The following is a 57,671-nucleotide window of genomic DNA, read 5'->3' as shown; positions in this document are numbered from 1 at the left end:
GTGGAAAATGAAAGGAAATGATCGTATGTACAAATACACAATTTGCTTTATTAGAAAAAGCGATAAAATACTGCTATTAAATAGAAATAAAAAGCCGAATATGGGGATGTGGAATGGTGTCGGAGGGAAAATAGAAGAGAATGAAACGCCATACGATGGAATAATTAGAGAAACGTTTGAGGAAACGGGCATAGAACTTTCAAGTGTAACGTATAAAGGGACTGTTGTTTTTAAAGGTAAAGATGAGCCCCAGGCTAGTGAAGGAATGTATGTGTTCGTTGCTGATTTGCCAGATGGAATGCAAATGAATACACCATTACGTACGGCTGGAGGATTGTTAGAATGGAAAGAAATTGATTGGATATTAGATGGTGATAATAGAGGAGTAGTTAGCAATTTACCAAAATACTTACCGATAGTATTAACAGAAGAAAATAAGTTAAAACATATATTCACTTACGATAACCGGAATATTATTAATTACACAACTGCATGTTTGACAGAAGATGATGCGAACAAACGATATGAAAAACAACTCGTTTCTCAATAGAAGAGGATAGTGAAAAATCACGTTTTTGCTTTCATTATATATGCGAGGTGATTATATGCTTCAGAAATACAATTCATTGGTCATAATTGTAATATGTATGATATAACTTTTCTTATGGTGAAAGAGTAGAGAATATACGTAAACGGAACAAAAAAGAGGTGGCTTTGCCACCTCTTTTCCGTTAGTCACGAATCGCCTTAATCATAAATCGATGTTGCTTCACATCAAAATATCCTTTTTGTAAGATGCTCTCATGTATGCGATATAAATCCTCATAATACCTTTCAACAGTAAAATTAGGGATTTGCCACGGAATTGCTTTTAAATAATAGACAATCGCACCAATGTCGTAAAAGCGTTGAAAAGGAAACTCTTCTTTTTCTTCTAAAATAGTAAATCCATTTTCCTTTAACTCACTGCATGCGGTTTCGAGAGACCAACTTGCAAATTCGCTATTTAGTGGTGAGCCAAACTGCGCATTAAGTTCCGTGCAATCAAGACCACCAACTTGTTGTGTAAGAAAAACGCCACTTGGAGAAAGGACTCTGTTTACCTCAGAAGCAGCATACGATTCATGTTGATTTATAATTAAATCAAATTGACGATTTTGAAATGGTAAAACAGTATCATCGTTCACCGCCACAACAGTAACTCCAAAAGGCTCTAACTTCTTTCGAGCAATTGGCACGTTTGGAGCGTAGCCCTCAGTAGCCAATATAGTTGACGGGAACGGTTGTAACATAGATAAAAACTCTCCGCCGCCAGTACCCATATCGAGCATTGATTCTGCACGTTGCATAAGCTGAAAAGCAGTACTGCCGTACGACCATGGTAATGGCTCGCTCTTCATTCGACCTGTTTCTGAAATGAAAGAAAAATCCCAGCCACTAAAATTTGTATTTGCGCTTTCTAATAAAGTTAAAAATAATGGATCACGTTTCATAATTTTGTCCTCCTATTTTTTAATAGATGATATGATGAGAAAAAAAAGCGGAGGACCTCTTATTAAAGAGAAACGGTTTTACGTTTCGTGTTCGAATAGATTCATATAACGTTACTCCTTGTGAGAATTGTTATTTATATATTTGGGATTTTCGAGTGGAATTCCTTTAAAATATAAAGGAAAGGTAGATGTTTAATGGAGAATTGGATTGAGTTTACAGACAAAGAGGACGAGCGAATTTTGGAAAGGGTATATAGTGAGCTTGAGTTTTCGCCAGGTGTTTCTACATTTCCATCATTTATGGTGCCAAGTCCTTTTGTTACATATGATATTTCTCATTACTTTGGAGAGTCGATAAATGATCTGGAAAGTAAAGCGTTACAAGCCTTTCAAGAAATTACAGCATCGAATGAATATATCATGGCACTAGATTGGTAACATGAGTGTTATTGGGTGAATCCCCATTTAGAGTTTGAAAGAAATGAATTTGATGAGTGGATGATACCTGTATTTCCAAATGGAGATTACTACTTCTTTATTCAAAAAGACTTTAAGTGGGGCTATTTAGGCCAGCCTTTGGAAGAGAGTATAACGATATTTGGAAAAGAACTTATAGAAAGCTTTGAACGAAATAAGCCGAAAATGTTTCAAAATATTTTAAGGCAAGGGTAATGTTTGAAAGAAAAAAAAGCCCTTCTGCTTCATTTTGAAGTAGAAGGGTTTTTTTAAAAATTACTAAAAACAAAAATCTTTTGGCAAAGTACCATTTTTAATAACTGTTCTTAACCCATGTTTTATAATCCAAGGGTTAACAGGATGCTGTTTATCACGTAATTGCTGTAACCACTGAAAAACGAGTTCTTTATCTTCTTTCGTAATATCGTTAATATGATTGGCTACAGATTTTTGAACATATTTAGAAGGGTCATTCATTAATGGTTCAAGAAGCTGTAAATTGTACTTAAAATCACCTTTTAGAGCTCCTGTTTTTTTAGCCCAAGGAAGCCTTGGTCTTGTACCTTCAGAAACTAATCTCCTAATGTGGCTGTTTTCGTCATGAATCCACTGTTGTAATATGTTTAGTGTATCTTCATGGTATGTTTCAAGAAAGGGCCGAATGGCATATTCAGCAGTATTCCTTTTCGTTATTTCATACATTGCATTGAACGAGGTTTCAAAATCGTAAAGTCCATATTTTTCAACGTATTTTGCAAGAGGCATGTACATATATCCATTTGTAAATGTGCCTACTTCTGTTGTGTTTTCTGGTCCTAATGTTTTCAGTAATATATGTATTGTGGCATTAAAATCTTTTTGTAAAGCATTGTGTAATTCATCTGCCATTACTTCAATACGTTGTTTTAACTCTAAATTTTCAACTTTACAAGCTACAGAATCTACAAAGATGCTTTTAGAGAAACAAGGATCGTGTTTACAAATAGAATCAGCTATTTTTTCTGCTAATTCTTCATTAAATAAAAATTTTAACGGAACATATTTACCCATTTTTTCACCTCGGTGGTCAAATGAAAACAATTTTTATTTTTTAATCGACAATCCATAAACCAAAGTCTCACTCGGAGTCGTAATACTAAAACCTGTCGTCTTATAATCAAGTTTCACCGTATCACCAGTGTAGTCTTTCGTGAATGAATCCATTTGTACGATAAGCTCTGCATCTTCATATACAACATCATCTGCGTTATATGTATCCCAAATTAAATCGACATCAACGAAAATACTACAAGAGTTCGTCATTGTTCCTCTAATGCGAACGATTTTTTTATCTTCAAGTTCGAATCTATGTATAGCTGCTTTTGCTTCATCAGTAATGCGGATGTTCATTGTATCCCAACCTTTATTTATATTTCCTTTATTATTGCAAAAACAGGAGCAATAGGGAAGTAAAGAGGTTTGCAACAAAAAACGAGCAAACAAATTTGTTTGCTCGTTTCACTTTATTTTAGTTCACATTTATCAAGTGGAATCACTTTTGTTTTTTTCGTAAATTTATAACCTAACCATAGTACTAAGAAGAGTGGTAAACCGATGTAAGAAACGAGTACACCGTTCCAATCAATTGCTTCACCCATAAATGCGCCGTAGTTTTGTCCTAAAATTACGATGATACAAAGTGTAAATGCGAAGATTGGACCGAATGGGAACCATTTTGCTCTATATGGTAAGTCATTTAAATCTTTTCCTTGTGCGATATATGCTTTACGGAAACGGTAATGACTAATTGCAATTCCAACCCATGCGATAAAACCAGACATTCCGGATGCGTTTAATAACCAAATGTATACAACACCATCACCGAATAAAGAAGCAATGAAAGCAATACTACCAACAATTGACGTTACGATTAACGCGTTAACAGGTACACCGCGGCTATCTAATTTACCAAGAAACTTTGGTGCTTTTCCTTGGCGTGCTAAATCCCAAAGCATACGAGTTGATGCATACATACCAGAGTTACCAGCAGATAGTACAGCAGTTAAAATAACAGCGTTCATAACAGAAGCAGCAAAGGCAACGCCCGCTTTTTCAAAAATAAGTGTAAACGGACTTACTGTAACATCACTTGCAGCAAGGCTTTCAGTTGTATAAGGAATTAATAAACCGATAACGAGAATCGCAAGGATATAGAATAAAAGAATACGCCAAAAGATTGAACGAATTGCTTTTGGGATATTACGTTCTGGATCAGACGTTTCACCAGCAGCTACTCCTAATAGTTCAGTACCTTGGAATGAGAAACCAGCTGCCATAAATACACCGATAATTGCCATGATACCGCCGTTAAATGGTGCATCTGCAACAGTGAAGTTTTTAAATCCAACCGTTTCACCGCCCATAATTCCAAAAATCATCATGAAACCAACAATTAAAAAGATAATAATCGTAACTACTTTAATAAGTGCGAACCAATATTCAGATTCACCAAACCCTTTAACAGATAAGTAGTTTAAAAGGAAAATAATAGCTAAACATAATCCGCTCCAAATAAGAGAAGGGGTATCTGGGAACCAAAATTTCATAATTAATGTTACGGCTGCAAGTTCAGCAGCAATCGTAATTGCCCAGTTATACCAATAGTTCCATCCAAGTGCAAAGCCAAGTGATGGATCAACAAATTTTGTTGCATACGTGCTAAAAGATCCAGTAACAGGCATGTAAGCTGCAAGTTCAGCTAAGCTTGTCATTAAAAAATAAACCATAATTCCAATTGCGGCGTATGCAATTAATGCGCCACCAGGTCCAGCTGTATGGATGACACCACCGCTGGCAAGAAATAGTCCGGTACCAATTGTACCACCGAGAGAAATCATCGTAAGGTGACGAGATTTTAATCCGCGTTTTAATTCACCTTGTCCTTGTGTAGTTTGCGTTTTAGAGGTAGATTGATTTGTTGCGCTATTCATGTTCAACACTCCTTTTCTTGTAGGTTAGGAAGGAGCGGGGGAGAAAAATACAAAAAACCGTCAAAGGAATTTGGCGGAACGTTTCACAAATAACCACCCCATCATACCCTTCCGTTAAGATAGCACCCCACGTTTACACGGTAATTTTGTAAACGTGACAGTTCTGTTCCTTTCGGAGACAGCCCCAGCTCATATTTCCAGAGAAGAAATATAAACTTCGGCAACTTTTCCTTTCAAACGGAGTCAGCTGACATTCTCTGTGTCTCGTCCGTTTTACTATTAAAAGTCGCAACCTCTACCTCATCGGATTGATGAGGATTTATATATTGCTAAGATTTTTAATATATGGCAATTGTAATGACTTTCTGAATATATTGCAAGATATTTTGTTAGGAAAAGTCAAAAAATATCGGTTATTGTATAGGAAACGCTTGCAAAACTCCACCCGAACCTACTATTATGTAGCAATAAGCAAAGAAAAATTGTTATACAAATGTTTCGCAAAAAATATTGAAAAACCCTCTAAATTAAAAGAAAATTCAGAAAAATATAATTCGACATTCATAATAAAGTCATATTATTTGTTATAATTAGAGTAACGTTTAAGCAAAAGGGGAAATCAAAATGAAATTAGAAACAGAAAGGCTCTATATAGTGCCGTGTACAGAAGAGAGGATTCAAATTGCTAACGAGCAAGGATATAATAGCGGTCCGCATATTGTAGGGCATGTAGAGAATGTAAAACAAGATGTGGCTTTATTACCATGGGGGGCGTGGTATGTTCTTCGGAAAGAAGATGATAGCGTTTTAGGTGATATTGGATTTAAAGGTGGACCAAACGAGAATCAAACAGTGGAAATTGGCTATGGATTTATTGAGAAATATTGGAATGTGGGCTATGCAACAGAAGCTGTAAGAGAACTAATCGATTGGGCTTTCAAAACAGGAGAGGTAGAAACAATAATTGCAGAGACACTTCTAGATAATTATAGTTCGATTCGTGTTTTAGAAAAGTTACATATGAAGAGAGTAAATGCTACAGAAACGATGATTAATTGGAAAATAGAAAAATAAAAAAATAAAAAATACCGCTCTAAATAGGGCGGTATTTTTTATAGTTATGGTAGCATTTGCTTCTGATCATTTGGATACTCAGCTGTTGATGTATTAGGACGATTGGAATGATTTCGAACAGCAATGAAAATAGAAATAATAACGACAAGACCAACTGCAACGTAAGAAAGTGAAATAATAGTTGGATCCACTTTAAATGTAGTAAGCAGTGTACGTATATTCGTAAAGATAATAAGACCGCCAACTAATACCCCAAGTAAATGTGCTGGAACGATACGAACTAACCATGCAGCAATTGGAGCTGCGACAATACCGCCAAGCATTAACGCAAATACCCAAACCCAGCTTACTTGTTCCCAGCCAAGTGAGATGAAGAAGCCAATTGTTGCAGCGAGTGAAACAGGAAATTCACTCGTATCTACAGATCCAATAACTTTTCTAGCTTCATTTCCTCTTGCTAGAAGAACGGGTGTCGTAATCGGCCCCCAACCACCGCCACCAGTTGAATCAACGAATCCAGCGAATAAACCAAGCGGCACAAGTTGTTTTGCAGACATACGCTTATTTGAAGTGACAATTTGTTTTTGAATGATGAATCGTAATAAAATGTAAACCCCTAAAGTGAATAAAAATATGGAAATGTACGGTTTGATCACATCTCCAGGCAAATTACTTAAAAAACATGCCCCAACAAATGCGCCGATTGCCCCAGGTAATGTAAGCCTGGAAACTGTATATTTATCAACGTTTCCAAATTTGATATGAGATGCGCCAGAAGCTGCAGTTGTAACGACTTCAGCTAAATGAACCGATGCGGAAGCTACAGCCGGTGCAATACCAAACATTAATAATAGTGAAGTAGACGTTACCCCATAAGCCATTCCAAGTGCTCCATCGATCAATTGAGCGAAAAATCCAATAATAGCAAAGACAATTAATTTCTGCATAAATAATCCCCCTGTAATAATAAATGAAAAAGACACTTTTCCCGTATGAGAAAAGTGCCTTTGGTTTTTCCAATCAGCAATAATTAAATTTGTTTCATTATAATACATATTAATCGTATAAATCAACTAGGTTTTAAAGTTTTTGAATTGAATGAAAGAAAAATAAAATATACAATAAAAGGATGGAGAGAAAGGGGAGAAAGACATGTTACGATTTGATCATCTCGTTCACACAGTTCATGGTACACCGGAGGAAGCGGCAAAACAAATGCAGGAACTTGGATTTCATACTGTATTAGGCGGAGAGCATACGAACTGGGGTACTTGGAATAGTTTAAGTTATTTTGACTTATCATACATAGAATTTTTAGCAGTTCAACATGAAGAAAAAGCGAAAGAAGCAGAAAATCCATTAGTACAAGAAACAGTGGTGAAACTACAAAATGGAGAAGGAATGCTACAAATCGCAATCCGAACAGATGCAATTGAGGAGCTAGTAGTTAACTTTAAGAAGCACGGCTTACATACGATAGGGCCATTTGAAGGGAAACGCATGAGAAAAGATGGCCGGCTTTTAGAATGGAAAATGTTATTTGTTAAGCAAGAAGAGAACGGACCGAAATTACCTTTCTTTATACAATGGAATGAAACGGACGAAGAAAGAAGAAACGATTTACGTAACATAGGAACAATCACTGAACATAAAAACAAAGTACAACAAATTGAAACGATCCATTATGCAGTGAAAAACGTTCGAGAAACGGTGCGGAAATGGAAAGAAGTAATGAGACTATCTACAAGCTCAGTTGTGAAAAATGAAAAATGGAATGCTGAGTGTCAAAGTGTAGTGTTTGGAAATATTCATGTGCAGTTTTGTGAACCGATTGGAGAAGGGGTTGTGAAAGAACAATTGAACAAGGAAGGTGAATATCCATTTGCAGTAGAGTTTACAGGGGAAGATAAACGAGAGCATGAAGTGCTAGGTAGTTTGTACATATATTAATAGAGGTGAACGTTGTGGAAGAAATGCTTAGAGAGATAGAGAGAAAACTAGAATGGCCTCGTATTGCAAAGTGTACAGCTATTTCAAAAGGTTTTTCACATGAAGAGAAGTATAAAATTGAATTAAAGAATCAAGAAACTTATTTTGCAAAAGTATGTGATGCTGTTCATTTTGAACGTAAACAAGAAGAATATACGTATATGAAACAATTAGAGTCATTACATATTCCAACGCCCAAGTTAATTCATTTCATAATATTTGAGAAATTAAATAAATGTGTTCAAGTATTTGAATGGACCCGAGGTATAAATGGTGAAGAAGGTTTAACGAAGCTATCGGTGGAAGAACAGTATAATGCAGGAAGAAAAGCGGGGGAAGTATTAAAGAGGATTCACTCAATTGAAAGAGAAAGTGCAAGTAATAAATGGGAAACATCTAGATGGAATAAATACGAAAGATACATAGAGGCACTAGCAGATTACGAGGTGAATTTTCTGGATTTGAAGCCAGTATTAACCTTTGTAGAGAATCATAAAGATTTATTGAAAAATCGTCCAATAAGATTTTTACATGATGACTTCCATCCAGCAAATAGTATGATTCATAATAAGGAGTTTATCGTTATTGATTTTGGTGGATATGATTTTGGCGATCCAATACACGATTTTTATAATGTAGCGATTTTTACTACAAGAATAAGTAAACCATTTGCGGTTGGACAAGTTCACGGTTATTGCGGAGGCGAACCATCGCTTCATTTTTGGAAACTGTATTCGTTATATGCAGCAATGACATTCCCAGCTGATATCGTATGGACGAACCGAAGTACGCCGCATTTAGTAGATGATATGAAGGAAAGATTAAACGGAATTTTAGAAGAGCATAATCATTTTTCATCTTATATTCCAAAATGGTGTCAATCACAACATGTAGATATAATAAATGATAAATAATGGAGGGATTCATATGGATAAAATAGCGATAATTTCAGATATACATGGTAATATTCCAGCTTTAGAATCTGTGCTACAAGACATTAAATTAAGAGGAATCGAGCGCATTATTTGTCTTGGAGATTTAGTAGGAAAAGGACCTCATTCCAGTGAAGCAATTGAAATCATTCGTAAAGAATGTGAAGTAGTCGTAATGGGAAACTGGGATGATTTTATTACAAAGCCGACTGAATTTGAAGCATTAAAATGGCATCAAAAACAATTATCAGAAGAACAAAATGACTATTTAAGAAGCTTACCATTTTCAATCGAGTTTTATATGAGTGGAAAACTCATTCGTATGTTCCACGCTTCACCGAGAAGTTTGTATGAAAGAATTCAACCACACGCTTCAAGAGAAGAGCGTATTAGTATGTTCGAAAATAGTGATTTGACTGAAAATATAGAAGGGGAAAGAAAACCAGATGTCGTTTGTTACGGTGACGTTCACCAAGCGTTCGTTCAAAATTTCAGAGGGAAAACGTTATGTAATGCCGGTAGCGTAGGAAACCCACTTGAAATAACACAAGCTTCCTATTTAATATTTGAAGGAACTTACAATGAAAAAGAAGCAGCGAGCTTTTCTATTCAACTTGTACGAGTACCGTATGATATTGAATTAGCTATCAGACTAGCAGAAGAACTCGAAATGCCAGAAATTGCAGAATACAAACAAGAGTTACGGACTGCATTGTATCGAGGATTTAAGGGGAAATAAGGAGAAATATAAATCAATATTTGTTGTTTGTAATTATGTTATGTAGACTAATTACAGGGGAGAATATCATAAGGGGAGATATTAGATGGATAAAAAAGAGAATCCGAACGATTGGCCTGTATGGGCGAATGAGTCAGTAGAGATAGTTAGTGCAAATTCTGATTGGCAAGATAAAGGCCGATGTGAAGAACAGCAACTATATGAACTGCTTGCTCCTCTCGGTATAAGCAAAGTAATACATATAGGAAGTACATCCATACCTGATTTACCTGCAAAACCTATCATTGATCTAATGGCTGAAATAGACTCATTTGAAAGAGTACTAGATATTTCAGCTACATTGGCCATATATAATTGGCATTATGTAAGCCCAGAATTAGATGAAAGACCTTGGAGAAGGTTCTTTGTGAAAGTTAAGAATAATAGGCGTGTAGCTCACCTGCATTTGATGGCTAAAGGAACTGAGAGATGGGAGCAACAACTTTTATTTCGCAACCGCTTACGAGAAAATCCACAATTAGTTTATGAGTATTCAAATCTTAAACAAGATTTAGCTAAAAAATTTAAACAAGATAGAGAAGCATACACAAAAGCTAAAACAGAATTTATTAAACAAGTTCTAAAATGATATAACCTTGGATTGTAACTACGTTTGAATACAAAAGAAAAAACAAACTTTATTTTATAACTTAAACTTACATGAAAGGCATGTAAACAAAGTGATAGACTGCGATGTTTTAATGTATTTCCTTTTATTTATTAGGATAAATTATATATAATTGAATCAAGTTCATATAAGGATAGGCAATTACAGGGGATAAGGCGAAAATATGTTAAAAAACGAAAAAAGGGGACAAGAAATATAATGAATGAAGTACTAGAACTAAAAGAAGAACTACTACAAATTAAAAATAACAATTATGCTGTACCAGAAGACGTAGATGCATATCCATATGCGCAGTGGATGTTAGATTATATCGGATCACCTGATGCTGAACTGCGTGATGATTTGATATATAGTACGCTTCACAAATGGATTACAAATGATGTATTTAGACAAAAAGAATTACGAGGATTAATGCTGCAAGCAATTAGCCCTGATTATTTATTTTATAAAATTGGTGAAAAGGGAACAGACTCTGTTTTTAAACGTGCATTCTCCGTATTAATTCCACCACTTATTTTATCTGTTCATGAAAGAGAACCACTGTTATCTGAAGAACAACTGTACAGTGTGGCAGAACAAGTGCTGGAATATGTATATTTAGAAGAAGATGTAAGAGGCTACGTAGAAGAAAAAGGCTGGGCACACTCTACTGCACATGCAGCAGATGCGCTCGATGCTTTAGCACGTACAATCCAAAATCGTGAGTTCTCATATGCAATACTAGCTGCCGTTCGTCAGAAGGTACGCTTACATGACTACGTATACATTCACTTTGAGGATGAGAGATTAGTAGCACCAATTATGTCGTTACGTAACCAAAATCTTTTAACTGAAGAAGAGTGGAGCAACTGGTTACATAGTATAGCAACTGTTGAAGACATCCGACATCCGCAGCATGCTATTTTAGTACAAAATATTAGAGCTTTCTTAAGAAGTTTATATTTTAGAGTTTTAGAGACAGAGGGTAATACAGCCTTTACAGATGATGTATTGGAGACTTTGAAAGGGTTGCGTAGGTATTAAAAATACGTTTTTCTAAGAGAAAAGTACATAAAACCACTACATCCCAACCATACTAATAAAATGTGTTGGAGGTGAGTTTTATGGATAAAAAAGACTTTGAAAAAGTTTATAATGATTACTTACATCAAGGAGATGAACGAGCTCAATTTGAAATAGGCCATGAAGTCAATTCAGGAGCAGAACAAATTGTTGCCGTTCGTAAAAATGATGAAGGTGATTTAATTGCTTTTAAAACAAGCAGCGGGAGAGAGTTAGATTATATGACTGCTCTTAATGAAGCAAAATCAGGGAAGTTAGCTCATGTGGACGTATTTCATAAGTATGGTAGAGATATTATACGTAGTGAACCGGATGGTATAAAGGAAAATAACTTAGATAATTTACCTTCATTTTAAAAGGGTAAACCTCAAGAAGAGAATGTTCATTTGGATATTCTCTTCTTTTCTTTCTCTACAAATAGAAGGTTTATTTCTGAAGTGCAATCATACTTTTAAAGAGCACTCTAAATTTCTCTTTATCTTCTGCTGTAAATGGTTTCGGTCCCTTTGTACGCTTACCGCTTTTTCGAACCATTGCACTTAAATATCTTGTTTGTAACAATTGCTCAATGTTTTCATTCGTATACTTATAGCCTTTATGATGTAGTACGATACAGCCTTTTGCTAAAGCGAGCGAAGCAAGACCGTAATCTTGCGTTACGATTAAATCTTCTTTTTTTGCTAACTGCATAATTCGGTAATCTGCAGCATCTGCTCCAGAATCAACATAAATTGTTTCTACACCTTTTGGTTGCTGAGCATTAGAATAATGAGAAAAGCTAGTAACGAGGGTTACAGGGATTTCTGCATTCGTAGCCTCTAAAATAATCACATCTTTTACAGGACAAGCATCTGCATCAACGTAGATTTTCATTTTATCACTCCTAAAACTAGGTTCGTGTTGATAATAATGGTAGATTTTTCTTTTGTCAAACGAGAAAGCTTTATGTAAAGTTATTTTCCACAAACCAAAATAGCTTCACGCAAACGAGAAATACCTTCCTCAATTTGATTAATATTCACTTTTCCATAAGATAAACGAATATAACCATCTTTCGCACCAAAAATACTACCTGGCATAAATGCGATTTCTTGTTTTAAACTTTGCATAATGAGTTGTTTTTCGTTTATAGGTTCTTTTAATTTCCCCCAAATGTATATACCGCCGGTCGGGTTTGAAAAAGAGATTTTATCGTGAAGTTGCTCGTTTAGGGCGTGGACGATAACGTCTCTTTTTTCTGCTAGTTGTTTTCGTAACGGTACGATATGCGACTGAAATGGTACAGTTTCAAAAAATTGTTGCATAAGCCACTGTGGGAAAATGCTCATACCTAATTCCATTTGGTGCCTTGCGTCGGATAACCGTTCGACTACAGACTGCGGAGCGACAAGCCAACCAACTCGTAAGCCTGGTGCAATCATTTTTGATAAGGAATGTACATAAATGACAGTTCCATTTTCATCAATTGATTTCAAAGTAGGGCAAGGTTGTTTCTTTTCTAGCGTAAGTAAACTAGAAGGATCATCTTCAACAATCGCAATTCGTAAGTCTGCGCAAAGTGATAACAGTTTTTTTCTACGGTTTGGATGAAGCATTGTTCCCGTAGGATTTTGGAAGTTTGGATTTAAAAAGATCATTTTTATACGATGCTTTCTATATAATTCTTGCACATCGTCTGGGTTAATACCGTGTTCATCGACAGGTAAAGGGAAAATACGAATACCTGCTGATTGGAATAACGGTAAGGAATAACAGTGTGAAGGACTTTCGAAAGCGACTGCATCACCGGGATTTAATAAACATTGTACGATAAGGTGAAGTGCTTGCTGTGCGCCAGATGTAATCATAATGGATTGCTCAGTCGCTTCAACTTTTAAATATTCCTTCATATATTTTACTACCGCTTGTCTTAGCGGGAGATAGCCTTGCGGATGATCATAACTTAATGAATGTGTTAACGGTTGTTCTCGTAAAATCGTTTGTAGTTGATCGTGCGGATAGAGGTTACAACCGAGCTCTCCGTTTGCGAAATCAATGATATTTTCATTTTGTTGTACTTCCGCACGAATATGGCGAAGTAACGGTAAGTTTGGTAAAAAAGTACCACCTTCTACGAAATTTCTCCAGTTCGGCGTTAATGTTGGAGAGACGCCCCACATATGTGTACTTACACGTGTCCCTTTACCAGTCGTACTTTCTACAATCCCCATAGCACGTAGTTCATTATAAGCAGTCGTTACTGTACTTCGGTTTACATTTAACTGCATAGCTAATTTCCGTTCGGAAGGGAGGAAGCTACCAGGTGGAAGTTCTCCGTATGTAATACGCTTTTCAATAAAGTCAACAACTTGCTGATAAATAGGGATTTTACTGTCGTTATCTAGCTTCCATTCCATACAAACGCCTCCGCATCTCTTATATGCATTAAGTATAACAAATTGGCTGGGTAAAAAAACAGCCAATTGGACGGTGTTATATCCAGCCAATTTTACTATGCTAAATATGGAAGGGGAGATTCGGATGAAAAGATGGCAAATGGAATGGATCCTAGTATCAGTAGCGTTAGTATGGGGAGCAAATTATACAATAGGAAAGTATGGCGTGGCATTTATGTCATCCATTCAATTTAATAGTTTACGATTTTTAGTAGCATCACCGGTATTATTACTTATTACATTTTTAATGGAACGCTCATTACGTATTGAAAGAAAAGATTGGTTACGATTACTAGCGGTCGGCATCGTTGGAACGACAATGTATCAAACGATGTTTATGTTATCTGTGAAATATACTTCAGCAACGAATGCCTCATTATTAATTGCGATGTCACCTATTTTTACAGGGATATTAGCAGTATTGCACAAACAAGAACGCTTTTCGATGAAAGTACAAATTGGTTCAATAGTAGCATTTATTGGTGCAGCATTCGTTTTATTAACAGGACATACAGGAGGAGCTACTTACGAGTATGCGTGGCTCGGAAATATAATTGGATTAGTAGCAGCAATTGCGTGGGGATGGTATCCAATTTTAGCACAACCTCTCATTACAAAATACTCCGCAATGAGAGTCACATCATGGTCTACTTTAATTGGAATTGTACCTCTCGTTATATACTGTTTATTCAACGTAAACACATTAACGTGGCCAGTAGATATGCCAAGCTGGGGTTCATTAGCATATTCAATCATCTTTGCGACCATCTTCGGACTAGCAATGTGGTATGTCGGTATTAGTAAAATCGGTTCAACGAAAGTAATGGTTTATATGTATCTCGTACCATTATTCGCAGTTATCTTTGCGGCAGTAACAATTGGAGAGCAAATTAATATGATGCAACTCGTTGGTGGACTTATTATATTTATCGGCTTATATGTTGTAAAAAAAGGCGGAATCAAAAAGCCAGCTCTCAATTTGAAAAAAGTAAGTTAGTAGTAAAAAAAGATCACTTTCATATAGAAGGAGATCTTTTTTTGTTTCGTAATAAAAGCGCTTGTTCAATGGCCCATTTTTGATGATCATGAATGAGAAGCTCTACAGCATGTAAAGGAGACATCCACTTTAAAATATGATCCTCTTCACACTTATCAGTTTGTTTCTGTACCATGTTCGCTATATAAAAGAACCCATCGTTTAAATAATATGTATCTTCCTTTTCCGCATAAAAATATCGCGCTGCATTACCGATATACTGATCAATTTCAACTGTCCATCCTAATTCCTCTAGTAGTTCACGATGTAAGCATTCATCTTTTGTTTCGGTACCTTCCATACCACCGCCGGGTAAAAAGTAGCATTTTCCTTTTTGGATAATAGCAATCTTTGAAGAAGTTGAATTAAAAATAATTGCATAACAACTAGGTCGTAATACATATTGCTCAGTAGGCTTTTTATAGCCAAAAGTAAGTTTAGATATCATAAAACACGTCACCTTTCTATAAAATACATAAAAGGAATAATAAGGTAAAAATAGAATTATATAAGTATAATCTTAATGGATTGGAGTGGTAACAACATGATAAATCGAAAATGTTCAAGGTGTAAAGAAATAACAGGTACATTGCATGGTGGTAAAAAAATTAAGGAAGAATTTTTATGTGAGGATTGTATGCAAAAAGGAATTGCGAGCGGGGAAATCGAATTATCACAAGTGGAGAAAGAACAAACTTCTTATCTTTCTATAAAAATATTAAAAATAATGAGTGTTATTTATTTAATCGTATCTATTATAACAGCTTTTTCTGCTGGATCACTTATACAAGATCCAGGGTTTGGTGGCGTATCATTTTCAATAACAGGTGCGATTGTTGTTATGATACTTGGATCGATATTCCAGTCGGTTCTTGTATTTTCTGGTATTTGGGTATTCATTCTATTAGTAGAAACCGTCATTAAAATTTATGAAAAAATGAAGTGAGTGAGAGGGAGAAACATATGCGAGTAAGAAACATCCAAGGGGAAGATTATGTAAAGATTCATTCTATTTTAAATGATTGGTGGGGCGGGAGAGACATGACTCCCATGTTGCCAAAGTTATTCTTCGTTCATTTTCAAGAAACGAGCTTTATCATTGAAGAAGAGGGAGAAACGTTAGGTTTCTTATGCGGATTCTTCTCACAAACACATAAAGAGGAAGCGTACGTTCATTTTATCGGTGTAAATCCGAAGTATAGAAGAAGAGGAATTGCATCGACATTGTATTCGTATTTCTTTGATGTCGCACGTGCAAATAACCGTAAAGTTATAAAAGCAATCACGTCACCGGTTAATAAAAAATCGATACAGTTTCATAGGGAGATTGGCTTTCAAATTGAAGCTGGTGATGATGAGATAGAAGGTGTATCGGTACATACAAATTATGATGGGAATGGCGGTAGTAGAGTTTTATTTTTGAAACATGTGTAAAAGTAGGCTAGCGTGAAGTTAGCCTTTTTGTTGTGAGGAGGTATTAGTATGGAAAATAAACAAAGTAGAAATGAGTATGTAAGACGCATACATACAGTTCAAGATTATATAGAATCCAACATAGACAGTCCACTATCCATTGAAGAGCTAGCGGATATAGCAGGATTCTCAAAGTTTCATTTTCATCGAATTTTTAAGGGAATAGTAGACGAATCATTATCTAGGTATGTAAACCGATTAAAGTTAGAAAGGGCAACAAATCTACTTACATATCGCACAGATATAACGATTACAGATATTGCGTATCACTTCGGGTTCACCGATTCGGCAGTTTTCTCCCGTACATTTAAAAATTATTACGGAGTAAGTCCGTCTCAATATCGAAATCACAATAGCAAGAATTGCAAAGACGTAAGGGGAATTTCTCAATACAATGAATGTAAGAAGGTTCGAGGAAATGTTGAAATTGTAACAGCGGACGATATAAACATCGCATACATAAGACATATCGGTACATATGAGGAGTTAACTATAGCTTTTCCAGAAATGATAGAGAAATTATTTCATTACGTAGCGGAGCAAAACTATCATGTATTTGAGGATACGAAAGTATTAACCATTTACCACGATCATCATGAGTTTACTGAGGACCATCATTTAAGAACAAGTTTATGTATAACAATTCCAGATGAATCCGCAGCAGAAAAGAACGACATAGGAATAATGGTAATAACTTCAGGCAAGTATGCAGTAGGGCATTTTGAAATATTCCAAGATGAATATAAAGGAGCATGGGACTTTATATACGGTGAGTGGCTGCCAAATAGCGGATACAAACCAAGAGATTCGTATCCTTTTGAAGTATATAAAAATGATCCCAAGCAGCATCCCAAGCATAAACATATAGTTGATATATATGTACCTATCGAACCTTTTTAATCATAGGTTAAAGGGGAAAGAATAATGAAAACTGCTGAAAAGTTAGATCAAATTATAAAAGAAGAATATAAAAATATGAATGGTATGTTAGTAGTGCAGAAAGAGAATGTTATTTTTGAAAAATATTATAACGGACACGGTCCAGATGATGCATTTCATGTAGCGTCAGTTACAAAAACGATAATCTCTGTGTTAATTGGGATATGTATAGATAAGGGCTATATAAAAAGCGTTGATCAAAAAGTAATAGAGTTTTTCCCTGAATATAAACCTAAGGCATCTGAAATAACAGTGCGACACCTCCTTACAATGACAGCACCATATCCTTTTACGGATTGGCAGGAACCGTTAGAAGAACTATGTACACAACCAGACTGGGTACAGTATACACTTAATAGAATGGGGAACGGCGGAGAAATCGGATCTTTTAAGTATTCATCTGCAGGAGTGCATGTACTATCCGCCATTATTACGAGTGTAACAGGAAAAAGTGCGCGTGAATTTGCGAATGAATACTTATTTCAGCCACTCGACATGAGAGAAATTCCAAAATACAATATGAAAGCATTTGGATTTGATGACTTATTCGGAAAAGATGTAAAGGGATGGGTCCATGATCCAAATGGTATTTCGACGGGCGGATGGGGACTAACGTTAACGGTTAGGGATATGAATAAGTTTGGGAGTTTGTATTTAAACGAAGGTGCTTATAATGGAAAACAAATACTATCAAAATCATGGATAAAAGAATCGACAGAAATGAACCAAAATCAATATGGTTACTTATGGTGGTTACGAGAAGAAGAGGATGTCTATTCATATTGTGCAATGGGTGATGGTGGGAATATGATTTGTTGTATTCCAAAAAAGGATTTGGTTGTAGTAATTGCGTCTGAAATTATACCGAATGCAGGGGATAGATGGAAGTTAATTAAAGAGTGCATACTTCCTTATTTAAAAGATTAATATGGGTATTTTTATAAAAATAAGAATGAAGGGTTTAGTTAAACTTGTTTTGTTCTCCATGATAGAAAAAAGTGTGGTGTTAACAAAGTTATGTAACTAAGATTATAAAACTTCAACACCTATACGATTATTAAATAATTGCAAGGTGTTGAAGTGCTTTTTAATCTATTAAAGCTGCTTTCAACTAAAAGAAGAAACATCTTTTTTCTTAGCTGTTTAACTATTTTTTAACTTTGTGAAGTATAAGATACATCGTGCCCAGCACAATTGCTAGTAAGGTAAATTTAATTAATTCTATTAGGCTGGCATCCCACTTGTTCTGTATTACATCTGTTAAATAAAACACATTAAACATACCATGTAAAATTGCGGGTGATATTACAGAACCGCCATATTCTCTCGTGTATGTTAAAATTATAGATAATATAAATAATAAAGAGAGATAACTTAATATTCCTACAAGCTGAAACTCATAGTTTTTATAAAAGATTGCTATTGGTAAATGCCATGAAGACCAAAGAGAAGCTATAATAATAGCTGTTTGCATGAATGAACATTTTTTTCGTAAATAGTAATGAAAATTCCCTCGCCAAATAATCTCTTCTAATAATGCAGATAAAGATCCAACTGTAAGACCAACGAGCAAGAGAAATCCTAATTCATTCCAATGATGATATAAGAACTTTATATCATAAATATAAAAATAAAAATGGAGACATAGCCCTAGAAGTAGTGAGAATAATATGGAGAAAATTAGTGTTTTTATTTTTGGACGTGAAATTCCAAGTGTATGAACTATTTTTTGTTTCTTATATAATGTTTGATATGAAATAACTGCTAAAAGTGGAACAACCATTGTAAACCCCAAATAATTACGACCATTTTCTATGTTCAGCAAGATGATATATACAAGTGATGTGAGAAAATAAATACATAATGTTGAATGATAAACTATGTGTTTATTAATATTTTTCACCTGCCTAAGTATGTATAAGTGGTTAATCGAATATCCGATATTTTAATTATATATGAAATGGAAATCGACAGAATGAATATTTCCATATTATTGTTTTTAAAATAGAAAAAGTGTCGAAATTACATATATTGAACTTGTAGAAAAAATTAAATTATCCCCCGTAACTTTTCACAACAAAAAATCGTTAAACAAAAGAAAGGATTTTCAATCACGAATGGGGGAGAGCTATGAAGATTCTAATTCTAGGTGGTACACGTTTTTTAGGAAGAGCTTTCGTAGAAGAGGCTTTAAAAAGAGGGCATGAAGTTACATTATTTAACCGCGGAACAAACAAAGAAGTTTTTCCTGAAGTGGAGCAGCTTATCGGTGACAGAAATGATGATGTATCAAGTTTAGAAAATCGAAAATGGGACGTTGTCGTGGATACGTGTGGGTTTTCTCCGCATCACATCAGAAATGTTGGAGAAGTACTGAAAGATAATATTGAACACTATATATTCATCTCAAGTCTTTCCGTATATAAAGACTGGATTTCGCATGAAATAAAAGAAGACTATATATTACAACCTGAACCAACGAATGAGCAAATAAAGGCTGTAGAGAATGGTGAAATATCGCCTTATGAGCATTATGGTGCGCTTAAAGTATTATGTGAAAAAGAGGCAGAGAAGTATTGGCCGGGGCGTGTTTTACACGTAAGAGCAGGACTTCTTTCAGGAATGTTTGATTATACAGATCGACTAACATACTGGATTCAGCGTGTAGCAAAAGGAGGTAAAGTGTTAGTTCCAGGAAGAAAAACCCGTCCAGTGCAGATAGTTGATATAAAAGATGTCGCAAACTGGGGACTAAACATGGCAGAAAACAATAAAGCAGGTACATTCAACATAACAGGTCCGAATGATGAATTGACGATGGAAGAACTATTAAATACGTGTAAAAAGGTTACGAATAGCGGTGCTGAATTCGTTTGGGTCGATGAATCATTTATGAATAAGAATAAAGTACAGCCATGGACAGAAATGCCATTATGGCTTCCAGAAACTTTGGCATTAGAAGGTGAAACGAAGCCGTGGAAAGGTGGATTTTCAATTAGTATTGCAAGTGCTGTTAAAGAAGGACTTACTTTTAGAAGTTTAGAACATACAGTTACAGATGTGTATAAGTGGATGAAGAGTGTGGAGAAATGGGAATTAAAAGCAGGGATTTCAGGGGAAAGGGAGAAGGAATTGTTAGAAAAGTGGTATCAATAAATTAGATGAGTCCTTTGAATATACTTGATTGCACATAAGGAGGAGAAAAGGTGATGTGGAAAAACATCCATTCACAGTATCTCATCAAACTTAAGCTTGAAAAATCCGGCTACGAAGGAGGAACTTACTGATATACAACAATGTTTACATTTGGAGTTACCGAATGATTTATATCAATTATTACAAGAAACAAACGGTATAGAAGGTGAGTACGGGGATTTTATATGGTCTACTTCAAAAATTAAAACTGAAAATGTGAATATGAGAAATATAGCTGATTTTAAGGATCTATATATGCCTTTTGACTGTTTATTATTTTTTGCTGATGGCGGAAATGGTGATTTGTTTGGCTATTCCATTTTGAATGGAAAAGTGCAAAGAGATAATATATATGTATGGAATCATGAAAATGATAGTAGAACGTGGGTTGCTCCTTCTTTAAAGACTTTTATGGAGTGGTGGGAGAGTGGAAAGATAACAATTTAAACATAGTATGAAGAAAAAACGCCTTGTTACTAAAGAAACTAGGTGTTTTTCGTATATAAATTTATAACTCAATTGGTTCTTCCCCGTACATTTCCCACAGCTTAGAAAACATATTTTTCAGTCCTTCTTCGTCATCCTCATCCTAGTCTAACTTGATATCAACTTCCTCAAATTTTTCTTCTATTTCAAACTCTTTCGCTTTCACACTATCAGTTGTGCCAATTTTTCTGTGAAACACAACGAAGTCTTTATCGTGTATTAGCTAGTAGCAAGACCTCCACCTCAAAATCCGGCTAATACAAGGAAGGCCCGTATAAATAAGTTGTATTAATTACATTATTAGATTGTGTTTGTAACTATATTTTGGGAATTTTCTGTTGATTTAAAATATGCGATAGTATATATTGTATATAAAGTATATATACAATATTTTTCAAAAGAGGTATTTGCATGCAAATCATTATTAACAACACTTCAAAGGAACCCATTTACGAACAAATCGGACTCCAAATAAAAAAACTTATTTTACTAGGTGATTTAAAACAAGGAGATGCCCTTCCTTCAATGCGTCAGTTAGCAAAAGATTTACGAGTAAGTATTATTACAACGAAAAGAGCATATGAAGAACTGGAAAAAGACGGTTTTATTAATTCAATTGTCGGAAGAGGGTCCTTTGTAGCAGAACAAAACATTGAAACTATGAAAGAAGAAAAATTAAAAACAGTTGAAGAAAAGTTATGTGAAGCGATTCAAAATGCTAAGCAAATGGATGTTTCTTTAAATGAACTAAAAGAAATGCTTACAATTTTATACGAGGAGGAAAACTCTTGGAAAACGTAATAGAACTTCAAAATGTCAGTAAATCTTTTAAAGGGTTTCAAATAAACAATTTTTCGATGGAAGTAAAAAAAGGATTTGTTACGGGTTTTATTGGAGGAAATGGATCAGGTAAATCTACAACGATTAAAATGATTATGAATCTAATAAACCCGGATAGTGGAAACGTCTCCTTATTTGGCATGAACTATTCGACTGATGCGAAACGAATTAAAGAAAGAATTGGTTTCGTTTATGACGATAATGTGTTTTATGATGAACTCACATTAAAGGAAATTACTAAAATTATTGCGCCTGCTTATAAAAAATGGGATTTTAACCAATTTACATATTATAAAGATCTGTTCGAATTACCATTAAATAAAAAAATGAAAACATTCTCCAAAGGAATGAAAATGAAAGCCTCTCTCGCAATTGCCCTTTCACATCATGCTGAACTAATTATTATGGATGAACCTACATCTGGACTTGATCCTGTATTCAGAAGAGAATTATTGGATGTTCTACAAAATATTATGCAGGATGGAGAGAAAACTATCTTTTTCTCATCACATATTACAACGGATTTAGACCGCATTGCCGATTATATTACATTTATTCAAAATGGGAAGCATATTTTCACAAAAGATATTTATGCCATTGCAGAGGATTATGTTTTAGTCAAAGGACCACTAGATTTGTTAAAGTTTGATATTGCGCGTGAATTTATTTCTGTACGTAAGGCAAATACAGGTTTCGAGGGATTGATTGAAAATGCACATTCTATCGAGAACTTATTTGATAAGGATGTGGTGATTGAAAAACCAAGTTTAGAGGATATTATGTATTTCATGAAAAAGGGGGATTCAAGATGCTTAATTTAATTAAAAAGGATTTGATTTTACAAAAAACTTTCTTGCCTGCTTATCTCTTATTTCTAGTTACCTATTTGTGGGCCGGCATGGATGTAGCATATGTCATAATCATTTGTAGTGCCGTTTTTGTAATTAACACATATCAATCTGATGATAAAGATAATGCTAATATTTTAGTAAACTCATTACCGTATACTAGGAAGGAAATTATAAGTTCAAAATACGTTGGAACCTTACTTTTTACAATAGTAATCATCCCATTTTGTTTAGTTGGAAAATATTTTATTTTAGACAGCATGGAATTTCAACTTTCCTTAGAAAGTTACATACTAGGTTTCTTGGCAGTCATGCTGATAACAGCATTTTACATCCCATTTTTTGTTGCATTTAAAGTGAAAACACTTGTACCAGTTTTTATATTTTTATCTATTGGAGTTATATATTTAATGCGAAATACTCCGTATTTATTAAATAAATATGCTAATGGCGTACTGACCTTTTTAAAAGAGATTTCAGATTTGAAATTATTTCTTTTATTTGCTGTCATAGCAGTGGGGTGCTATGGGGTTTCATGGATATTATCTATTCGTATCTATCAGAACAAGGCTCTTTAATAGCAAATTCTAAAAGGAGGATGGTTTAAATGACATCAAAAAAAGAGCGCCCTAGTCGAATACGAAATTGGCTGAAAACTATTGGAGCATTTTTCGTTATGCAACTAATTTTTATCATCCTTGATATGAATTCGTGGATACCGAACTTCAAGGAAGGAGGAGTTGGGGATCGTCTCGTTAATTCAGAGTTCTTTACGGAATGGTTCGCTCCTTATAAAACAAAGCAATTTAATGTACTAACGGCAGTTATGGCTATTTTATTATTCCTAAATGTAGTAACAAGTGCAATAAAAGACGCTTTTTCTACAAAAAGAATTAATTAGCACATAAGTTGACCTTGCGTCTTTTTAATAATGTCTTAACTATATTTAAAAACAACAGGAAAAAGATAAAAACTCCACTTATCACTTATTGATGTTTCACTTTATCTTTACAATGATTCCTTGGGAATTATTTGATTTTTCAGTTTTGTGTATTGATAGAGATGCATTCGTCCCCCATACTGCTTCCGAAGTGTGCGCAGTAATTGTGACATATGTATTTATACTTGTGATGACAAATGATATGTATTGTTTTTGGAAAGTTCGAAAATTATTGAACGAACTAGAGAAATTTAGTAATCTTATTTGTACAGCACATACATATTAGTTTTGTAATGTTCGATATTTAAAAAATATGTAAGGGGGAATGGGTGTGGATCTTACGTTTAAAGTTGAGGAAACATGTTTTAATTACCGAGTCGGAGCAATTTGTAAACAAGGTAATAAACTCCTTATATTGCAAGGTAACGGTGAAGATTTTTGGTATGTACCAGGTGGACGAGTGAAAATGCTAGAAAATAGTGAAGATGCGTTAAAACGAGAGCTTGCAGAAGAAATAGGTGTTCCTATTAAAGGGAAGAGATTAATATGGTCAGTAGAAAATTTCTTTACACTTTTTGAGCGAAAGTTTCATGAAATTAGTTTTTATTATGAAGTAGTGCTACATGAGTTACCTGCAAGTGGAGCGAATCAATATATTTTGGAAGAAGAGGGTAGGTAGAACGTATTTGTTTAAGTGGGTGCCAGTAGAAGAGTTAGAGGCATATAATTTACAGCCCGCGTTTATAAAAGAAAAAGTAAAGGATATAGCAGTTCATACAGAGCATATTGTATTACAAGATTAAATGTATTCGGAGGGGAAAACGATGAAGGGGACTAAAAAAGAAATACATATAAATGACAAAGTAATTCATTACACACATATCGAAAAAGGTTCCAGTACGGTTTGCTTTATGTTCTCAGGTTCAGGCTACAATTATGATAAACCATTATTTTATTATGCAACGATGTTAATGCTTGAACATAAAATTGATGTTGTACATATCCATTATTCTTATGATGGACAATTAATGAATCAACCAATGGAAGAAGTAACGAAAATAATGATGGATGATATTAATCCCGTAATAAATGAAGTGTTTAAAAATGAACAATACAGCAAATCGATGTTTTTAGGGAAATCACTCGGAACAATTCCAATTGCGAATGATTTAATGAAGAGAGTAGAGTTTTTACAGTCGAAAATGATATTAATGACGCCGTTACTGACGTTTGATACGATTTTTGGTTCTATCTTACATAGTAATCATGAAGGGCTTTTAGTAATTGGAGAGAAAGATCACCAATATAATGCAGGTCAAATGGATCAGTTACATAAAACGAATTTACAGATAGAAGTTGTCAAAAATGCAAATCATTCTGTAAATGTTGGGGAATTTGAAACAGAGAATTCAATTGAAGCGATAGCGAAAATAATAGAGAAACTTAAAGAAGTTGTTAGGGAAAACTAACTTATCAATACATGCAAAAAGAGGTGCGAATTGCACCTCTTTTACTTTAATAAGCCTTCAACACATGAAGCAAATAATCCTTCCGATTCAGTGGATTATAATCAACACGTTTTCGAGTAGGGAAGGGAGGTTTCAGCTTTGTGAAACCAGATGGCTTCGTTGTAAATATACCTTCTCCTTCTGTAAAGGAATGAAGCATTCTTTTAAAATTCTCTGTTTTTGCAACAGGTAACGCTCCTGTTAATTGGTAAGAATCATTATATAATATAGGCTCTGCAAAAGTTGCTGGAATAGCAGCAAGCTTATACATTGCGGTACTAATTGCCTGCTCCGGTACAGTTAATTCAAACTCATTAACTGGTTCATATACATATGTTTCAGCTTGTTTTAAAGCATCCATTAAAACGAGCGGTGTTAAGTTTCTAAAGTCACTCGCTGTTGTAACAGGACTAGCATAACCGGTATGTGTAAGTGTGACGGAAATGTCCGTAACTTCCCATCCGTATAAACCTTGTTTTAACGTTTGAAATACTGTATCTTCAATTGCTTTATGAAATGCTAAAGGTAGTGATCCAAGCTCAACACCTAAGTTATACGTTATGCCAGAGTTAAGTTCACCACGTTCAATTTTAAAACCAATAGTTGCGTAAAATGGATTCTCTTTTTCACCCATTACTTCAACGTTATTACCTACGCCAATTGGTTTCTCAATACATACAACTCGCGTATTTGAAAAAGTAACCTGCAAATTATATTTCTCAAAAAGAGTCGTTTCAATTACTTCTTTTTGTACTTCACCGAAAAGGCGAATATATAGTTCATTATGCACATCATCTTTCCACACTTGAATGAGTGGATCTTCTTCGCATAGTTCCATAAGAGCAGCGTACAAATCATGAATTCGTTCCATAGGTACCGCATCAATAGCAGCTTCCATTTGTGGTTCGGCAAAGTGAATATCTTTTATATAATCCGTCCGTTCACCAAGAATATCACCAATTTTAATATCACTCAGTCCCCACACTTTACAAAAATCACCGCTTGGAACGGTAGAAGTTTGAACGGCATCTCCATTATGAAATAGGCACATTTTTTTAATCTTTTCCTTATGCGGTAGAGACTCTCCACGCTGTATATCCACATATTTTCTGACGTGTAAACTACCTGAAAAAAGTCTTACATAAGCAATCTTTTCTCCGGAAGATTCACGTTCAATTTTAAAAACAACACCGGATAATATTTCATTTTCTGCCGATTTATTAGCTGGAAATAAGGCTGAAATATTTTTGAGCAATTCAGTTACTCCTATACCTGTCATTGCTGAACCGAAAAAGATAGGATACACATTTGCTTGCTGTATTTGTTTTTCTAGTTCTTTTCTTAATAGTGCGTCCGTTACGATTTCGTTATTTACATATGACTCAAGTAATGATTCATTATAAGGTGCTAATCGTTCAATACAATCGTCATATGATTTATATTCAATAATACGAGCTTCCTTTGTTCCTTCGTTTTGGGCAGAGTAAAAGGGGAATGCTTCATTTGAAAGAATCGTTTTTATTTGCTTTATGACCTTTTCACTATTTGCGCCACTACGATCAATTTTATTAACAAATAAAATAGTCGGTATGTTTAGTTTCTGTAATGTTCGCATTAAAATTTTTGTTTGTGCTTGCACACCTTCAACGGCAGAAATCACTAAGATTGCGCCGTCTAAAACGCTGAATGATCGCTCCACTTCAGCGATAAAATCAGCGTGTCCAGGTGTATCAATGACATTTACTTTTACATCATCAATAAGGAAAGAAACGACAGATGCTTTAATCGTAATTCCGCGCTGTCTTTCTAATTCCATTGAGTCAGTTTGCGTGCTTCCACTATCAACTCGGCCAACTTCTTTAATCACATTCGTTTCATAAAGAATACGCTCAGTCAAACTCGTCTTGCCAGCGTCTACGTGCGCGACAATCCCTATATTTATTGTTGTCATATATAAATATCCTCATTTCATTTTCCATTTTCATTTCCTCATTTCTATTTGTGTATTGCCGCATTACAATCACTCTCCAGTCATTTAAATTATTACTATTATAATGCAATTTACATTTTTTGTAACGCGACAAAGCGCCTTAATTTGGAAAAATATAAATGAAAACAAAATGCTTGCATTCTAAATCGATATAGATTATATTAATTGACATATCAACTATTGATACATCAAATGTTTTCATTTGGATTGTAAAGGAGGGTTAATTTGACAAGTTCATGCTCAAAAGAAGCGATTATTTTATATAAATTACACTTTCTAAATAAAGAAGTAAGTTCGAAGTTTGAAGGGTGTACGGGTATGAGCCAGTCTCGATTAGAGCTTATACTTCAGTTATATGAAGTAGGTGAAATTAGTCAAAAAGCACTTCAACAAGAAGTGAATATTGATAATGCTGCGATTACAAGGCATTTAAAGCAACTGGAAGCAAACGGAATGATTACAAGACGTAAAAATCCAGACGATAACAGAATTACGTTAGTTTCTCTTACTGAAGAGGGACGAAATAAAATTCAGGCGTTTCAAGAGGAGAAAGAACGTTTTGCAGCATCTGCATTTAAAGGATTAAGTGAGGAAGAACGCGACAATCTTTTAAATATGTTAAATCACATTCAAGAAAATATAAAAGAACTTTAAAAAAGGGAGAATACAACTATGACTAACTCAGTAAAAACAAATGATTTTAACGAAATTTTAACAGGACGCCGTTCAATTCGTAAGTACGATCCTGCAGTGAAAATTAGCAAAGAAGAAATGACAGAAATTCTTACAGAAGCAACACTTGCACCATCTTCAGTAAACATGCAACCATGGAGATTCTTAGTAATTGAAAGTGACGAAGCAAAAGCAACACTTGCGCCACTTGCGAAATTCAATCAATCTCAAGTAGAAACATCTTCAGCAATGATTGCTGTATTTGGTGACTTAAACAACTTTGATAACGCAGAAGAAATTTACGGTACAGCAGTAGAGCGCGGTTTAATGCCAGCAGAAGTAAAAGAAGATCAAATGAAAAAACTTTCAGGTTACTTTTCAATGGTTACACCAGAAGTAATGAAAGATACTGTATTAATTGACGGTGGTCTTGTAGCTATGCAATTTATGCTAGCAGCTCGTGCTCACGGCTATGACACTTGCCCAATTGGAGGATTTGAAAAAGACCAAATCGCAGAAGCATTCGGATTAGATAAAGAGCGTCACGTACCAGTAATGTTAATTTCAATCGGAAAAGCTGCTGACAGTGGTTACCAATCAGTACGTCTTCCAGTTGAAAAAGTTGCTGAGTGGAAGTAATTTTAAAAGAAATAAGTGGAATATGAGAGGGGAAACACCATGATTATTATTCACGCAATATTTCAAGTAGATCCAGCGAAACAACAATCATTTTTAGAAGAAATTCAGCCACTACTTCATGGTTCAAGAGAAGAAAGTGGAAATATTTCTTATGATCTTTATAAAGATACAGAAAAAGATAGTGTATATACGATGGTAGAAGTATGGAAAGATGAAGCAGCAGTTGCGAGTCATAATACGAGTGAACACTTCACATCTTTCGTTAGCAAAGCACCACAATTTTTAACTGCTCCGCTTAATATAAAAGTTTATAATGGAGAGTTAGTAAAATAATAAGGTAGAAAAAGATGACTTTAGCATATGGCTGAGGTCATCTTTTTTTTATTCGTAGAATCTATTTTCGATACAGTTATGTTGAAATAGAAGATTTGCTCGTATCTTCAGTAACAGTGGTGAATTGCGTGTTAAATTCGAACATGCGGTTCCTTTAATTATTGGTACTTCACCAAAGAAATACAGTAGAACGAATAAATGGATTGTAATGAAAGAATAAGAAGGGGCTTATGTCATGGTGAATAAAAAGCGACATATGAAAGTGAAGTTATGGAGTGTGAGAACTTTAATCATACTTTTCTTTGCGATTAGTGCGATAACGTTATCACAAGGTATTGTGTATGTACAAGACATAGTAAAAGAGCGTTTTTTCAGTAAGACTAAGACAATATCGGAAAGAAATTATGACTTTACTAGTATAGGTGAAAATTTTGATGATTCCAAAATAGATGAAGATGAATATGAAGAAGTAAAAGATACGGGTATAAGAACGAAAACGGGTAAAAAATTTCAACCTTTCGAAAGAGAAAGTCTATGGAGTGACGTGCTTTCTGTTCTTTCAAATGTATGGATTACTATAGTTTTTTATGTGATAATCGCAATATTAATTATATATGCCATCTACAAGTATATTAGGAACAAATTGACGAGAACAGAAATAGTACAGGAGAAAGAATCGATCACAAAGCAAACTGCGGTAAGAAGCATAAAGAATGAAAAAGTCATTCATCAGTTAGAACGGCCGTTACCGACAGATAAGATAAGAAAAACGTTAGTTGAATGGGAAAGAACATTACCATTTCATGAACAGAGAAGGTCCTATGAAACGATACAACAATGGTTAAAAAGAATTTGTAGAACAAGGGATATTATCTCGTTATATGAGTCTGTTCGTTATGGTGAAAAGACGTATACGGATTTAGATGTGGAAGAAATAATGAAGTGGGTAGAGGGAGATGGGAAGGTGGATACATAAATATCCACCTTTTCTATTTTTATACGGAAATTTGATTAACATGAATTATTTTCTTATATGAAACCGCCTTCAAATAGGTAAACAAAATTAACTTTATTTACTTATACTTCATTACATGTTAACCTATACTTAATTTTTATAAATTATAATTAATTTTTTTTTTTAAGGGTGTAAAAATGTAATGAAATCGGTATTAAAAAGCATACTTATTTCCTTTGTTTTTTCAGCAGTAGGTATGTGTTGGTTGCTGTTCTTATTATTTCAAGGGGACGGTGATTGGTTATTATCTTGGATAGGCGTATTAATGGCATATTTATCTTTGTATACTTTAATAGATTTATATTGTAAAAATACATACGATAAAAAAATAAGTATATGGCTTATAAAAATAGCAGTTACTAGCTTTAGTTTTGCGGTATTAGGAATCTCATTTTGTATCATACATGAGCTATTAACACCATGGAGTCTTAGCTTAATGGTGTGGTATTGGTTGTTAATGTTAGTATTATTTTTAACGACTATAATATCATTAATCAGTTTAGTAGTTGTTAATCGTAAGAATCACAATTTCACCGGTGGATATAGAATGCTCATACTTCTAAATGTATTTCTTACATTGGGACCAGTATTATGGCCGCTATTACTCTCTATTATTGGAAATGGTATGAATGCTAGTGCGGGCTGGTAAAAGGAATTTAGATTAGTTGTTTAAAGAATAGGATGAAAAATTAATATAGAATTTTAAACGTTTATGAGAACATGTTTACATCAAAAATGAAAATATGTTCTCTTTTTATTTGCATGCATAACTTTTGCTCAATTTACCCTATTTAAATTTAAACGTAAGTATTTCGTAAGGAATGGATAAGAAAAAAGAGAGGTTTATCATATAGGATGAAAGTATAGCTTGAATCAATACGATATTAATAGAGGAGAGAAATCCTTATGAAAACACGTAATCAAATTAAGTTGGCAAGTTTAGCAGTTTTATTAGCGGGTACTACTCTATTCACGCCAGGTTTTACTGTGACTGCAGAGTCAAATCAAAATATTTCTAGTTCGTCACAAGTACATGATCAAAAGAATCGTAATGGCTGGAAACAAGTAATGCAGGAAACAGTACAGCTTGGTGCTGTAGGAATATTAGCTAAGGCGTCTAATAACGGAAAAACTAGTAGTTTTACTGCTGGCGTGGCGGACTTAAGTACAAAGAAACCGGTAAAATCGGATTATCGCTTTCGGATTGGTAGTGTGACGAAGACTTTTACTGCCACGACTGTTCTTCAATTAGTAGGAGAAAATCGCTTACAACTTGACGATCCAATTGAAAAGTGGCTACCAGGTCTCGTCCAAGGAAATGGGTATGATGGCAATCAAATTACGATACGACAACTTTTGAATCATACGAGTGGTATCGCTGAATACTTAAAGTCAAAAGATGCGGGCATAATGAATTCGAAAAAAACGTATTCCGCAGAAGAAATAGTGAAAATAGGCCTTTCTCTGCCTCCAGATTTCTCGCCGGGTAAAGACTGGTTGTATTCAAACACAGGATACGTAATACTAGGAATGCTTATTGAAAAAATAACTGGAAATAGTTATGCGGAAGAAATCGAAAAGCGAATTATTGAACCTTTGGACCTATCCAATACGTTTTTACCAGGAAATTCACCTGTCATCCCAGGAAAGAACCATGCTCGTGGATATGTGAAAATGGAAGGAACAGGCGAGTTGAAAGATATTACGTATTATAATCCGAGTTTAGCTAATGCAGCTGGAGATATGATTTCTAATGCGGATGATTTAAATAAGTTCTTTTCATCTTTACTCGGTGGTAAGTTACTGAAGGAACGCGAGCTAAAAGAAATGCTTACTACAGTTCCTGTAGAAGGAAAAGGGGTTAGTGACGCATACGGTCTTGGAATCTATGAGACTAAACTTCCAAACGGTGTTTCAGTTTGGGGGCATGGAGGAGGAATTCCTGGATTTACAACTTTTGCTGGGGGAGTAATTGGAGGCAAACATACATTGGCTATTAGTCTTAACTCTATAGGTGGGATCGATATTGTTCCGCAGTTTAATAAAATGATGCAAATTGAATTTAATAAATAGATGAAAAGAAAGTAAATGGGATTCCACTATAGTTGTATATAAAAGAAGTGCTCTTGAAATTTTACAAAGGTGGACAGTGTTAGCATTTATGATATGACATGAAGTATATGTGGAATATAAATACGATACAACTGTACTTTAAAGTGAAAATCAATTATTGTTTAGCATAAAAATAAAAGGATGTCAGTTGCATGGCATTCTTTTTATTTTGGAGAAAAGAAATGTATTTATTTCTGAAAATTGTTATTTTTATAATCTTTTCATATAATGAAAGTAATAGGGGTTATAAAGGGGAGTTATGAATAGATAATACTTTAGTTAATTAATTATTTCTAATCTTAACTAATATAACAGTGGAGTTGAATACAATGGGGAAAAATCATTTTAAATGGAGTAATAAGCAATTACGAGAACATGTTGAAGTACTAGATGGTAAGAGAAGTCCACACATATTATTAAAGAATGCAACATATTTAAATTCCTATATGCGCGAGTGGATGACAGCAAACATTTGGATATATAATGATCGGATTGTATACGTAGGGGAGCAGCTGCCAGAGCAATTAACGGATTGTGAAGTTGTTGATTGCGAAGGAAAGTATGTCGTACCCGGTTACATAGAACCCCATGCACATCCATATCAGTTGTATAACCCAGAGACGCTAGCAAATCATGCGATGCAATTTGGGACAACGACTTTTATTAATGATAATTTAACTCTATTTTTCACATTAAAACGTGAAGAATCATTTCGTTTATTAGATGAATTCAATAAGATTCCAGCAAGTATGTATTGGTGGTGCCGTTTTGATGGACAGACTGAATTGCAAAACGGGGAATCTTTATTTAATAGTGAAGAAATAATAGAGTGGCTGCAGCATGAAGCGGTTCTTCAAGGCGGAGAGTTAACAGCGTGGCCAAAACTATTACATGGTGATGATGAAATGTTAACTTGGGTGCAGGAAACGAAGCGATTACAGAAAAAAGTAGAAGGACATTTCCCAGGTGCATCTGAAGCAACGTTAGCAAAGTTAAAGTTGTTAGGTACAGATTGTGATCATGAAGCGATGACAGGGCAGGAAGCTTTTACTCGTCTTATGCAAGGCTACACCGTTTCACTTAGAAATTCTTCCATTAGACCGGATTTAGAAGTTTTATTAAAAGAATTGTTGGAATTAGGCGTGAAGCAGTTTGATAGATTCTTTTTTACAACAGACGGTTCGCATCCGTCATTTTATGAAAACGGCATGACGAATCGCTTGATAGAAATAGCGATAGAGCAAGGGGTACCGGTAATAGATGCGTACCAAATGGCTAGTTATAATATTGCCCGTTATTATAATATGGAGCATGTGCATGGTTCAATTGCGACAGGTAGAGTGGCCAATATGAATATTTTAGAAAGTAAAGAAAACCCAGTACCAATCAGTGTCATTACAAAGGGACAATGGGTAAAGCGTGCCGGAATAAACAAAAATGAATCGTTACTTATAGAATGGAGTAACTTCAAAGTAACTCCACTAACATTAGACTGGTCCATAGAGAAAGGGGATATGATTTTCCCTAATAAAACGGGTATGCATTTATTAAATAACGTTATAACAAAACCATATGTAAGTGAAATTGACTTGAACCACGATGAACTTTCTATTGATCATGATGAATGCTTCCTCATGATGATTGCTCGTGATGGTACTTGGCGAGTAAATACAGTTGTAAAAGGTTTTGCGAAAGAATTAGGTGGTCTTGCTAGTTCTTATTCCGGCACAGGTGATATGATTCTCATTGGAAAAAGTAAAGAAGATATGCTTACAGCTTTTCATAGAGTAAAAGAGCTCGGCGGAGGAATGGTGATAGCTGAAAATAATGAAGTGTTACATGAAATTGCATTACCGCTACTTGGGATTATGTCAGATGAAAAGATGAGTAATGTAATACAGAAAGAGAAAAAGATGGTGAACCTACTGCAAGAAAGAGGATATGCTTATGACGATCCAGCATTTACAATTTTATTCTTTTCTGCGACGCACTTGCCTTTTATAAGAGTAACGCCTATAGGCTTATATGATGTGAAGAGTAGTAAGGTACTGGCTTCGCCGGTGAATTTGATAAAGCAATATTAATATGAAAGGCCCTATAATAGTCTGAATTATAGGGCCTTTTACATTATTAGCATAAGAATATTGTAAGCCTCAAATAATATAGTATCTAAATCATTTGAGGTGATATGTAATTATGAAAAAAATATTGTACATCTTAAGCGTATTTATTTTGTGTGTATCGATACAACACGTTGTACATTCTCAAACAGATGCACCAGAGTTAACTTCAGATTGTCTCGAAGAAAGTAAAATTCGGGATGAAAAGTATGTGGAAAATATTATGAAGGACATTAAATCCGTATTTCATTTGAATTTTGATGAAGGTGGCTTTTTGGAAGTTAATAAAAGAGATTTAGAAGCTGCACATTTAATGTATGGTGGTCGGATTGATGATACGTATTATAATTCGTTAACTAAAGCTTTTGAAAGTGGTGGATATAGAGGAGAGCCAAGATTGTTTGTAAAGCCGCTTGAAGCATTTTTACTCTATAAAGAAATAGACGATACAAATGTGATAAAACATCTTGAACTTGAAAAAGGGGAATGGGTTGTTACTGAAACGAAAAAGAAGCAAGGGAAAATAGTGGAATACAAACCGTTGCAATGTGAAAAAGATTATTTGAAAAAGAGAAATGAGTATCATAATCCAAAATGAAATAACGGAAATTTTGAAGGAGAAAAATTTCGTTAATACTTGTAAATGAGGCGATAGAAATTCCTAGTAATTTCACCATAAAAAAACGTCATTTTAAAGATTAAAAATGACGTTTTTTTATATTCTCAAAGCTTTTGTATTGCACTCTCAATTTTATTCACCAAATCAGCTGAAACTTTATGAAAATACCCCAAAACTACCTTTCGAATATCATCGGATATAACTTTCAAATCACTAGCTAAGTTCTCAGCGAGATGTTCTTTTTCTATTGGTTTTAACTTCGTATAAAATTCCCCAGCCTGCGTAAAGTCATTCTGTTTTGTTATAGAAGTTCTTTCAAGTTTACCTTCAACGTACCTTCCGTCACCGCTTGTAATTTGATTAGCGGGTGTCCAATCTTGTTGTTGGTTAATCGTTAATTTGCGAAATTCGGGACCAATTCTTCTTCTTTGTGAATCACTGTAAATGTTAGCGCGCCCTTGAAGCATTTTATCATCTGATAGTTCTGCGCCATCCAGTAAATTAGAAGGGGAGAATGCGACTTTTTCTACTTGTTCCATAAAATTTTCAGGGTTTTTATTTAATACCATTTTCCCGACTGGTATGAGAGGATACGTCTGTTCATCCCATACTTTTGTGTCATCTAAAGGATCATAAGAAAGGTGCGCTTCATTTTTCGGATCCATGAGCTGGACGTATAAACCATACTCCACTGGTTTACCATTTTCAATTGCATCATATAAATCTTTCCCGCTATAATCAGGATTTTCGGCAGCTAGTTTAATTGCTTCTTTACTAGTAATGTACTGTACACCTTCAAATGGGTACCAATGATACTTTACATACTTTCGATTACCTTCCGCATTTCTCCAAACGTATGTATTTACACTATGTCCTGGTATGTGGCGAAGACTTTTGGCTGTACCATTATTAGAGTATAAATGGACAACAAAATGAATAGATTCAGGTGCTTTAGCGACAAAACTCCAAAATCTATCAGGGTCTATTAAGTTATTTTTAGGTGAAGGCAATAATGCTTGAATCGTTTCAGGGAAACGCATTGGGTCACGAACAGAAAAAACAGGAATGTGATTACATAAAAGGTCAAAAATGCCTTCTTTTGTATAAAATTTTGTGGAAAAACCGCGTACATTTCTTGCAGTATCCGGTGTTCCTTTCGTACTAACAGCTAACGAAAATCGCACCATAACAGGAACTTTCTCATTAGAATTTTGTAAAAAACTTAATTTAGTATGTTCAGACATCGAATATATCGTTTGAAAATAACCGAACGCACCAAATCCTTTTACATGAACGGGTCTTTCTAAAATTTTTTCATGAATAAATTGTTGTAATGACTCATGCAGTACACTATCTTGCTCTAGTACGGGTCCACGTGAACCAACTGTTTGAGAGTGAAGTTTAGCTTGTTCATTACGTTCGTCATTTTCATTAAAGTCTTTCCCTAGTATAGGTTGCCCTTGTTTATCATAGTTTTCATCCATCGATATAGCCTCCAAATCTTTTTTGTCCATTGTTACTAAATATGATTCTATAGCCCTAATTATGTACGACATGCAAAGTTCAAAGCAGTAACATACCGCTAGATGAAAAAAACACATATGTAGTGGACCTGTTGAAATAGAAGAAATTATGGAAAAATGAATATCGGGAAGAGAAAGCACACGTTTTACTAAAAAAGTGGAAAAAAACAACTATTAAAATTTCAATCTTAAAACTTAATTTATAAACGATTATATAGAGAATGAACGTTAAAAAAGGGAAAATAACTAGGAGGAATTTAACATGTCGGATTGGTTTCAATTAGATAAAGAATATATGATGTCTACATATTGTCGTACAGAGGTTGCAATGGAAAGAGGAGAAGGGTGTAAACTGTATGATGTAGATGGTAAAGAGTATTTAGATTTATTTTCTGGCGTAGGAGTAAATGTATTAGGATACAATCATCCTAAAATTGTCCAAACGACAATGGAGCAAGTTGCGAAATCGTTACATTTACCGTTTCATTTCTTAAACCCAGTTGCAATTGAATATGCAAAGAAATTAGTTGATTGCTCTTTAAAAAACGGAAAAGTCTTTTTTACAAACTCTGGTACGGAAGCGACAGAAACAACGTTGAAATTAATTGATAAATATAGAGCTAATAAGGGTGAAGAACGTGAAGGAATTGTAGTACTGAAGAATAGTTTCCACGGGCGTACGTTAGGAGCACTTCATTTTACGAGACAGGAAAGTGTATATCAAAATTTCCCTAAAACATCGATTCCAGTATATGAAGTAGAGCGCGAGAATATAGAGCAATTAGAAGAAACAATTGTTAGAGAAAATCCAATTGCGATTATGCTAGAGCCTGTATTAGGAAGCGGGGGGATATACCCTTTATCAAGTGAATATTTACATGGTGTTCAAAACTTATGTGAGAAATATAATGTACTACTGATCGTCGATGAAGTACAAAGTGGTATGGGGAGAACTGGCAAACTATTTGCTTATCAAAATTTCAATATTACACCGGATATTATTCAAATTGGTAAAGGTGCAGGAGGCGGGATACCGCTTGGCGGAATTATTGTAGGTGAAAAGTTATGTGATGTATTCGCACCAGGAGATCACGGCACAACATTTGCTCATTCATCAATGGGAACGGCTTTAGGGTTAACGGTATTAAACGCATTGATTGACGATGGTTTAATGCAAGAAGCGTATGAAACGTCACTTTATTTGAATGATAAATTGCAAGAAATTCAGAAAGAAAATTCTTATTATATTGGGGAAGTACGTCATGCTGGCATGATGTTTGGAATTAGTTTGAATGATGCGAATGAAAATGTGAAGAAATTACAGGTAGAGCTAATGGAGAAGGGGATATTAGTTGATGTTACACAAGGGAACATCATTCGTTTACTTCCTCCATATATAATTACAAAAGAAGAAATTGATGCATTTGTTAAGGAGTTTATCTCTTGTATGTATAGTTTAGCAGCTACAAGTGTTTAAAAACTTTAATGAAAAAGTACCTTGATTTCTATTCAAATAGGAAGAAAATAAGGGTGAAAAAAATAAATTTACAAATTAAATTAAAAAGCTGAAAAAGGTACTCATATAGCGCCTTCTTCAGCTTTTTAATTTTAATAAATTACTTAACCTATGGAGCATCTCATTGGACAAATATTTAATTATGTGAAACAATAATAACAGATAAGGAGACGTTAATTTTCCTTAAGTGCTTCGAATTAATTTTATTCAATAAGAGAAGGTGTGCTTAAAGAAGTTAAATTAAAAAGGAGCTGTTTTATTATATGCAACAAAATAATGATTTAAATTTTGAACCTCAAGACGTTAATATTGTCAATCCTAAACAAGCCAGGAAAGCAGTAATTGCTACTGGTATAGGGAACGCAATGGAGTGGTTTGACTTCGGATTATACGCGTATTTAGCGGTTATCTTAAGTCAATTATTCTTCTCAGGTGTTGATAATAGTGGATTGCAACTTGTACTTACATTCGGTACATTTGCAGCAGCCTTTCTAGTTCGACCAATCGGAGGTGTATTCTTTGGTAGAATAGGAGATAAGTACGGCCGAAAAATCGTGTTAAGTACTACTATTATTTTAATGGCACTTTCTACATTATTCATCGCATTACTACCAACCTATGAACAAATTGGTGTATGGGCACCAATACTACTTTTAGTTGCCCGAATGATTCAAGGCTTCTCTACAGGCGGCGAATATTCAGGAGCAATGGTTTATATCGCAGAATCTTCTCCAGATAAAAAGCGTGGTATACTCGGTAGTGGTCTTGAAATTGGAACACTCTCAGGTTACATTGCTGCATCGGTAATTGTTACCATTTTGACGTTATTGTTAACAGATGAGCAAATGCTCAGCTGGGGATGGCGTATTCCGTTCTTAGTAGCTGCACCAATTGGTTTGGTCGGTTTATACTTACGCCGTCATCTAGATGAATCTCCAATCTTTGAAGAGATGGAAAAAGCACAAGAGGAATCTGAAGACAATGAACAATTTTCATTTATGGATATTATTAAATATCACAAAAAAGACTTCTTATTAAGCACAGTAATTGTCGCCTTCTTTAATATTACGAATTATATGATTCTTTCGTATATTCCTTCTTATCTAACTCAAGTACTTAAAGTCAAAGAAACAACGGGCTTATTAATTATTTCTATTACGATGGCACTTATGATTCCACTAGCACTATATTTCGGTAAATTAAGTGATAAAATTGGTAATAAACGCGTCGTGCAAATTGGTTTACTTGGTTTAACTGTATTTGCAATTCCAGCATTTTTACTAATAGGTAACGGACATATTGCAGCTATATTTGCAGGTATTTTCGTACTAGGTTTCTTCTTAAGTGTATATGAAGGAACATTACCTTCATTATTACCATCACTCTTTTTCACTGATGTACGTTATCGAGCACTTTCGATTTCATTTAATATTTCTGTATCGATATTCGGTGGAACAACACCGCTCGTATGTTCATACTTAGTTCATGCAACTGGTAACCCGCTTGCGCCAGCATTTTATTTGACGGGTGTAAGTATTATTGGATTAGTTGTATTTAGTGTATTATTTGTTACGACTTCAGGGCGTGCGCTAAAAGGTTCATATCCTACAGTAGAAACGAAAAAAGAAGCACACCTAATCGCTAAAGAAGACCCTGAAGAAACACTTTGGTGGCATGAAGAGTCATTAGAAATTGAAGCAGGGAAGAATGCTTCCATTTAAAAAGCAACGTAGAAGTATAAAAAGACTCCTATTAAAATAGGAGTCTTTTTGTTATTTTTTTCTTTTCTTCAAACTCTTCTGATACACATATAGCTTATGAACTTCTTCCTTAAATTCCTGAAGTAGCATCATATCCTCACCATTTGAATAACGCACTGTATTATAAGTATCTATAATAATATGACTCTCGATATTTACATCTTCTTCACGATTTATTCTATGTAACCATGCTTCAATAGTTTCTCCTCGATTTCTATTTAAAGGGGGAGTTAACTTACTTTCAAGCTTAAAAATCTCTTTTCGAATTTCGTTATGTGGCGGTTTGTTTCGTTTCAAACGTTTTTGGCTCATTCCTTCTTTATCAGTGATAATAGTAGATTCGAAGGCAGGAATATTTGGTAAACTTAAATATTTACGTCTTTTTATTATTTTCCAAACGACGTAAATAGCAATGACTGTACAAACTACTATAGTAATGCTATTTATGAGAGTTGGATCAAAATCACGCTGTCCAAATTCATCTTTAATTTGAGGGTCCTTTAAATTCCCTTTATTCGCCCAAAAATCGTCTGTTTCTTTTGATTCAGCTGCCGAAAATAACGGATTAATGGCGTATCCAAATCCTAAAGCAACTACTTGTACGACATAAGAAAAAAGAAGCCGGATGTATGGGAAAATAGGAATAAGAAAAGCACTAATTATTCCAATCGTAATAAGAGAAGCGAAACGTAATAACTGTTGATTACGATTAGCCCCAGTTAACCAAAATGCAATCATAATGTGTAAGACTAATAGTAACAGTTTCCATAATGGTGGAAAAGGTGCATAAAATATAGCTGAAAAGACGAACCATACAATACCACCTAATGACTTTTGAGCTGGATATCCTAGTCCGACTACATGTACGATAAAGAAGAAAAGCGGTAACATAATTGTGCCAAATAGAGAGAAAGGGAGAAAGAGTGAACAACCGATTATTTGAGTAATTAACAGTATGACAAAACCGGTTCTTTTTTTCTTCATTAGTTTATGGATAAGAAGTACTCCTACATATCCTGTTGCTAAAAATATAGCAATAGCAACAAGTTCATCCCTTTCTGTTAATAACGAAAGGAGGAGGAGCAGAATAAAGTCATGAACGTGATAGAGCCAAGTTTTCAAGCTTTTCCACCATCCCTTCGTTATTAATGAGAAACGTAGGCTGAGAGAGCAGAGGGAGTTCATTTCTCTGTAAACCAATGTATATCATTGTAGACGATCGTTCTCTTTTTCTCGTTACATAATGAAGAAATCCTTGTTTCGGAAGTAACGTACTATCATCTGAAATACGCGCTAATTCCTCTAAAGCCACTCCATAATGTGTTTGTCCTTCGTTTAATGGTAAGTGCAGAGGACCACCTTCAGCTAATACACTAATAAATAGTTCAAACGGTATTTGATGCTTCGTTGCGTATTGACAAATGTATGTTGCAAATGAAATAAGGTCTTCTATATTATCCTTCCAACCAAATCCGCGATCAGCAGCTAAAGAAAGACAAATCGTCCAACTATAATTTTTTACAGGCTCATATTGCTTCGCCTGTAATGATTGCATTTTAGCAGATGCTTTCCAATGAATAGAACGGAAAGACTCACGTTCATATCGTTTAACACCAATAATAGATGTTTCATCATTGTAAAAAGAAAAATTCGTTCGATAAGATCCGTTTAAAAGTTGCTGAAGTTCTTGCAAACCTGCTACTTCTTTAGGAGAAGGATACACAATAATTTCAGTTCGTAATTTATCAAAAATGGGCAAATGTACAGTTAAAAGATGAAAAGGATCTTTTAAGACACATTCGAACTGTTCAATTTGAAACACACCACGCTTCGTTGCGGTTAATGTTAAATCCCATTTTTGCGCCGAATGTGCGGGTTGTGAAAATGGAAAAGAGAATAGTGTTTTTGATATTTGTTCAATTCCTTGATCCTTTTGTGGTATAAGGGAAGAATTTAAATGAAAATAACAAACACCGTTAACGAGTGGTATATTCGCTCCATTTTTTAAATGAATAAAAAATTGCCCAGATTCATTAGGAAAAAGCCGAGTAGTTTGTTTCTCGTTTACCACTTCAAATTTTTTCTCTATGTAAGCGACATATTTATAAATGAAAAACGCAAATAAATAATAGAAGAAAAAGAGAAACATAATGATTCGTTGTGGCATAAAAAATGTGAATAGTATAGCGCCTGGTACAGTTAGTTGAATAATATGGAGTTGGAAAAATAAAGGTACAGTTACAACGCGCTGTCCATTCATGCTTGCTCAATCTCCACTGGTACGTCAACTTCTTTTAAAATCCTTTGTATAATTTCATTTTTTGTCGTACGTAATGCACCTTCCATTGATAAGACGATACGGTGATTCCAAATAGAAGGAACTAACAATTGTATATCTTCAGGCGTACAATATTCTCTTCCTCGTAAAAAGGCTAACGCCTGTACGGCGCGCACTAAAGCAAGTGTGGCACGTGGACTTACACCGTTAGCGATGTAATCATGATTTCTTGTGGCATGAGCAAGTTTAATAATGTAATGTTCTAACGGTCCTGATACGAAAATTTCTTTTACTCGTTTCTGTGCTTCTAAAATATCTTCTAAAGAAATAACAGGTTTGACGCTTTCAGGTGGTACATCGCTACGAAAACGTCGCATCATTTGTAGTTCATCCTCTGGAGATGGATAACCAATTGAAATGGTCATTAAAAAGCGATCAAGCTGTGCATCTGGTAGAGGAAAAGTTCCTTGTGATTCAATTGGATTTTGCGTTGCAATAACAAAGAACGGTTTCGGAAGAGGAGTAGATTGCTTTTCAAGCGTTACTTGTCGTTCTTCCATCGATTCTAATAAACTAGACTGTGTTCTCGGCATAGCGCGGTTAATTTCATCAGCAAGCAAAATATTGGTCATGACTGGTCCAAGTCTTAATTCGAATTCACTCGTTTTCGGATTGAAATATTCAATACCTGTCACATCACTTGGAAGTACATCAGGGGTAAACTGAACGCGAGAAAAATTACCACCAATACTTTTAGAAAGTGTTTTCGCAAGGAGTGTTTTCCCAGTACCAGGCACATCTTCGAGTAGTACATGCCCATCAGCAAGCAATGAAACGAGTAATAGATCAATAACATTTTCTTTACCGACAAAAACAGATCCTATGTTTTCTTTCAATTTATTTATCATATGTATCATTCCTTTCAAAATATAAACGGATATTTCTATATTTTAACAAATTATTCAGAAAATTAATATGAATTTTTAATTCGAAGAAATAAATATCCGATTATTAAATTATACTTGCATATTTTGGAATGTAGTTATAAAATATCGATATACGATGTATCGTAGGTCGATATATCAGAAAGCGATGTATCGGAGGTGGTTATAATGAATACGAAAGCGAAAAAATATATTCCGTTAACAGAGGCGACATATTACATATTGTTATCACTAGTGAAACCAATGCACGGATACGGAATTATGCAAATGGTAGAAGAAATGACAAATGGGGAAGTAAAGCTCGGTCCAGGTACTTTATACGGGAATACGACAAAGTTACTAAAAGAGAAGTTAATAGTTGAAGTGGCTTCTACAGATAGAAAGAAGTGCTATGAATTAACTCCGTTTGGGAGAGAAGTGTTGGAGCTAGAGTACAACAGATTACAGCGTTCAGTTAAAAATGGGAATAGTATATTAGGGGAGTGAATGGAAGATGGAAACAAAAAGGGTATTCAAATTTTTTACGGCATGGAATTTAGAAAAAGAAGAAGCTTTTTTACGAAAGATGCATCAACAAGGTTGGGCATTACAAAAATACAATTTAATGTATACCTTTAAGAAAACTGAGCCAAAAGATGTAATATATAAAGCTGATTTTAGATTGGTTTATAGAGATTCGAAAGAACAACAACAAGAGTACTTCGAAATATACGAAATGTCAGGTTGGGAACGCGTAACAAGTTTCACAAGATGGAATTATTTTTGCAAGGAAGTAGAGGAGGTAAATGAATTACCTGATATATACTCAGAAAAGGAGACGAGGGTACAAAAACTAAATGAGTTATTGCTATTCCTTGTTATTATATCAGCAAGTATATTACCATCAACGTATAACCTATTTTTAAGCCCAATGGAATCAAGAGTGCCAATTTGGGCGAAAGTTATGACAGGTCTTACAGGTTGTATGTGGATATACTTCTTTATAAGGCTCTCTTGGAAAATTAAGAAATTAAAAAGTGAAATATTATAATAAAAAGTAGAGTTAAAAAGAAGTTGATGTTTTAGGGGGGAATACCGGAATCAACTTCTTTTGTTTCTATATAATTGTATTTTTGTTCACTTTTTTTTATATAATAAAAATCTATATAAAGGCACAAAATTAACAGTTACGAAGACCACACACACATAACCCCGAAATGATAAATGAAGAAAAAATGATTCATATCGAAGATCAAAAAAATAAAAGATGACTAAAGAGGTGTGGGGTGTAACTTATAATAAGGAAGAAAAACATTTTTGATTAACATATTAAATCGAAAAACCCCCTACAAAAAATCGGTGGGGGGTAATAAAAATGTTTAAGAAAAAGACTGATTTTGTGCAGGTTTAATAAATTGTTCTGGGTTTTCAACGAGTCCGCATACAGCGCATTGGACGCGGTAAGTAGGTCCTTGATAGGCCATATGAAAAGCATTCATCGTTTCATTTGTGTATTCCTCTTCTACTTGACCAGTTTGTGGGTTTAATTTGACTGGTTTTACTTGTTGCTCAAGAATATTAAAGCGAGTACGGTTCGTTTTACAGCTTGGACATAGCATTGGTTCCATATGTATACACCTCCATTTGTAGCATTTCTTAAACTCATTAATTTTATGCAAGCAAAAAAACTTTCTCAATATAAATGGGTATTTAAAGTATTCAAAATTCAGAAAAAATAAAATATAATAAAAGTACGAACTGGTTATGTCCAAACCAAATCTCCTGTTTTATGCCAATAAGCTGGGGGGCCGAGAAATCGGCCTCATTTTTTTGTGCTCGTTACTATAGGGAACAAGGTTTTTATGAGACTTTTGTCGAAATTTTAGGGATGGATATAAAGGGGGATGTAAAATGAATTTAAAAATGAAGTACATTATTTTATATGTAGAAAAATTTGAAGAATGTTTAACGTTTTATAAAGATATTTTACAGTTACCTATAAAAGCAGAGCATGGTACATATATTGAATTTAATACTGGTTCTACAATTTTAGCGATGAACACGAGGCAAGATGTGAAAGAATTAACAGGACTACCACTTACAGAAGGTGAGTTACAATCTTCTCATTTTGAATTGGGATTCGTTGTTGATCATGTACAAGAATCGATTGAGAAATTTAGAGAGCAGGGAATTAAGGTTTTAGTCGAACCAATTGTGAAACCATGGGGACAAACAATTGCATACATTGCCGATCCAGATGGAAATTATATTGAAATTTGCAGTTCATTAGAATAGAAGGAGAAAAAGAGATGGGGTTTCCGAAACTAGAAACAGAACGTTTACAATTAAGAGAACTAACACTGTTAGATGCAGAAACGATGTTCCGTTATTTTTCAAAAGAATCTGTTATACGTTATTTCGGGATGGATTCTTTCGAAAATATTGAGCAAGCGAAAACAACTATTCAAACGTTTAAAAATCGTTATGAGGAGGGAAGTGTATTTCGCTGGGGAATAGAGAAAAAAGGGACGGGCCAATTAATCGGAACGTGCGGATTTCATTTAATAAACAATCATCATAAGCGAGCTGAAATTGGTTATGAATTAGACGATACATATTGGGGACAAGGGTATGCAACGGAAGCGTTACAGGCGATTTTAACTTACGGGTTTGAAACGTTGCAACTGATAAGAATTGCAGCTGTTGTATATGTAGAAAATAAAGCTTCTCAAAAATTATTAAGTAAAGCAGGGTTTCAAGAAGAAGGATTACTTCGAAAACATATGATTCAAAATGAAGTTGCTCATGATACGATTTTATACTCTTTATTAAAAGAAGAGTGGAAGAAGTAATGCGTACAAATGAGCTTATAAATATAATGAAGAAACATAAAGAAAATAGGTTCATTCTAGGTATAGATGGTTTAAGTCGATCAGGAAAAACAACATTTGTAACAAACTTAAAGGAAAATATGAAACAAGAAAGCATTCCGTTTCATATTTTCCATATCGATGACCATATAGTAGAGCGTAATAAACGATATCATACTGGATATGAAGAGTGGTATGAGTATTATTATTTACAATGGGATATTGAGTCGCTTCGGCAGAAGTTTTTTCAAAAATTACAAACTGAAACAAAACTGAATTTACCGTTCTATAATAATGTGATAGATTCATGCGAAATGAAAAAAGTACAGATTCCCATAGTAGGCGTAATTGTAATTGAAGGTGTTTTTCTACAGCGAAAAGAATGGAGAGATTTCTTTCATTATATGGTGTACTTGGATTGTCCAAGAGAGACAAGATTTCTACGTGAGAGTGAAGAAACGCAGAAAAACCTTTCAAAGTTTGAGAATAGGTATTGGAAAGCCGAGGATTACTATTTAGAAAGTGAAACACCACAGAAAAGAGCGAACTTACTTATACAATGATTAGAAAATAGAAAGGTGAATACAATGAATATTTTATGGGATTTTGATGGGACGTTATTTGATACGTATCCTGCATATACAATGATGCTATCTGAAGTATTAGGTGATACAGTAGATAAACAAGAAATATACAAAAACTTGAAAATATCATACTCACATGCAATTCAGTATTATAATATTTCATGCGAACAGGAAGAAAAGATTAAAATTTTGAAGGGGAAATTCACTCCAAAAGATATGAAACCTTTTGCAGGTGTCGAAGAGGTTTTGAAATTTGCAGATAAAAATGTGATTATGACCCATAAACATAGGGCAGGGGTTATGGAAATTTTAAAATATTACGGCTGGGACAAATACTTCGTAGACATGGTTACAATTGACGATGGTTTCCCACGAAAACCGAACGCTTTATCTTATAATCATCTGCATAAAAAGTACAATATTGATCTAGCTATTGGAGACAGGGAGTTAGATTTAATACCTGCAAAAGAATTAGGTATTTCAACATGTATGTTTCAAGGAAATTGTGATGTAGCGGATTATTCTTTAGCGCATTACTCGGAATTTTTTAAGGTAGTGAATGATAGGAAATTCCTTTATAAATAGTTTGAAGAAAACCTCAACTTTTTGCTTGAATAGTTGAGGTTTCTCTATGTGATAGCAAATTAATTATTTCAATTCTTGAGAAGGAGATTAGTATAACAATTTGAATTACATAGTTATAGATAAATCTATAAATAAAAAGATTTCAATAAAGCGAGTGATAACATGAGTATTTTCATTTTAGAAGATGATGTCATACAAGCGCAGCAAATGAAGCAACTAGTTGAGGAGATTTGTGAGGAGTATATGTTGCCTTTTGATTTTATAGAGGTGACTAGTAAAAGTGAAACCATCATTAATAACATTCCTAAGGCGAAGTATATCCCAATCTATTTTTTAGATATAGAGATAAAAAGAGAAGAGCGTAAAGGTTTACAAGTGGCGCAAGAAATACGAAAGTATGATACGCAAGGGATTATTGTGTTTGTAACGACACATTCTGAATTTGCACCTATTTCATATCAATATATGGTATCAGCTTTAACCTTTATTGATAAAGGGTTACCATACGAAGAGCGATATATGTTTTTGGAACAATGTTTACTTCAATATGAAGCACGTAATAAGCAGTTCATTCCATCCGATGATTTTATCGTTGAAAATAGTAATGCGACTGTGCGAGTTCCATTTCAAGAAGTTGAATATGTTATGACCGATGAACCGCATCGTCTAGCATTAGTGACGTTAGATCGAATCGTTTATTTTTACGGGACTTTAAAGGAAATTGAATTAATAGATGAACGTTTATTTCGTTGTCATCAATCATATATCGTGAATACGAAGCAAATGTCTTCTTACGATGTGAAGCAAAAAATGATAGTTTTAAAAAGCGGGAAGCGTATTCCAGTATCACGTCGTTTAGTGAGTAAAGTACGTAATATGTTAAAGGGTGAGATGTAATGTATATTTATGATTTATTTGCAATATTGCTTACTAGTATGAGCCATACATTTTTATACATTCAATTAATCCGGTACAACAGATTGTCAGTTAGAATGTTAATAGCTTTAAGTACGGTATTCATTATTCTACTTGCTATTGTCGTAACAGTAACAAGATACCCAGAGTTGAATAGTACCATTGTGTTATTTCTAATAAGTTTAGGGTTAATGCAAAATGAATTGAAATTTAAGCATAATTTATATTCTGCACTAGTTAGTATGGTGATAATAACGTTAGTGAAAATGTTGCTTTTCGATTTAGGAATGAAAATCTTTATGTTAACGCCATTCAATTTATATTTATGGACAGGTAGCATGATTCATCTTATTGTATCAATCCTTACTTTTATCGGTATTTTAGTAGCTCGTAAAAGAATACGAAAAATTGCTCAATATATAGTAGGTAGTCCGCTATACTATGTAACTTATATATTATTAATTATCGGATTCGTTATTGAACTAATTTTAACTAGGCCATCTACTGAGTTTTTAGCGCAATTAAATCAACAATACAGTGAAGTAAGTTATATTTCAGCGATTATTGTATTTTTATTATTAATAATCATTGTACTAATAAGCTCACACCTATCGAAAGAAAAATTACGAGAAGAGCATGAAAAACGTTTAGATAAGGAGTTATTAGATTATGTGGAGAAATTAGAGGATATGCATGATGAGCTTGCTAGTTTCCGTCATGATTATATGAATGTATTACTATCGTTAGAAGAGGGAATACGTACAAAAAATGTGAAGGAAATTGAGCAAGTGTATTATGATGTTATAGCTCCTACATTAAAAACAATAAATGATCATGAACTTGATATTGCAAAATTATCTCGCATACATATTCCTGAAGTGAGAAGTGTATTAAGAGCGAAAGTTGGCACTGCCCAGCAACAAAACCTAAAAGTAATGCTTGATATACCGGAGAAAATTGAAAGTATTTCGATGACGATCATTTCATTTATTCGCATCATCTCGGTTTTAATAGACAATGCAATTGAAGAAGCAGTACATAGCGAGGAAAAGATATTGCAAATCGCATTCTTTGAAATGGATTCAGGGCAGTATTTTATTGTACGTAATAGTTCAAAGAGTGAAGTGATTAATTTGCAAAAAATTTATGAGAAAAACCATTCCAGTAAAGAAGGGGCGAGAGGATACGGGTTATTCTCGTTAAAAAGAATCATGAACAAAACAAATAACGCGACATTAGAAACAACTTATGTAAGTCCTTATTTCACGCAAACATTCATATTAAAAGAGATAAAATGACCATCTATGATGAAAATGAAACCGAATAAGAAATAACTACATACTTCCTTCACTTATTTTTATACACTTCAAGTAAGAGGTGAAGCGAGATGAATGGTCTTATTTTTACAACAATGATTAGCTTTGGTTTACCGCTTGTAGCACTTTTATATGCTTTTTGGAAGAAACGCTATTTTCCATATATGTTAGGTGTATTGGCTTTTGTTGTATCACAAATATTAATTCGCATACCAATACTGAATTATTTAAATGGAACTAGCACAGATTTTCAAATGTTTTCTGTTACGCAGCCTGTACTATTTGTACTTTTGCTTAGTTTATCAGCAGGTATTTTTGAAGAGAAAGCTCGTTTTATCGCAATGCGCTATTTTATGAAACAACGAGATTGGCAATCTGGTTTTTTATTTGGAGCAGGGCATGGTGGTATTGAGGCAGTATTGATAGTTGGTATCCCGGTAATATCCTTATTATTGTCACAAACAGTCATCCAAAATGGTGATAGTTATTATTTCGGCGGTATTGAGCGTATCTTTGCGATGGTATTGCATATTGGGCTTTCTTTCATTGTATTGCAAGCTGTAGTCCAAAAGAAATTTCGTTATGTTGTTTTCGCTATACTCATTCATGGAGCTGTAAATACATTAGCAGGTATTATACCACTATATGTACCAGGAACAAATGGGATCATTGCTGTAGAAGTTTCAATCGCAATTTCTGCTGTACTTGTTTTTAGCCATAGTTTCATATTAAAAAGAAGGGGTGTATTAAAATGAGAAGAATGTTACTTATTATTATAAGTGCTATCGCGGCGTTCGCGCTCGCAGCTTGTACCGGTAATAAAGTAGATGAAAGTACGTCAAAAAAATTTATTCCGAAGGCGGAAGAAATTGTATCATTATTAAATGAGGCAAAGTATAAAGAAGTGCATGAAAAATTTGATAGTAAAATGAAAGCTGAATTACCAGAAGAAAAAATGAAAGATCTTACACCTGTAATTGAGAAAGCTGGTACGTTCGAAAAAATTGAAAAACAATCGATTGAAGAAAAAAATGGTTTATATACAGTTATTCTTGTAGCGAAATATAGTAAAGAACAACGGACATTTATTATAACTTATAATGAAAAAGAAGAAATAGCAGGGTTATTTATTAAATAAAAAAACAGATACAGTGGAAGTTTCCACTGTATCTGTTTTTTTATTGTAACCAAATTATGGTTATTTGTGCTACTATGAATTCATAGCTATTTAGAAGGGGTAGGATTAGTATGAAAACAGAAATAGTTCCTAAAAAGAAGTACAGTATAATAAGCTATATATCTTTACTCATCGGTATTTTGTGTTTTCTATTCGTTTTTATAACGCCAACAAGGATAGCGAATGCAGGTAATATAGTTGGAGATTATATTACAATTGCCCTGACAGGTGTAGGTATCATGCTTTCAATAATCACAATGACGAAAAAACAGAAAAGAAGGGGGTTGCTATTCTTTCATTAATACTGTCCTCATCATTTTTTATATTTTGGATTATAGCAATTATCCTATTGTTTACTGGTCAAATTAGTTTTGCACCGTAATGTGAAATAAAAAGAGTCCTTTTCGTATGATAACGGGTTCAGTTACCGGAGAGAAAATATAAAATAACACACAAATTAGGGATGTAAATCACATATGATTTAGCAACCCTTTTTTTATTGTTAGTACAGTGTTTAAGCAATTTTATATAGTTAAATAGTGTTCTAAATAACAAGATAAATGGAAAATTTATGTTAAAATAATTATAGAGATTGTGAAAAAATGTTCTTAAACTAGCGGTCAGATTACTTTAAGAAGGTTTTTTCAAAGGAAATGGTAAATATCATATTTTGAAGGGGTGATTGTAGTGGAGTAAGTGATTTTTTTAATCTTGGTTAAATACTTTGAAGATAGGGGTTTATAACTATGAATACAAAACTAATAATAGTAGAAGGGTTACCTGGATTTGGAAAATCAACCACTGCAAAGCTAATAAATGAAATTCTAAGCCAAAATAAAATTGAAGTTGAACTATTTTTAGAGGGAAATTTGAACCACCCAGCCGACTATGATGGTGTATCTTGTTTTAATAAATTTGAGTTCGATAGATTATTATCTAACAGTGGAGGTTTTAAAGAAGTGCTCCTTAAGAAAGTTCTAAAAAAAGGAAGCAATTATTTATTACCATACAGAAAGATAAAAAATGAGTTTGGTGACCAGTTTTCGGACGAATTATTTAACATTATTTTAAAAAATGATATATATGAATTACCATTCGATAAAAATGTTGAATTAATTGCTGATAAATGGAATGACTTTACTGAAATTGCTCTAGAAGACAATAAGGTTTATATTTTTGAATGTTGTTTCATACAAAATCCATTAACTATTGGGATGATTAAATATGGTGAACAAAAAGAAAAAATGATAAATTATGTAATGAAAGTTGCAAAAATCATAGAGAATTTAAATCCAATGTTATTGTATGTAGAACAAGATAATCTTGAATTTTCATTTAGGAAGGCGTTAAAAGAAAGAACTCCAGAATGGTCCACAGGAATTATCGACTATTACACTAACCAAGGCTATGGAAAAGAACATAACCATTCAGGTGTAGAAGGAGCGATAAAAGTTCTTGAAGCTAGAAGGAATTTAGAATTAGAAATATTCGATATGTTAAAAATGAAAAAAGAAAAAATCAATAATACAAAATATGAAATTGACTCATATAGGTCAATGTTAAAAGATAAGTTAGCCATACAAATGGTGAAATAGCTTTTTACACTAACTGGTGCTTTAGTTGAAGAGGGAAATAAAAAACGCTCAGAATATTTTCTGAGCGTTTTAGTTTGTTATTTCTAATGTTTATTAGCATTTTTCTCTTCCTAAACTGAACCCATTACTCATATGAAGGACTCTTTTTATTCGGTATCTTCAGGGTGATATTCTAAAATATCCCCCGGTTGGCATTCTAATGCCTTGCAAATGGCTTCTAAAGTTGAAAAACGGACTGCTTTTGCTTTTCCATTTTTCAAGATAGAAAGGTTAGCCATTGTAATTCCAACCTTCTCCGAAAGTTCTGTTACACTCATTTTTCTTTTTGCTAACATTACATCAATATTAATAATAATTGCCATATTATTCACCTCAGACCGTTAAATCATTTTCTGATTTTATATCTATAGCATCTTTTAATAGTCTTTGGAGAACGGCAGCAAAGACCGCGATTACCATTGAAGCAAAAATCATAATCATTCCGATAATAATAATGCCAGGGGCGTCATCTCTCTCTGCCACGAGATAGAAAAGTGGCATACCTAATACATATAATACACTAATTGCCAATGCGCTGTACTTAATATTTTTTAAAGCTTTTACAGATAACTCTGAGAATGCGTTGTTTTTATCAATATAGTTTAAAAGCTTAAATGTTTGGTACAGTGCGAAGTAATAAGGTATTGCTGTTGCGTATAAATTGATAAATACAAGATATTTAATATATGCAATATCCGGATATAATTCTGCGGCGAAATTTCCTATTTTAGGGACTAAAAAAATGCACATAGCAAGAACAGGGATACCGATCAGAATCACAACGGTCTTTAAAAAGAGTGTTGATCCTTGTTTCATAAAAAGCACCTCATTTATTTATTATCTTATTAATTTAACATGAAATTTATTGTTTAACAATAAATTTTTATTCCTTTTAATCGAGGATTTATTGTTAAACAAGTAATTAATGAAAAGGATGCTAAATCTTTTTTATAAGATAGATGACACATACCGGTATTTAATTAAGGAAAGAAAGAGAAAGTAACTATTGTTAGCTTTATGAGAATTGGGAACTAATAAAACATATGTAGGTTGTGGAATGAAAAAGGAAATAAGGTGTATTTAAATGAATGCAAAGTTTATGGAGGAACAATCATGGTGAATTATGGTGTGAAGATGAAAAAATTACTATTAGTGGGAGCTATAATAGTAAGCGTATTAAGTACGGAAAGTATGATGAATTATCATGCGGCCAAAGCTAAGGTGAAAAAAGTAGAACACCAGCCTAAAAATATAATTATGATGGTTATGGACGGAACGAGTTCAACGGCGACAACATTGGCTCGCTGGTATAAAGGGGCACCGCTTACGTTAGATCAAATTGTAACAGGAGGTGTTCGTACGTTTTCGGCGGAATCAGCTATTACAGACTCAGCGCCAGCAGCAACAGCATTAGCAACTGGAAATAAATCGAATTCAGGATATGTAGGCGTACTACCTTCTATTGTAAATTCACCTAACTTAAAGCCAATAAAAGAAGAGGACAAGTTACGGCCGGTCGCAAACGTATTGGAAGGTGCAAAACGTACTGGTCGTGCAACTGGAATTGTTGCTACATCTGAAATTCAGCATGCTACTCCGGCGGGATTCTCGGCTCACCATGTCAATCGCAAGCAATTTGACGTAATTGCGAAGCAGCAAGTATATCAAAATATAGATGTCGTATTAGGCGGGGGAAAAGCGGCGCTGCTACCTATGAAAAGTAATGGAATCCGAAAAGATGGTGAAAATTTAGTAAAGGTGATTCAAGACAAAGGATACGATTTTGTTGAAACGAAAGATGCGTTATTGAACTCCAAATCTAATAAAATTTGGGGCTCTTTCTCAAATCATGCTCTTGCGTTTGATATAGATCGTATAGCAACAAATCCAGAACAACCAACACTTTCTCAAATGACAGAAAAAGCAATTCAAACATTATCAAAAGACAAAGATGGTTTCTTTTTATTTGTAGAAGGTAGTAAGCCTGATTGGGCAGCCCATGCTAATGATCCAATTGGGATGATTAGTGATGTATTGGCATTTGATGAAGCGGTAGCAAAGGCGTTACAATTTGCGAAGAAAGATGGGGATACGATGCTTATAGCTTTAACTGATCATGGTAACAGTGGTATCTCTATAGGGAATAGGAATACGACAAAAGGATACAATACTACACCAGTTTCTGCATACATCGATCCATTGAAAAAGGCGGAAATGACACTTGAAGGAACTATAAATAAACTGAAATCTGATTTATCAAATGTAGAAGATGTAGCTAAACTATACGGTTTGGACAATTTAACTCATGATGAAAAAGAAAAATTAAAAGCGGCAAAAAAGAAAATGGATGTAGGACGAATCCTTACTATATTATTGGCTAATCGTGCAAATATCGGCTTTACGACAGGAGGACATACAGGTGAGGATGTATTCTTACATTCTTATGGACCTCAAAAACCAGAAGGCTTAATCCAAAATACAGACATTGCGAAGACGATGGCGAAAGCGATGGGCTTTAACTTAGAAGAAGTAACGAATAAAATATTTTTAGAGAGTGAACAAGCCTTTAAGAAAATCGGTGCAACTGTAACAGCCGACAAAAACGAAGGAGCAAACCCGTTACTCGTGGTAAAACATAATAAAGTAGAAGCACAACTATTTGGTAACAAAAATATAATTCGTATCAATGGTAAAGGGTATGAATTAGGAAGTATTATTGTAGAGAGTAATGGAAAGTGCTATGTACCAGAAGAAGCAATTCAACTATTTGTAAAGCATTCTCGTTAAAAAATTGCCAACCAGTTAAGCTAACTGGTGGCAATTTTTTGCGTTTATTCTAAATATAAGGGTTCGGATTGTTTTGGGAATTTTTCCAGATGAGACTTGTATAAACGTTAAAGGGGAATTATATTTTTTTCTTACATTAAAAAATTTCGTTTTGTAGAATAGAGAATTTATACATATAGTAAAGTCTAATGTATTATCAAATTAATATTTACGAAAAATATATTAATACTTTAGAATTTCTTTAATTTTCATTATTTTTTATTTAATATTATTCGTTATATTTATAATGTGTTTATTTCAATTTATCGTATTGCAGCGCAGTTTCATATAATTATAAAGCAATCCTCAAAATAAAATCTCCACTAGAGTAAATTTATTATTTTTTTGCGTCTTTTTTATCCCGCTATTTGCCGGGCAGTAAGACCCCCACCTCAAAAATCAGCGAAAGCAAAGAAGTTAGGTGGTGGGCGGGCTGCCTGTAAAAGCCCGATTGGTGAGGGCTGATTAAAGTTTCACTTTATTTACGAAAATTATTATGCAGCTAAGAAAACTGTAGTTCATTGAATTAGAGGTATATAAGAATTTAGTTGAAGAAAGAGAGAGGGAATAAAATGAATATAGTGCACTTACGTCCTAAACAGCGGTCTAAGTATCGCATTATGCTAGGGACGTGGTATTACTCTACAAAGAGATACATTCAGTGGTTAGTAGACGGAAAAACATATGCAAAAAGGCTCCAACAAGAAAAACTACCTTGTACAGCAATTCAGCACCGAACGATATTACTTCGTAAGCTCAAAGATGTAGATATGTGGTATCAACAGAATAAGGTTGTTAATTTGAAAATTGCTGTTAAAAAACTAAATGGTATCGTCATTAGACCAGGAGAAACATTTTCTTACTGGCGTTTAATAGGTAAGCCTACGAGGAAAAAAGGGTATGTAGAAGGTATGGTATTACACTACGGATCTTTTCAAACAGGTATTGGAGGAGGTCTTTGTCAGCTTTCGAATTTAATATATTGGATGACTTTACATACACCACTGACAGTAACAGAACGATATCGTCATAGCTTTGATGTCTTTCCTGATTCTAGGCGAACTCAACCGTTTGGGAGTGGAGCGACTTGTTCCTATAACTATTTGGATTTACAAATTAAAAATGAAACGGACCAACCGTATCAACTTCACCTTTATATGACAGATGAATATTTAGTTGGTGAATGGAGAACAGTCTATCCGCAACTTTATCAATATGAAGTGTATGAGAAAGAACACTCAATTCAACCTGCATACTGGGGCGGTTATATACGACATAATGTGATTCAACGTAAAGTATATAATCAACAGAAACAGTTAATAGAAGATCAATATGTAACGGAGAATCACGCTATAATGATGTATGAACCACTATTAGCTTGTAATAATGAGAATAGTGAGTAATATGGTAATCCATAGATTAAATAGTATAGAAAATATTTAATTCTTATTTTTATTAAAAAAATATAAATCTCAGATTTACTGGATTTTAATTGTAACTAAGAACATATAAAAGTTCACTGTTATTTATAGGAGAGCCTGTTTGTTTTTCTATCTTTTGTATTTCTCTCTGCATAAAAAATATTTCTCAACATTTTATTTGTTGAAAAAGATTGAATATTCGTATTATAACGAATATTATGTTGTTATCGGCAAAAAACGATAATTTGCAGACACTGGGGAGGAAATGCATTGAAAAAGAAAAAGAAATTAAAACCATTAGCCGTATTAACAACAGCAGCAGTACTAAGTAGTACGTTTGCTTTTGGAGGTCACGCAGCGTATGCTGAGACACCAACATCATCTCTACCAATAGATGAGCACTTAATACCGGAGGAGCGTTTGGCAGAAGCACTAAAACAACGGGGGGTAATTGATCAATCTGCATCAAAAGCTGAGACGTCAAAGGCTGTCGAAAAATATGTTGAGAAAAAGAAAGGGGAAAACCCTGGGAAAGAAATCTTAACAGGAGATAGTCTTACACAAGAAGCTTCTGATTTTATGAAAAAAGTAAAAGATGCAAAAATGAAGGAAAATGAGCAGGCACAGCAGCCTGAAGTAGGCCCAGTAGCTGGACAAGGTGCAGCATTAAATCCAGGGAAATTAAATGGAAAAGTACCTACTACATCAGCGAAGCAAGAAGAATACAATGGAGCTGTTCGAAAAGATAAAGTACTTGTTTTACTTGTAGAATTTAGCGATTTTAAGCATAACAATATTGATCAAGAGCCAGGATACATGTATTCTACGGACTTTAATCGTGAACATTATCAAAAAATGTTATTTGGTGATGAACCATTCACTTTATTTGATGGATCGAAGATAAACACATTTAAGCAATATTATGAAGAGCAATCTGGTGGTAGCTATACAGTTGATGGGACTGTAACAGAATGGCTTACTGTTCCAGGAAAAGCATCAGATTATGGTGCTGATGCGGGTACTGGGCATGATAACAAGGGGCCTTTAGGACCAAAAGATTTTGTGAAAGAAGCATTAAAAGCAGCGGTAGCAAAAGGAATCAATTTAGCAGACTATGACCAATTTGATCAATATGATCAAGATGGTGATGGAAATAAAAATGAGCCAGATGGCATTATTGATCATTTAATGGTTGTACATGCTGGCGTTGGTCAAGAAGCTGGCGGCGGTAAATTGAAAGATGATGCGATTTGGTCACATCGTTCAAAACTAGGTTCAAAACCATATGCAATTGATGGCACGAAATCTTCTGTTTCGAACTGGGGTGGAAAGATGGCTGCATATGATTATACAATCGAGCCTGAAGACGGAGCAGTTGGTGTGTTTGCGCATGAGTATGGTCATGATTTAGGTTTACCAGATGAATATGATACAAAGTACTCAGGACAAGGTGAACCTGTTGAGTCATGGTCTATTATGAGTGGTGGTAGCTGGGCTGGAAAAATTGCAGGAACAGAGCCAACGAGTTTCTCACCACAAAATAAAGAGTTTTTCCAAAAGAATATGAAGGGGAACTGGGCGAATATCCTTGAAGTAGATTATGACAAACTTAGCAAAGGCATCGGTGTTGCAACATATGTAGATCAAAGTACTACAAAATCTAAACGACCTGGAATCGTTCGTGTTAACTTGCCGGACAAAGATATAAAAAATATCGAATCGGCGTTTGGTAAGAAGTTCTATTATAGTACAAAAGGAAATG

The 57,671-nt window shown here is 34.2% G+C and carries 61 protein-coding genes, 4 pseudogenes and 1 riboswitch; of the genes and pseudogenes, 47 read left to right on the top strand and 18 right to left on the bottom strand.

The annotated features are described in order from the left end of the window. Positions 1 to 25: 25 nt before the first annotated feature. Entirely contained in the window at positions 26 to 550 is a 525-nt protein-coding gene (locus tag MR170_RS09235) for an NUDIX hydrolase (RefSeq protein WP_242308036.1), read from the top strand. A 181-nt stretch (positions 551 to 731) separates the two neighbouring features. Here MR170_RS09235 and MR170_RS09230 read toward each other — a convergent pair whose 3' ends face one another. Then, positions 732 to 1,493, bottom strand: a complete 762-nt coding sequence (locus MR170_RS09230) for a class I SAM-dependent methyltransferase (RefSeq protein ID WP_242308034.1) — start codon at positions 1,491 to 1,493, stop codon at positions 732 to 734. Positions 1,494 to 1,688: 195 nt separating this feature from the next. Between MR170_RS09230 and MR170_RS09225 the strand changes: the two are divergent. Then, positions 1,689 to 2,165 (top strand): annotated as a pseudogene (locus MR170_RS09225) (DUF2716 domain-containing protein). A gap of 63 nt (positions 2,166 to 2,228) precedes the next feature. Here MR170_RS09225 and MR170_RS09220 read toward each other — a convergent pair. The 3 genes from MR170_RS09220 to MR170_RS09210 form a co-directional block, all read right to left on the bottom strand. Continuing rightward, positions 2,229 to 2,999: a DNA alkylation repair protein gene (locus tag MR170_RS09220; protein WP_242308033.1), complete on the bottom strand. Its 771-nt coding sequence runs from the start codon at positions 2,997 to 2,999 to the stop codon at positions 2,229 to 2,231. A gap of 33 nt (positions 3,000 to 3,032) precedes the next feature. Further along, positions 3,033 to 3,338, bottom strand: coding sequence for an iron-sulfur cluster biosynthesis family protein (locus MR170_RS09215; RefSeq protein WP_242308032.1), 306 nt, complete (start codon positions 3,336 to 3,338; stop codon positions 3,033 to 3,035). A gap of 113 nt (positions 3,339 to 3,451) precedes the next feature. Further along, entirely contained in the window at positions 3,452 to 4,918 is a 1,467-nt protein-coding gene (locus MR170_RS09210) for an amino acid permease (RefSeq protein ID WP_001083396.1), read from the bottom strand. Between the two features lie 112 nt (positions 4,919 to 5,030). Continuing rightward, positions 5,031 to 5,224, bottom strand: a riboswitch (Lysine riboswitch). A 318-nt stretch (positions 5,225 to 5,542) separates the two neighbouring features. Here MR170_RS09210 and MR170_RS09205 point away from each other — a divergent pair. After that, positions 5,543 to 5,992, top strand: a complete 450-nt coding sequence (locus tag MR170_RS09205) for a GNAT family N-acetyltransferase (RefSeq protein ID WP_242308026.1) — start codon at positions 5,543 to 5,545, stop codon at positions 5,990 to 5,992. Between the two features lie 44 nt (positions 5,993 to 6,036). Here MR170_RS09205 and MR170_RS09200 read toward each other — a convergent pair whose 3' ends face one another. Next, entirely contained in the window at positions 6,037 to 6,939 is a 903-nt protein-coding gene (locus MR170_RS09200; protein WP_098640458.1) for a sulfite exporter TauE/SafE family protein, read from the bottom strand. A 205-nt stretch (positions 6,940 to 7,144) separates the two neighbouring features. On the opposite strand from MR170_RS09200, the gene MR170_RS09195 reads away from it, so the two are divergent. The 6 genes from MR170_RS09195 (at position 7,145) to MR170_RS09170 (ending at position 11,737) form a co-directional block, all read left to right on the top strand. Next, positions 7,145 to 7,942, top strand: a complete 798-nt coding sequence (locus MR170_RS09195; RefSeq protein ID WP_242308024.1) for a VOC family protein — start codon at positions 7,145 to 7,147, stop codon at positions 7,940 to 7,942. A gap of 14 nt (positions 7,943 to 7,956) precedes the next feature. Next, positions 7,957 to 8,895, top strand: coding sequence for an aminoglycoside phosphotransferase family protein (locus MR170_RS09190; RefSeq protein ID WP_242308022.1), 939 nt, complete (start codon positions 7,957 to 7,959; stop codon positions 8,893 to 8,895). Positions 8,896 to 8,908: 13 nt separating this feature from the next. Continuing rightward, positions 8,909 to 9,652, top strand: a complete 744-nt coding sequence (locus MR170_RS09185; RefSeq protein WP_050844133.1) for a metallophosphoesterase family protein — start codon at positions 8,909 to 8,911, stop codon at positions 9,650 to 9,652. A gap of 85 nt (positions 9,653 to 9,737) precedes the next feature. Continuing rightward, on the top strand, positions 9,738 to 10,280 hold the full coding sequence (locus MR170_RS09180) for a GrpB family protein (protein WP_242308020.1): 543 nt from the start codon (positions 9,738 to 9,740) through the stop codon (positions 10,278 to 10,280). Between the two features lie 237 nt (positions 10,281 to 10,517). Further along, positions 10,518 to 11,342 (top strand): DUF2785 domain-containing protein, encoded by an 825-nt coding sequence (locus MR170_RS09175; protein WP_029442692.1) that lies wholly within the window; start codon positions 10,518 to 10,520, stop codon positions 11,340 to 11,342. A gap of 80 nt (positions 11,343 to 11,422) precedes the next feature. Further along, positions 11,423 to 11,737, top strand: a complete 315-nt coding sequence (locus MR170_RS09170) for a DUF3892 domain-containing protein (protein WP_016081097.1) — start codon at positions 11,423 to 11,425, stop codon at positions 11,735 to 11,737. Positions 11,738 to 11,807: 70 nt separating this feature from the next. Here MR170_RS09170 and MR170_RS09165 read toward each other — a convergent pair whose 3' ends face one another. Continuing rightward, on the bottom strand, positions 11,808 to 12,254 hold the full coding sequence (locus tag MR170_RS09165) for a YaiI/YqxD family protein (RefSeq protein WP_043937000.1): 447 nt from the start codon (positions 12,252 to 12,254) through the stop codon (positions 11,808 to 11,810). Positions 12,255 to 12,334: 80 nt separating this feature from the next. Continuing rightward, positions 12,335 to 13,777 (bottom strand): MocR-like pyridoxine biosynthesis transcription factor PdxR, encoded by a 1,443-nt coding sequence (gene pdxR / locus MR170_RS09160; RefSeq protein WP_242308018.1) that lies wholly within the window; start codon positions 13,775 to 13,777, stop codon positions 12,335 to 12,337. A 124-nt stretch (positions 13,778 to 13,901) separates the two neighbouring features. On the opposite strand from pdxR, the gene MR170_RS09155 reads away from it, so the two are divergent. Continuing rightward, positions 13,902 to 14,813: a DMT family transporter gene (locus MR170_RS09155; protein ID WP_242308016.1), complete on the top strand. Its 912-nt coding sequence runs from the start codon at positions 13,902 to 13,904 to the stop codon at positions 14,811 to 14,813. A 19-nt stretch (positions 14,814 to 14,832) separates the two neighbouring features. Here MR170_RS09155 and MR170_RS09150 read toward each other — a convergent pair whose 3' ends face one another. Then, positions 14,833 to 15,300, bottom strand: coding sequence for an NUDIX hydrolase (locus tag MR170_RS09150; protein ID WP_242308014.1), 468 nt, complete (start codon positions 15,298 to 15,300; stop codon positions 14,833 to 14,835). Positions 15,301 to 15,396: 96 nt separating this feature from the next. Here MR170_RS09150 and MR170_RS09145 point away from each other — a divergent pair, with 96 nt between their 5' ends. From MR170_RS09145 to MR170_RS09130, 4 genes are read left to right on the top strand one after another with little or no spacing between them, the layout of a single operon-like run. Next, on the top strand, positions 15,397 to 15,798 hold the full coding sequence (locus MR170_RS09145; RefSeq protein ID WP_242308012.1) for a DUF3980 domain-containing protein: 402 nt from the start codon (positions 15,397 to 15,399) through the stop codon (positions 15,796 to 15,798). Between the two features lie 17 nt (positions 15,799 to 15,815). Continuing rightward, positions 15,816 to 16,286 (top strand): GNAT family N-acetyltransferase, encoded by a 471-nt coding sequence (locus MR170_RS09140; RefSeq protein ID WP_242308009.1) that lies wholly within the window; start codon positions 15,816 to 15,818, stop codon positions 16,284 to 16,286. Positions 16,287 to 16,334: 48 nt separating this feature from the next. After that, on the top strand, positions 16,335 to 17,225 hold the full coding sequence (locus tag MR170_RS09135; RefSeq protein WP_242308006.1) for an AraC family transcriptional regulator: 891 nt from the start codon (positions 16,335 to 16,337) through the stop codon (positions 17,223 to 17,225). 24 nt (positions 17,226 to 17,249) lie between these two features. Further along, positions 17,250 to 18,191 (top strand): serine hydrolase domain-containing protein, encoded by a 942-nt coding sequence (locus MR170_RS09130; protein ID WP_242308004.1) that lies wholly within the window; start codon positions 17,250 to 17,252, stop codon positions 18,189 to 18,191. Positions 18,192 to 18,411: 220 nt separating this feature from the next. Here the strand turns inward: MR170_RS09130 and MR170_RS09125 are convergent, their stop codons facing one another. Beyond that, complete coding sequence (locus tag MR170_RS09125; protein ID WP_242308002.1) at positions 18,412 to 19,167, bottom strand: CPBP family intramembrane glutamic endopeptidase; 756 nt, start codon at positions 19,165 to 19,167, stop codon at positions 18,412 to 18,414. A gap of 227 nt (positions 19,168 to 19,394) precedes the next feature. Between MR170_RS09125 and MR170_RS09120 the strand changes: the two genes are divergently transcribed. Both MR170_RS09120 and MR170_RS09115 read left to right on the top strand, forming a co-directional pair. Beyond that, the gene (locus MR170_RS09120) at positions 19,395 to 20,420 is read left to right on the top strand and encodes an SDR family oxidoreductase (RefSeq protein WP_242308000.1); all 1,026 of its coding nucleotides are present in this window, start codon (positions 19,395 to 19,397) and stop codon (positions 20,418 to 20,420) included. A 96-nt stretch (positions 20,421 to 20,516) separates the two neighbouring features. After that, positions 20,517 to 20,906 (top strand): SMI1/KNR4 family protein, encoded by a 390-nt coding sequence (locus tag MR170_RS09115; RefSeq protein WP_242307998.1) that lies wholly within the window; start codon positions 20,517 to 20,519, stop codon positions 20,904 to 20,906. A gap of 61 nt (positions 20,907 to 20,967) precedes the next feature. On the opposite strand, the pseudogene MR170_RS32680 reads toward MR170_RS09115, so the two are convergent. After that, positions 20,968 to 21,054: pseudogene (locus tag MR170_RS32680) on the bottom strand (DUF4240 domain-containing protein); the annotation flags it as partial. Positions 21,055 to 21,356: 302 nt separating this feature from the next. On the opposite strand from MR170_RS32680, the gene MR170_RS09110 reads away from it, so the two are divergent. The 6 genes and pseudogenes from MR170_RS09110 (at position 21,357) to MR170_RS09085 (ending at position 25,042) form a co-directional block, all read left to right on the top strand. Continuing rightward, the gene (locus MR170_RS09110; protein ID WP_099683616.1) at positions 21,357 to 21,746 is read left to right on the top strand and encodes a GntR family transcriptional regulator; all 390 of its coding nucleotides are present in this window, start codon (positions 21,357 to 21,359) and stop codon (positions 21,744 to 21,746) included. After that, positions 21,734 to 22,606, top strand: a complete 873-nt coding sequence (locus MR170_RS09105) for an ABC transporter ATP-binding protein (RefSeq protein WP_242307996.1) — start codon at positions 21,734 to 21,736, stop codon at positions 22,604 to 22,606. The genes MR170_RS09110 and MR170_RS09105 overlap by 13 nt, the downstream gene beginning before the upstream one ends. Further along, positions 22,594 to 23,211 carry an ABC-2 transporter permease gene (locus MR170_RS09100; protein WP_006927587.1) on the top strand — a complete coding sequence of 206 codons (618 nt, stop codon included), beginning with the start codon at positions 22,594 to 22,596 and terminating at the stop codon, positions 23,209 to 23,211. Before MR170_RS09105 ends, MR170_RS09100 begins: the two co-directional genes overlap by 13 nt. Positions 23,212 to 23,240: 29 nt before the next feature. Further along, positions 23,241 to 23,534 carry a YfzA family protein gene (locus MR170_RS09095; protein WP_098650528.1) on the top strand — a complete coding sequence of 98 codons (294 nt, stop codon included), beginning with the start codon at positions 23,241 to 23,243 and terminating at the stop codon, positions 23,532 to 23,534. 370 nt (positions 23,535 to 23,904) lie between these two features. Further along, positions 23,905 to 24,376: pseudogene (locus MR170_RS09090) on the top strand (NUDIX hydrolase). Continuing rightward, complete coding sequence (locus tag MR170_RS09085) at positions 24,377 to 25,042, top strand: alpha/beta hydrolase (RefSeq protein ID WP_242307995.1); 666 nt, start codon at positions 24,377 to 24,379, stop codon at positions 25,040 to 25,042. Positions 25,043 to 25,088: 46 nt separating this feature from the next. Here the strand turns inward: MR170_RS09085 and MR170_RS09080 are convergent, their stop codons facing one another. Then, complete coding sequence (locus tag MR170_RS09080) at positions 25,089 to 27,032, bottom strand: GTP-binding protein (RefSeq protein ID WP_242307994.1); 1,944 nt, start codon at positions 27,030 to 27,032, stop codon at positions 25,089 to 25,091. Between the two features lie 264 nt (positions 27,033 to 27,296). On the opposite strand from MR170_RS09080, the gene MR170_RS09075 reads away from it, so the two are divergent. From MR170_RS09075 to MR170_RS09040, 8 genes are all read left to right on the top strand, one after another. Beyond that, entirely contained in the window at positions 27,297 to 27,725 is a 429-nt protein-coding gene (locus MR170_RS09075; RefSeq protein ID WP_050844104.1) for a MarR family winged helix-turn-helix transcriptional regulator, read from the top strand. A gap of 18 nt (positions 27,726 to 27,743) precedes the next feature. Then, entirely contained in the window at positions 27,744 to 28,382 is a 639-nt protein-coding gene (locus tag MR170_RS09070; RefSeq protein WP_242307993.1) for a nitroreductase family protein, read from the top strand. A 39-nt stretch (positions 28,383 to 28,421) separates the two neighbouring features. Further along, positions 28,422 to 28,715 (top strand): putative quinol monooxygenase, encoded by a 294-nt coding sequence (locus tag MR170_RS09065; protein ID WP_098640453.1) that lies wholly within the window; start codon positions 28,422 to 28,424, stop codon positions 28,713 to 28,715. A gap of 235 nt (positions 28,716 to 28,950) precedes the next feature. Beyond that, positions 28,951 to 29,691: a signal peptidase II gene (locus MR170_RS09060; RefSeq protein WP_242307992.1), complete on the top strand. Its 741-nt coding sequence runs from the start codon at positions 28,951 to 28,953 to the stop codon at positions 29,689 to 29,691. Between the two features lie 181 nt (positions 29,692 to 29,872). Beyond that, positions 29,873 to 30,379 carry a DUF3902 family protein gene (locus MR170_RS09055; RefSeq protein ID WP_043315284.1) on the top strand — a complete coding sequence of 169 codons (507 nt, stop codon included), beginning with the start codon at positions 29,873 to 29,875 and terminating at the stop codon, positions 30,377 to 30,379. A gap of 257 nt (positions 30,380 to 30,636) precedes the next feature. Continuing rightward, complete coding sequence (locus tag MR170_RS09050; protein WP_242307990.1) at positions 30,637 to 31,803, top strand: serine hydrolase domain-containing protein; 1,167 nt, start codon at positions 30,637 to 30,639, stop codon at positions 31,801 to 31,803. A 368-nt stretch (positions 31,804 to 32,171) separates the two neighbouring features. Further along, entirely contained in the window at positions 32,172 to 33,926 is a 1,755-nt protein-coding gene (locus MR170_RS09045; RefSeq protein WP_242307989.1) for an adenine deaminase, read from the top strand. 112 nt (positions 33,927 to 34,038) lie between these two features. Further along, positions 34,039 to 34,560, top strand: coding sequence for a hypothetical protein (locus tag MR170_RS09040; protein WP_016081125.1), 522 nt, complete (start codon positions 34,039 to 34,041; stop codon positions 34,558 to 34,560). 125 nt (positions 34,561 to 34,685) lie between these two features. On the opposite strand, the gene MR170_RS09035 is transcribed toward MR170_RS09040, so the two are convergent. Then, positions 34,686 to 36,065, bottom strand: a complete 1,380-nt coding sequence (locus tag MR170_RS09035) for a catalase (protein ID WP_242307988.1) — start codon at positions 36,063 to 36,065, stop codon at positions 34,686 to 34,688. A gap of 301 nt (positions 36,066 to 36,366) precedes the next feature. Here MR170_RS09035 and MR170_RS09030 point away from each other — a divergent pair, with 301 nt between their 5' ends. Further along, complete coding sequence (locus tag MR170_RS09030) at positions 36,367 to 37,581, top strand: aspartate aminotransferase family protein (protein WP_242307986.1); 1,215 nt, start codon at positions 36,367 to 36,369, stop codon at positions 37,579 to 37,581. Positions 37,582 to 37,883: 302 nt separating this feature from the next. Then, entirely contained in the window at positions 37,884 to 39,341 is a 1,458-nt protein-coding gene (locus MR170_RS09025; protein WP_001186932.1) for an MFS transporter, read from the top strand. Positions 39,342 to 39,392: 51 nt separating this feature from the next. Here MR170_RS09025 and MR170_RS09020 read toward each other — a convergent pair whose 3' ends face one another. Genes MR170_RS09020 through MR170_RS09010 form a run of 3 tightly spaced genes read right to left on the bottom strand, consistent with a single transcriptional unit; the run spans position 39,393 to position 42,566 of the window. Beyond that, positions 39,393 to 40,502: a DUF4018 domain-containing protein gene (locus MR170_RS09020; RefSeq protein ID WP_242307984.1), complete on the bottom strand. Its 1,110-nt coding sequence runs from the start codon at positions 40,500 to 40,502 to the stop codon at positions 39,393 to 39,395. Further along, the gene (locus MR170_RS09015; protein WP_242307983.1) at positions 40,474 to 41,640 is read right to left on the bottom strand and encodes a DUF58 domain-containing protein; all 1,167 of its coding nucleotides are present in this window, start codon (positions 41,638 to 41,640) and stop codon (positions 40,474 to 40,476) included. Before MR170_RS09015 ends, MR170_RS09020 begins: the two co-directional genes overlap by 29 nt. Then, positions 41,637 to 42,566, bottom strand: coding sequence for an AAA family ATPase (locus tag MR170_RS09010; protein ID WP_242307980.1), 930 nt, complete (start codon positions 42,564 to 42,566; stop codon positions 41,637 to 41,639). Before MR170_RS09010 ends, MR170_RS09015 begins: the two co-directional genes overlap by 4 nt. 204 nt (positions 42,567 to 42,770) lie before the next feature. On the opposite strand from MR170_RS09010, the gene MR170_RS09005 reads away from it, so the two are divergent. Both MR170_RS09005 and MR170_RS09000 read left to right on the top strand, forming a co-directional pair. Next, positions 42,771 to 43,088: a PadR family transcriptional regulator gene (locus MR170_RS09005; RefSeq protein WP_048565484.1), complete on the top strand. Its 318-nt coding sequence runs from the start codon at positions 42,771 to 42,773 to the stop codon at positions 43,086 to 43,088. Between the two features lie 7 nt (positions 43,089 to 43,095). Continuing rightward, entirely contained in the window at positions 43,096 to 43,632 is a 537-nt protein-coding gene (locus MR170_RS09000; RefSeq protein ID WP_029442660.1) for a DUF2812 domain-containing protein, read from the top strand. Positions 43,633 to 43,960: 328 nt separating this feature from the next. Here MR170_RS09000 and MR170_RS08995 read toward each other — a convergent pair whose 3' ends face one another. After that, complete coding sequence (locus MR170_RS08995; protein ID WP_000433610.1) at positions 43,961 to 44,209, bottom strand: hypothetical protein; 249 nt, start codon at positions 44,207 to 44,209, stop codon at positions 43,961 to 43,963. 283 nt (positions 44,210 to 44,492) lie between these two features. Here MR170_RS08995 and MR170_RS08990 point away from each other — a divergent pair, with 283 nt between their 5' ends. The 10 genes and pseudogenes from MR170_RS08990 (at position 44,493) to MR170_RS08945 (ending at position 51,623) form a co-directional block, all read left to right on the top strand. Next, positions 44,493 to 44,876 carry a VOC family protein gene (locus MR170_RS08990; protein WP_048565485.1) on the top strand — a complete coding sequence of 128 codons (384 nt, stop codon included), beginning with the start codon at positions 44,493 to 44,495 and terminating at the stop codon, positions 44,874 to 44,876. A gap of 14 nt (positions 44,877 to 44,890) precedes the next feature. Then, positions 44,891 to 45,433 (top strand): GNAT family N-acetyltransferase, encoded by a 543-nt coding sequence (locus MR170_RS08985; RefSeq protein WP_029442658.1) that lies wholly within the window; start codon positions 44,891 to 44,893, stop codon positions 45,431 to 45,433. Continuing rightward, a complete protein-coding gene (locus tag MR170_RS08980) occupies positions 45,433 to 46,014 on the top strand; it encodes a kinase (protein ID WP_029442657.1) in 582 nt (193 codons plus the stop codon). The genes MR170_RS08985 and MR170_RS08980 overlap by 1 nt, the downstream gene beginning before the upstream one ends. A gap of 24 nt (positions 46,015 to 46,038) precedes the next feature. Then, positions 46,039 to 46,620: an HAD-IA family hydrolase gene (locus tag MR170_RS08975; protein ID WP_048565486.1), complete on the top strand. Its 582-nt coding sequence runs from the start codon at positions 46,039 to 46,041 to the stop codon at positions 46,618 to 46,620. Positions 46,621 to 46,782: 162 nt separating this feature from the next. Further along, complete coding sequence (locus MR170_RS08970; RefSeq protein ID WP_242307978.1) at positions 46,783 to 47,517, top strand: LytR/AlgR family response regulator transcription factor; 735 nt, start codon at positions 46,783 to 46,785, stop codon at positions 47,515 to 47,517. Continuing rightward, entirely contained in the window at positions 47,517 to 48,833 is a 1,317-nt protein-coding gene (locus MR170_RS08965; protein ID WP_242307976.1) for a GHKL domain-containing protein, read from the top strand. Before MR170_RS08970 ends, MR170_RS08965 begins: the two co-directional genes overlap by 1 nt. 89 nt (positions 48,834 to 48,922) lie before the next feature. Next, the gene (locus tag MR170_RS08960; RefSeq protein ID WP_242307973.1) at positions 48,923 to 49,606 is read left to right on the top strand and encodes a YhfC family glutamic-type intramembrane protease; all 684 of its coding nucleotides are present in this window, start codon (positions 48,923 to 48,925) and stop codon (positions 49,604 to 49,606) included. After that, positions 49,603 to 49,989 carry a DUF3887 domain-containing protein gene (locus tag MR170_RS08955; RefSeq protein WP_029442652.1) on the top strand — a complete coding sequence of 129 codons (387 nt, stop codon included), beginning with the start codon at positions 49,603 to 49,605 and terminating at the stop codon, positions 49,987 to 49,989. The genes MR170_RS08960 and MR170_RS08955 overlap by 4 nt, the downstream gene beginning before the upstream one ends. Before the next feature lie 110 nt (positions 49,990 to 50,099). Further along, positions 50,100 to 50,410: pseudogene (locus MR170_RS08950) on the top strand (hypothetical protein). Positions 50,411 to 50,774: 364 nt separating this feature from the next. Further along, a complete protein-coding gene (locus MR170_RS08945; protein WP_242307971.1) occupies positions 50,775 to 51,623 on the top strand; it encodes a P-loop NTPase family protein in 849 nt (282 codons plus the stop codon). A 146-nt stretch (positions 51,624 to 51,769) separates the two neighbouring features. Here the strand turns inward: MR170_RS08945 and MR170_RS08940 are convergent, their stop codons facing one another. Then, complete coding sequence (locus MR170_RS08940; protein ID WP_242307969.1) at positions 51,770 to 51,985, bottom strand: helix-turn-helix domain-containing protein; 216 nt, start codon at positions 51,983 to 51,985, stop codon at positions 51,770 to 51,772. Between the two features lie 10 nt (positions 51,986 to 51,995). Next, complete coding sequence (locus MR170_RS08935) at positions 51,996 to 52,478, bottom strand: DUF2975 domain-containing protein (protein ID WP_001977318.1); 483 nt, start codon at positions 52,476 to 52,478, stop codon at positions 51,996 to 51,998. Between the two features lie 297 nt (positions 52,479 to 52,775). Here MR170_RS08935 and MR170_RS08930 point away from each other — a divergent pair, with 297 nt between their 5' ends. The 3 genes from MR170_RS08930 to MR170_RS08920 all read left to right on the top strand — a co-directional run. Then, positions 52,776 to 54,449, top strand: coding sequence for an alkaline phosphatase (locus MR170_RS08930; protein ID WP_242307966.1), 1,674 nt, complete (start codon positions 52,776 to 52,778; stop codon positions 54,447 to 54,449). Between the two features lie 611 nt (positions 54,450 to 55,060). Further along, a complete protein-coding gene (locus tag MR170_RS08925) occupies positions 55,061 to 55,891 on the top strand; it encodes a VanW family protein (protein ID WP_016081140.1) in 831 nt (276 codons plus the stop codon). A gap of 288 nt (positions 55,892 to 56,179) precedes the next feature. Next, positions 56,180 to 57,671: immune inhibitor A domain-containing protein (locus MR170_RS08920; protein ID WP_242307963.1), on the top strand; the 1,492-nt coding region annotated here is incomplete at its 3' end.

The sequence above is a fragment of the Bacillus cereus group sp. BfR-BA-01524 genome (assembly GCF_022662595.1).
GTDB classification, from domain to species: Bacteria; Bacillota; Bacilli; order Bacillales; family Bacillaceae_G; genus Bacillus_A; species Bacillus_A thuringiensis_S.
The sequence above is the reverse complement of the archived record's forward strand: the minus strand, read 5'-3'. Positions and strand labels throughout refer to the sequence as shown.

Coding starts and splice junctions, on each gene's coding strand:
- MR170_RS09235 (WP_242308036.1), top strand. CDS start 26: ATGTACAAATACACAATTTGCTTTATTAGAAAAAGCGATAAAATACTG.
- MR170_RS09230 (WP_242308034.1), bottom strand. CDS start 1,493: ATGAAACGTGATCCATTATTTTTAACTTTATTAGAAAGCGCAAATACA.
- MR170_RS09220 (WP_242308033.1), bottom strand. CDS start 2,999: ATGGGTAAATATGTTCCGTTAAAATTTTTATTTAATGAAGAATTAGCA.
- MR170_RS09215 (WP_242308032.1), bottom strand. CDS start 3,338: ATGAACATCCGCATTACTGATGAAGCAAAAGCAGCTATACATAGATTC.
- MR170_RS09210 (WP_001083396.1), bottom strand. CDS start 4,918: ATGAATAGCGCAACAAATCAATCTACCTCTAAAACGCAAACTACACAA.
- MR170_RS09205 (WP_242308026.1), top strand. CDS start 5,543: ATGAAATTAGAAACAGAAAGGCTCTATATAGTGCCGTGTACAGAAGAG.
- MR170_RS09200 (WP_098640458.1), bottom strand. CDS start 6,939: ATGCAGAAATTAATTGTCTTTGCTATTATTGGATTTTTCGCTCAATTG.
- MR170_RS09195 (WP_242308024.1), top strand. CDS start 7,145: ATGTTACGATTTGATCATCTCGTTCACACAGTTCATGGTACACCGGAG.
- MR170_RS09185 (WP_050844133.1), top strand. CDS start 8,909: ATGGATAAAATAGCGATAATTTCAGATATACATGGTAATATTCCAGCT.
- MR170_RS09180 (WP_242308020.1), top strand. CDS start 9,738: ATGGATAAAAAAGAGAATCCGAACGATTGGCCTGTATGGGCGAATGAG.
- MR170_RS09175 (WP_029442692.1), top strand. CDS start 10,518: ATGAATGAAGTACTAGAACTAAAAGAAGAACTACTACAAATTAAAAAT.
- MR170_RS09170 (WP_016081097.1), top strand. CDS start 11,423: ATGGATAAAAAAGACTTTGAAAAAGTTTATAATGATTACTTACATCAA.
- MR170_RS09165 (WP_043937000.1), bottom strand. CDS start 12,254: ATGAAAATCTACGTTGATGCAGATGCTTGTCCTGTAAAAGATGTGATT.
- pdxR (WP_242308018.1), bottom strand. CDS start 13,777: ATGGAATGGAAGCTAGATAACGACAGTAAAATCCCTATTTATCAGCAA.
- MR170_RS09155 (WP_242308016.1), top strand. CDS start 13,902: ATGAAAAGATGGCAAATGGAATGGATCCTAGTATCAGTAGCGTTAGTA.
- MR170_RS09150 (WP_242308014.1), bottom strand. CDS start 15,300: ATGATATCTAAACTTACTTTTGGCTATAAAAAGCCTACTGAGCAATAT.
- MR170_RS09145 (WP_242308012.1), top strand. CDS start 15,397: ATGATAAATCGAAAATGTTCAAGGTGTAAAGAAATAACAGGTACATTG.
- MR170_RS09140 (WP_242308009.1), top strand. CDS start 15,816: ATGCGAGTAAGAAACATCCAAGGGGAAGATTATGTAAAGATTCATTCT.
- MR170_RS09135 (WP_242308006.1), top strand. CDS start 16,335: ATGGAAAATAAACAAAGTAGAAATGAGTATGTAAGACGCATACATACA.
- MR170_RS09130 (WP_242308004.1), top strand. CDS start 17,250: ATGAAAACTGCTGAAAAGTTAGATCAAATTATAAAAGAAGAATATAAA.
- MR170_RS09120 (WP_242308000.1), top strand. CDS start 19,395: ATGAAGATTCTAATTCTAGGTGGTACACGTTTTTTAGGAAGAGCTTTC.
- MR170_RS09110 (WP_099683616.1), top strand. CDS start 21,357: ATGCAAATCATTATTAACAACACTTCAAAGGAACCCATTTACGAACAA.
- MR170_RS09100 (WP_006927587.1), top strand. CDS start 22,594: ATGCTTAATTTAATTAAAAAGGATTTGATTTTACAAAAAACTTTCTTG.
- MR170_RS09095 (WP_098650528.1), top strand. CDS start 23,241: ATGACATCAAAAAAAGAGCGCCCTAGTCGAATACGAAATTGGCTGAAA.
- MR170_RS09085 (WP_242307995.1), top strand. CDS start 24,377: ATGTATTCGGAGGGGAAAACGATGAAGGGGACTAAAAAAGAAATACAT.
- MR170_RS09080 (WP_242307994.1), bottom strand. CDS start 27,032: ATGACAACAATAAATATAGGGATTGTCGCGCACGTAGACGCTGGCAAG.
- MR170_RS09070 (WP_242307993.1), top strand. CDS start 27,744: ATGACTAACTCAGTAAAAACAAATGATTTTAACGAAATTTTAACAGGA.
- MR170_RS09065 (WP_098640453.1), top strand. CDS start 28,422: ATGATTATTATTCACGCAATATTTCAAGTAGATCCAGCGAAACAACAA.
- MR170_RS09060 (WP_242307992.1), top strand. CDS start 28,951: ATGGTGAATAAAAAGCGACATATGAAAGTGAAGTTATGGAGTGTGAGA.
- MR170_RS09055 (WP_043315284.1), top strand. CDS start 29,873: ATGAAATCGGTATTAAAAAGCATACTTATTTCCTTTGTTTTTTCAGCA.
- MR170_RS09050 (WP_242307990.1), top strand. CDS start 30,637: ATGAAAACACGTAATCAAATTAAGTTGGCAAGTTTAGCAGTTTTATTA.
- MR170_RS09045 (WP_242307989.1), top strand. CDS start 32,172: ATGGGGAAAAATCATTTTAAATGGAGTAATAAGCAATTACGAGAACAT.
- MR170_RS09040 (WP_016081125.1), top strand. CDS start 34,039: ATGAAAAAAATATTGTACATCTTAAGCGTATTTATTTTGTGTGTATCG.
- MR170_RS09035 (WP_242307988.1), bottom strand. CDS start 36,065: ATGGATGAAAACTATGATAAACAAGGGCAACCTATACTAGGGAAAGAC.
- MR170_RS09030 (WP_242307986.1), top strand. CDS start 36,367: ATGTCGGATTGGTTTCAATTAGATAAAGAATATATGATGTCTACATAT.
- MR170_RS09025 (WP_001186932.1), top strand. CDS start 37,884: ATGCAACAAAATAATGATTTAAATTTTGAACCTCAAGACGTTAATATT.
- MR170_RS09015 (WP_242307983.1), bottom strand. CDS start 41,640: ATGAATGGACAGCGCGTTGTAACTGTACCTTTATTTTTCCAACTCCAT.
- MR170_RS09010 (WP_242307980.1), bottom strand. CDS start 42,566: ATGATAAATAAATTGAAAGAAAACATAGGATCTGTTTTTGTCGGTAAA.
- MR170_RS09005 (WP_048565484.1), top strand. CDS start 42,771: ATGAATACGAAAGCGAAAAAATATATTCCGTTAACAGAGGCGACATAT.
- MR170_RS09000 (WP_029442660.1), top strand. CDS start 43,096: ATGGAAACAAAAAGGGTATTCAAATTTTTTACGGCATGGAATTTAGAA.
- MR170_RS08995 (WP_000433610.1), bottom strand. CDS start 44,209: ATGGAACCAATGCTATGTCCAAGCTGTAAAACGAACCGTACTCGCTTT.
- MR170_RS08990 (WP_048565485.1), top strand. CDS start 44,493: ATGAATTTAAAAATGAAGTACATTATTTTATATGTAGAAAAATTTGAA.
- MR170_RS08985 (WP_029442658.1), top strand. CDS start 44,891: ATGGGGTTTCCGAAACTAGAAACAGAACGTTTACAATTAAGAGAACTA.
- MR170_RS08980 (WP_029442657.1), top strand. CDS start 45,433: ATGCGTACAAATGAGCTTATAAATATAATGAAGAAACATAAAGAAAAT.
- MR170_RS08975 (WP_048565486.1), top strand. CDS start 46,039: ATGAATATTTTATGGGATTTTGATGGGACGTTATTTGATACGTATCCT.
- MR170_RS08970 (WP_242307978.1), top strand. CDS start 46,783: ATGAGTATTTTCATTTTAGAAGATGATGTCATACAAGCGCAGCAAATG.
- MR170_RS08965 (WP_242307976.1), top strand. CDS start 47,517: ATGTATATTTATGATTTATTTGCAATATTGCTTACTAGTATGAGCCAT.
- MR170_RS08960 (WP_242307973.1), top strand. CDS start 48,923: ATGAATGGTCTTATTTTTACAACAATGATTAGCTTTGGTTTACCGCTT.
- MR170_RS08955 (WP_029442652.1), top strand. CDS start 49,603: ATGAGAAGAATGTTACTTATTATTATAAGTGCTATCGCGGCGTTCGCG.
- MR170_RS08945 (WP_242307971.1), top strand. CDS start 50,775: ATGAATACAAAACTAATAATAGTAGAAGGGTTACCTGGATTTGGAAAA.
- MR170_RS08940 (WP_242307969.1), bottom strand. CDS start 51,985: ATGGCAATTATTATTAATATTGATGTAATGTTAGCAAAAAGAAAAATG.
- MR170_RS08935 (WP_001977318.1), bottom strand. CDS start 52,478: ATGAAACAAGGATCAACACTCTTTTTAAAGACCGTTGTGATTCTGATC.
- MR170_RS08930 (WP_242307966.1), top strand. CDS start 52,776: ATGGTGAATTATGGTGTGAAGATGAAAAAATTACTATTAGTGGGAGCT.
- MR170_RS08925 (WP_016081140.1), top strand. CDS start 55,061: ATGAATATAGTGCACTTACGTCCTAAACAGCGGTCTAAGTATCGCATT.